The 56,456-nt window shown below is 32.1% G+C and carries 45 protein-coding genes and 1 riboswitch; of the genes, 17 read left to right on the top strand and 28 right to left on the bottom strand.

Annotation, left to right across the window (positions count from 1 at the left end; genetic code table 11):
* Window positions 1–871: 871 nt before the first annotated feature.
* The 3 genes from ES044_RS03625 to ES044_RS03635 all read right to left on the bottom strand — a co-directional run bounded on the left by ES044_RS03625 (window position 872) and on the right by ES044_RS03635 (window position 3,373).
* Entirely contained in the window at window positions 872–1,273 is a 402-nt protein-coding gene (locus ES044_RS03625) for a hypothetical protein (RefSeq protein WP_147118804.1), read from the bottom strand.
* 110 nt (window positions 1,274–1,383) lie between these two features.
* A complete protein-coding gene (locus tag ES044_RS03630) occupies window positions 1,384–2,781 on the bottom strand; it encodes a pyridoxal phosphate-dependent decarboxylase family protein (RefSeq protein ID WP_147118803.1) in 1,398 nt (465 codons plus the stop codon).
* Window positions 2,774–3,373: a cysteine dioxygenase gene (locus ES044_RS03635; RefSeq protein WP_189663232.1), complete on the bottom strand. Its 600-nt coding sequence runs from the start codon at window positions 3,371–3,373 to the stop codon at window positions 2,774–2,776. The genes ES044_RS03630 and ES044_RS03635 overlap by 8 nt, the downstream gene beginning before the upstream one ends.
* A gap of 439 nt (window positions 3,374–3,812) precedes the next feature.
* Between ES044_RS03635 and ES044_RS03640 the strand changes: the two genes are divergently transcribed.
* Entirely contained in the window at window positions 3,813–5,360 is a 1,548-nt protein-coding gene (locus ES044_RS03640) for a sodium/proline symporter (protein WP_147118802.1), read from the top strand.
* A gap of 414 nt (window positions 5,361–5,774) precedes the next feature.
* Complete coding sequence (locus ES044_RS03645; RefSeq protein ID WP_147118801.1) at window positions 5,775–6,128, top strand: hypothetical protein; 354 nt, start codon at window positions 5,775–5,777, stop codon at window positions 6,126–6,128.
* Window positions 6,129–6,442: 314 nt separating this feature from the next.
* On the opposite strand, the gene typA is transcribed toward ES044_RS03645, so the two are convergent.
* The 13 genes from typA to ES044_RS03715 form a co-directional block, all read right to left on the bottom strand.
* The gene (gene typA / locus ES044_RS03650) at window positions 6,443–8,215 is read right to left on the bottom strand and encodes a translational GTPase TypA (protein ID WP_147118800.1); all 1,773 of its coding nucleotides are present in this window, start codon (window positions 8,213–8,215) and stop codon (window positions 6,443–6,445) included.
* 198 nt (window positions 8,216–8,413) lie between these two features.
* On the bottom strand, window positions 8,414–9,469 hold the full coding sequence (gene moeB / locus ES044_RS03655) for a molybdopterin-synthase adenylyltransferase MoeB (RefSeq protein WP_147118799.1): 1,056 nt from the start codon (window positions 9,467–9,469) through the stop codon (window positions 8,414–8,416).
* Window positions 9,466–10,590 (bottom strand): 2-iminoacetate synthase ThiH, encoded by a 1,125-nt coding sequence (gene thiH, locus ES044_RS03660; protein WP_147118798.1) that lies wholly within the window; start codon window positions 10,588–10,590, stop codon window positions 9,466–9,468. The genes moeB and thiH overlap by 4 nt, the downstream gene beginning before the upstream one ends.
* Window positions 10,591–10,593: 3 nt before the next feature.
* Complete coding sequence (locus ES044_RS03665; protein WP_147118797.1) at window positions 10,594–11,364, bottom strand: thiazole synthase; 771 nt, start codon at window positions 11,362–11,364, stop codon at window positions 10,594–10,596.
* A 45-nt stretch (window positions 11,365–11,409) separates the two neighbouring features.
* Complete coding sequence (gene thiE, locus ES044_RS03670) at window positions 11,410–12,027, bottom strand: thiamine phosphate synthase (protein ID WP_147118796.1); 618 nt, start codon at window positions 12,025–12,027, stop codon at window positions 11,410–11,412.
* Window position 12,028: 1 nt separating this feature from the next.
* Window positions 12,029–12,784, bottom strand: a complete 756-nt coding sequence (locus tag ES044_RS03675; protein ID WP_147118795.1) for a bifunctional hydroxymethylpyrimidine kinase/phosphomethylpyrimidine kinase — start codon at window positions 12,782–12,784, stop codon at window positions 12,029–12,031.
* Between the two features lie 12 nt (window positions 12,785–12,796).
* Window positions 12,797–13,438 carry a thiamine phosphate synthase gene (locus ES044_RS03680; RefSeq protein WP_147118794.1) on the bottom strand — a complete coding sequence of 214 codons (642 nt, stop codon included), beginning with the start codon at window positions 13,436–13,438 and terminating at the stop codon, window positions 12,797–12,799.
* 150 nt (window positions 13,439–13,588) lie between these two features.
* Window positions 13,589–15,448, bottom strand: a complete 1,860-nt coding sequence (gene thiC / locus ES044_RS03685) for a phosphomethylpyrimidine synthase ThiC (protein WP_147118793.1) — start codon at window positions 15,446–15,448, stop codon at window positions 13,589–13,591.
* 49 nt (window positions 15,449–15,497) lie between these two features.
* Window positions 15,498–15,701, bottom strand: coding sequence for a sulfur carrier protein ThiS (gene thiS, locus ES044_RS03690; RefSeq protein ID WP_147118792.1), 204 nt, complete (start codon window positions 15,699–15,701; stop codon window positions 15,498–15,500).
* Between the two features lie 48 nt (window positions 15,702–15,749).
* Window positions 15,750–15,844: riboswitch (TPP riboswitch) on the bottom strand.
* A gap of 498 nt (window positions 15,845–16,342) precedes the next feature.
* The gene (locus ES044_RS03695) at window positions 16,343–20,083 is read right to left on the bottom strand and encodes an SNF2-related protein (protein ID WP_147118791.1); all 3,741 of its coding nucleotides are present in this window, start codon (window positions 20,081–20,083) and stop codon (window positions 16,343–16,345) included.
* Window positions 20,084–20,384: 301 nt separating this feature from the next.
* On the bottom strand, window positions 20,385–21,548 hold the full coding sequence (locus ES044_RS03705) for a proline dehydrogenase family protein (protein WP_147118790.1): 1,164 nt from the start codon (window positions 21,546–21,548) through the stop codon (window positions 20,385–20,387).
* 47 nt (window positions 21,549–21,595) lie between these two features.
* Window positions 21,596–21,889, bottom strand: coding sequence for an LETM1 domain-containing protein (locus ES044_RS03710; RefSeq protein ID WP_147118789.1), 294 nt, complete (start codon window positions 21,887–21,889; stop codon window positions 21,596–21,598).
* Window positions 21,889–23,052 (bottom strand): proline dehydrogenase family protein, encoded by a 1,164-nt coding sequence (locus ES044_RS03715; RefSeq protein ID WP_147118788.1) that lies wholly within the window; start codon window positions 23,050–23,052, stop codon window positions 21,889–21,891. Before ES044_RS03715 ends, ES044_RS03710 begins: the two co-directional genes overlap by 1 nt.
* A gap of 89 nt (window positions 23,053–23,141) precedes the next feature.
* Here ES044_RS03715 and aroB point away from each other — a divergent pair, with 89 nt between their 5' ends.
* On the top strand, window positions 23,142–24,200 hold the full coding sequence (gene aroB / locus ES044_RS03720) for a 3-dehydroquinate synthase (protein WP_147118787.1): 1,059 nt from the start codon (window positions 23,142–23,144) through the stop codon (window positions 24,198–24,200).
* A 359-nt stretch (window positions 24,201–24,559) separates the two neighbouring features.
* On the opposite strand, the gene ES044_RS03725 is transcribed toward aroB, so the two are convergent.
* On the bottom strand, window positions 24,560–25,012 hold the full coding sequence (locus ES044_RS03725) for a cold-shock protein (protein WP_147118786.1): 453 nt from the start codon (window positions 25,010–25,012) through the stop codon (window positions 24,560–24,562).
* A 481-nt stretch (window positions 25,013–25,493) separates the two neighbouring features.
* On the opposite strand from ES044_RS03725, the gene ES044_RS03730 reads away from it, so the two are divergent.
* The 6 genes from ES044_RS03730 (at window position 25,494) to ES044_RS18765 (ending at window position 32,863) form a co-directional block, all read left to right on the top strand.
* Window positions 25,494–26,165, top strand: coding sequence for a TetR/AcrR family transcriptional regulator (locus ES044_RS03730; protein ID WP_147118785.1), 672 nt, complete (start codon window positions 25,494–25,496; stop codon window positions 26,163–26,165).
* 4 nt (window positions 26,166–26,169) lie between these two features.
* Complete coding sequence (locus tag ES044_RS03735) at window positions 26,170–27,834, top strand: peptidase domain-containing ABC transporter (RefSeq protein WP_147118784.1); 1,665 nt, start codon at window positions 26,170–26,172, stop codon at window positions 27,832–27,834.
* A 4-nt stretch (window positions 27,835–27,838) separates the two neighbouring features.
* Window positions 27,839–29,200: an HlyD family secretion protein gene (locus ES044_RS03740; protein WP_147118783.1), complete on the top strand. Its 1,362-nt coding sequence runs from the start codon at window positions 27,839–27,841 to the stop codon at window positions 29,198–29,200.
* A 1-nt stretch (window position 29,201) separates the two neighbouring features.
* Entirely contained in the window at window positions 29,202–30,602 is a 1,401-nt protein-coding gene (locus tag ES044_RS03745) for a TolC family protein (RefSeq protein WP_189663231.1), read from the top strand.
* An 80-nt stretch (window positions 30,603–30,682) separates the two neighbouring features.
* The gene (locus tag ES044_RS03750) at window positions 30,683–32,398 is read left to right on the top strand and encodes a vanadium-dependent haloperoxidase (protein WP_223269155.1); all 1,716 of its coding nucleotides are present in this window, start codon (window positions 30,683–30,685) and stop codon (window positions 32,396–32,398) included.
* Window positions 32,399–32,644: 246 nt separating this feature from the next.
* Window positions 32,645–32,863, top strand: coding sequence for a T9SS type A sorting domain-containing protein (locus ES044_RS18765; RefSeq protein ID WP_223269156.1), 219 nt, complete (start codon window positions 32,645–32,647; stop codon window positions 32,861–32,863).
* 512 nt (window positions 32,864–33,375) lie between these two features.
* Here ES044_RS18765 and ES044_RS03755 read toward each other — a convergent pair.
* The gene (locus ES044_RS03755) at window positions 33,376–33,840 is read right to left on the bottom strand and encodes a MaoC family dehydratase (RefSeq protein ID WP_147118782.1); all 465 of its coding nucleotides are present in this window, start codon (window positions 33,838–33,840) and stop codon (window positions 33,376–33,378) included.
* Window positions 33,841–33,906: 66 nt separating this feature from the next.
* On the opposite strand from ES044_RS03755, the gene ES044_RS03760 reads away from it, so the two are divergent.
* The gene (locus ES044_RS03760; protein ID WP_147118781.1) at window positions 33,907–37,158 is read left to right on the top strand and encodes a S41 family peptidase; all 3,252 of its coding nucleotides are present in this window, start codon (window positions 33,907–33,909) and stop codon (window positions 37,156–37,158) included.
* 54 nt (window positions 37,159–37,212) lie between these two features.
* Here ES044_RS03760 and ES044_RS03765 read toward each other — a convergent pair whose 3' ends face one another.
* From ES044_RS03765 to ES044_RS03775, 3 genes are all read right to left on the bottom strand, one after another.
* Complete coding sequence (locus tag ES044_RS03765) at window positions 37,213–37,839, bottom strand: trimeric intracellular cation channel family protein (RefSeq protein WP_147118780.1); 627 nt, start codon at window positions 37,837–37,839, stop codon at window positions 37,213–37,215.
* Between the two features lies 1 nt (window position 37,840).
* Window positions 37,841–38,962, bottom strand: coding sequence for a DEAD/DEAH box helicase (locus tag ES044_RS03770; protein WP_147118779.1), 1,122 nt, complete (start codon window positions 38,960–38,962; stop codon window positions 37,841–37,843).
* Window positions 38,963–39,220: 258 nt separating this feature from the next.
* Window positions 39,221–39,634 (bottom strand): acyl-CoA thioesterase, encoded by a 414-nt coding sequence (locus tag ES044_RS03775; RefSeq protein WP_147118778.1) that lies wholly within the window; start codon window positions 39,632–39,634, stop codon window positions 39,221–39,223.
* A gap of 87 nt (window positions 39,635–39,721) precedes the next feature.
* On the opposite strand from ES044_RS03775, the gene ES044_RS03780 reads away from it, so the two are divergent.
* Window positions 39,722–41,059 (top strand): MATE family efflux transporter, encoded by a 1,338-nt coding sequence (locus ES044_RS03780; protein WP_147118777.1) that lies wholly within the window; start codon window positions 39,722–39,724, stop codon window positions 41,057–41,059.
* Between the two features lie 597 nt (window positions 41,060–41,656).
* Here ES044_RS03780 and ES044_RS03785 read toward each other — a convergent pair.
* Window positions 41,657–42,331: a DUF2461 domain-containing protein gene (locus ES044_RS03785; protein ID WP_147118776.1), complete on the bottom strand. Its 675-nt coding sequence runs from the start codon at window positions 42,329–42,331 to the stop codon at window positions 41,657–41,659.
* A 471-nt stretch (window positions 42,332–42,802) separates the two neighbouring features.
* Between ES044_RS03785 and ES044_RS03790 the strand changes: the two genes are divergently transcribed.
* Window positions 42,803–43,618: a DUF1853 family protein gene (locus ES044_RS03790; protein WP_147118775.1), complete on the top strand. Its 816-nt coding sequence runs from the start codon at window positions 42,803–42,805 to the stop codon at window positions 43,616–43,618.
* A gap of 225 nt (window positions 43,619–43,843) precedes the next feature.
* Here ES044_RS03790 and ES044_RS03795 read toward each other — a convergent pair whose 3' ends face one another.
* From ES044_RS03795 to ES044_RS03810, 4 genes are read right to left on the bottom strand one after another with little or no spacing between them, the layout of a single operon-like run.
* A complete protein-coding gene (locus tag ES044_RS03795) occupies window positions 43,844–44,956 on the bottom strand; it encodes an efflux RND transporter periplasmic adaptor subunit (protein ID WP_147118774.1) in 1,113 nt (370 codons plus the stop codon).
* Between the two features lie 21 nt (window positions 44,957–44,977).
* Window positions 44,978–46,222, bottom strand: coding sequence for an ABC transporter permease (locus ES044_RS03800; RefSeq protein ID WP_147118773.1), 1,245 nt, complete (start codon window positions 46,220–46,222; stop codon window positions 44,978–44,980).
* A gap of 2 nt (window positions 46,223–46,224) precedes the next feature.
* Complete coding sequence (locus ES044_RS03805) at window positions 46,225–47,457, bottom strand: ABC transporter permease (protein ID WP_147118772.1); 1,233 nt, start codon at window positions 47,455–47,457, stop codon at window positions 46,225–46,227.
* Between the two features lie 2 nt (window positions 47,458–47,459).
* On the bottom strand, window positions 47,460–48,152 hold the full coding sequence (locus ES044_RS03810) for an ABC transporter ATP-binding protein (RefSeq protein ID WP_147118771.1): 693 nt from the start codon (window positions 48,150–48,152) through the stop codon (window positions 47,460–47,462).
* A 346-nt stretch (window positions 48,153–48,498) separates the two neighbouring features.
* Between ES044_RS03810 and ES044_RS03815 the strand changes: the two genes are divergently transcribed.
* The 4 genes from ES044_RS03815 (at window position 48,499) to ES044_RS03830 (ending at window position 53,414) form a co-directional block, all read left to right on the top strand.
* Window positions 48,499–48,915 carry a thiol-disulfide oxidoreductase DCC family protein gene (locus ES044_RS03815; protein ID WP_147118770.1) on the top strand — a complete coding sequence of 139 codons (417 nt, stop codon included), beginning with the start codon at window positions 48,499–48,501 and terminating at the stop codon, window positions 48,913–48,915.
* Between the two features lie 280 nt (window positions 48,916–49,195).
* Window positions 49,196–49,852 (top strand): HAD family hydrolase, encoded by a 657-nt coding sequence (locus ES044_RS03820; RefSeq protein WP_147118769.1) that lies wholly within the window; start codon window positions 49,196–49,198, stop codon window positions 49,850–49,852.
* A 137-nt stretch (window positions 49,853–49,989) separates the two neighbouring features.
* A complete protein-coding gene (locus tag ES044_RS03825) occupies window positions 49,990–50,826 on the top strand; it encodes a peptidylprolyl isomerase (RefSeq protein ID WP_147118768.1) in 837 nt (278 codons plus the stop codon).
* A gap of 431 nt (window positions 50,827–51,257) precedes the next feature.
* Window positions 51,258–53,414, top strand: a complete 2,157-nt coding sequence (locus ES044_RS03830) for an LruC domain-containing protein (RefSeq protein WP_147118767.1) — start codon at window positions 51,258–51,260, stop codon at window positions 53,412–53,414.
* A gap of 250 nt (window positions 53,415–53,664) precedes the next feature.
* Here ES044_RS03830 and ES044_RS03835 read toward each other — a convergent pair whose 3' ends face one another.
* Complete coding sequence (locus ES044_RS03835) at window positions 53,665–54,447, bottom strand: MBL fold metallo-hydrolase (protein ID WP_147118766.1); 783 nt, start codon at window positions 54,445–54,447, stop codon at window positions 53,665–53,667.
* A gap of 75 nt (window positions 54,448–54,522) precedes the next feature.
* Between ES044_RS03835 and ES044_RS03840 the strand changes: the two genes are divergently transcribed.
* Window positions 54,523–55,977 carry a TonB-dependent receptor gene (locus ES044_RS03840; protein ID WP_147186903.1) on the top strand — a complete coding sequence of 485 codons (1,455 nt, stop codon included), beginning with the start codon at window positions 54,523–54,525 and terminating at the stop codon, window positions 55,975–55,977.
* A 258-nt stretch (window positions 55,978–56,235) separates the two neighbouring features.
* On the opposite strand, the gene ES044_RS18430 is transcribed toward ES044_RS03840, so the two are convergent.
* Window positions 56,236–56,456 (bottom strand): hypothetical protein (locus ES044_RS18430; protein WP_190311489.1); only part of this gene is annotated, 221 nt, incomplete at its 5' end.

Consider the following 56,456-nt stretch of genomic DNA (forward strand, 5'->3'; position numbering starts at 1 on the left):
ATAAATGGTTTTTATTCTGTTATGATGCTGCCCGCATCTTACGTAAGAGTATAATGCAAAGATTCTTACAGCACGATAAGTCTTGGGGTAAATTACTAACCGCCCCGGTTGTCATGCTGTAAGCATCTCACGCAAAAGTAAAACGCAAAGCTTCTTACAGAATGACAAAGTGTGCAACAAAGGATTACTCATTGGGCTTGTCATGCTTTAAGCACCTCACATAAGAGTACCATGCCAACATTCTTAAAGAATAACAAAGTATGCGGAAAAGCAATACCAACAAGTTTGTCATGCTATAAACGTCTTATACACTACTATTCATCATGACTTTTACCGTATTTCAAAACTAAAAAACTCTAAAAACGCAACAAGATGATAGCACACACGAAAGCAGTCTATAATTTTTACATGTATATCATCACGAACAAAAATAAAACCCTTTTATACACGGATGTTACAAATAATCTAAAATTAAAATTGCAATAACATCAAGAAAAAAGGGCTCTATGTTCTTTGTAGTGCGGTGTCTGTTTTAAAAAAAAAAACAACAATATAAAGTGTTTAAAGCTAGTTAACTGTATTTATAAGACTATGAAAGTTATAATTTTAACACTGAATATCAACTTTACCCACTCTATTTGACATAGAGCCGAAAAAAGTTATCACAAAAGTTTTGCTTCAAGATACAATTTACATTACACACTATATTACGAGCATTTTGCCTGAATACAGCATAAAATAAAACAGGTCTATGAGATTTCTGCGGAATGACAAATCGTTTTGATAGTGCTTGCAAAGTGTACTCAACACATTTACTGCACTCGTTAAAACGAGTACTAGACAAAAGCCAAGTACTAGCAGCACAATCCTGTTATTCTTGGGAATCTTCCGACTCTCTTGATTCTTGCGAAAATTCTGGTAACTTATTTTTAAAGCTAGGTGCGGTATCTCTGCACGAAACCTGCTTCTTTTTAGAAATCATGACCAATAAATCGTAGCTTAAAGTAAAAAGAGTTCCGGCTCTAAAAGTTTCTAAAAGCAGTTGTTCTAATTCAGCTAGCGCCTCATTTAAAGAAAATTTCTTGTATAAGTTTTCCGAAACGTACCGATATTTAAATTCAAAGACTTCTTTTTCATCGATCTTTAAAAAACGCACGTATACATTTGCCAAACCATCACTTTTCCGCAAAGGTTTGCTTACTGTTAATTTTACAAACTCATCATTTGTAATGCTTTGTTGTATCGCTTCAAAAAACTCTTTAAAATCACTCATGTTGCAAAGGTAAAATGTTTGGTAATAAAAAACATCACTAAAAAGTGACGTTTTTTATATAGTTTTATAAGGGAAGTAAATACTCATTAATAGTATTTTAAAATAGTACACTAAACACTCAACGCGGCTACTTTTGTTAACTTGGGTGTTTTTTCTACAAATTCTTCTAACGCCGTAAAGAAATTTAAAATATCTACTTTTTCGTTATTAGCATTAATGGTTACCAATCTTACAAAAGTATCCTTTTCAAAAGAGCCAAAACCAACCACCGTAATTTGATGCTCATATAAGGCGGTACAAAGCGCCATAGGATCTACGTTTTTATAATTAAAACATACAGAAATAGAATCATCGAAACTATACAAAGTATAATCAGCGTTGCTTCTAATATAGTCTAATGCAACATCAGCCAAATCGAATTGTTGTTCTACGATCTGCTTTAAACCATTGGTTCCAACAGACTTCCAGAGTGTCCAAAATTTTAAAGCATCATTTCTTCGTCCACATTGAAACGAAGTTTTTCCTAAATTAAAATCGTCTCCGTCTGTTTGATATAAATAATCGGCATCATTGCTAAATGAATCATGCAAATGTTTTTTATCTTTCACCAAAATAATAGAACAGGTTAAGGGCGTGCCCAACATTTTATGTGCATTGTAACTAAAAGAATCAGAGCGCTCTGCTCCTTTTACCAAATGTTTGTATTTCTCACTAAAAATTACACTTCCGCAATAGGCCCCATCTACGTGCAACCATATTTTATATTTTTCGGTAATGTCTGCAATTTTATCAATAGGATCAAAAGCGCCTAAAACAGTGGTTCCTGCAGTAGCATTTACATACATAGGAACCTTACCATTTTTAAGATCTTCTAAAATTTGTTCTTCTAAATGTTCTGGAATCATTCTCCCCTTGTCATCTGCATTGATATATCTGATATTATTTCTACCGATTCCTGCAAAACTTGCATTTTTATCATTTGAATAATGACATTCTTTAGAAGTATAGATAATCAATGGTTTTGTCATTCCGTTTAATCTGCAAGCAGGATCTTTTGCATCTCTACCCATAATTAAGCCCATATAATTACTCATAGATCCACCGGTAGGAAACGTACCGTTACTTTTTGAGCCATAGCCGATTAAATTACAAGATTGTCTTATAATTTCTTGCTCTATGCCCACTTGTGGACCTGCCACTTTATAAGTATACATGCTATTGTTAAGCATTACAGCTAACAAATCTCCTAAAATTGCTTTGCTTTGTCGCCCTCCAAAAAGTTGATTAAAAAATAAGTTTGTTGCTGTTTTTGGTGTAGAAATAAGTACTTCTCGAAGTACCTCTTTAAAGGCATCATCAATGAGCGCGCCATCATTTAGAGAAAGGTCAATAGCATCATATAAGTCGCTAGAATCTATTCTTTCTGCTACTGGGTTTTTTTCTTCTTCGTTGATTAAAACTTCAACTAGTTCATTAAACAAAATTAAATCACTCTTTATATCAGACATATTGTTTTTTCTCTTTTTCTTTTAATATTGATTCTGCAACAGTTGTATAACACAAATCTACGGGTACAAACGTTTTTGATTCTTCATCAAACATGTTGCACGTACGAATTGGTTTTGCATATAAGTGCAAGGACATACTTCTTTTATTTGCGATGTTTTCTAAACGATGAAACCCCATAAAATCTTTCATGTAGGTAATTTCATTAGTCTTTGAAAAAGACGTTTTTACCAGATTTAAAGTATCTGCTTCGTCTTGTTTATAGATTGTTTCTTTAAATTCGCCATCGATTATTTTTACCCAGCATTCTTCTCCGCCATGATCATGTATCGCTGTTTGATGCCCTGCGCACCAGCAAATTAAAATCAATTCAAATTTTTCTGTATCTGCAATGCAATTCCGCGTATAGCATTTATTAGACCAAGAAGCATAATGGTCAACATCTGTTACTTTAAGCTGTGTACGGTGTATAATGTCGTTGTAAGTCACCCGCTCTCCTTCTGCAAGAGCTGCTGTTAAATCGGTTAAGGTTTGAAGTAGTCTACTCGTTTTTTTGTTAGAATCCAAAATAATGATTGTCTTTTTTTTGTTCATTTTAATTACAAATCCAAGGTCACTCCCTAAATCTTACGCATCTTTGAGTTAATCAATAGTATAAACCCCTTTTTACAAATATAGTTAATTTTGACCCTTTTTGTTCAATTTTAGGCAATTTAACAAACGATTTTATTCAAAAATCATCATTTATCCTATTTTTTTGACTATTTTTCCAGTCCCAAAAAGCTAATTTTACATACTTTTCAATATTTTTAAAGCGGTAAGCCTTTAAAAAATAAAGACGTTTAGTTTTTTACGTAATCCATTTTGCTAGAGTCTTTTAACGGACCCTAAAAAGTGTATATAACATATATTCAATACCTTATCTGCATCAGCATCCTAGTAATCATAAATGCAATTTCAGCAGAAACCTAACGGTTAAAAACTCAAAGAATTAAAATTAATTAAGTGTCTCTAAACACAGCAATTCATCATTATGCAAGATCAAAACTTTATCATCAAAATAACGATACTAGCCATTTACGTTGGAATTTTATTTTTAATAGGAATTTTAGCTTCTCGGCGTATAAAAAGTATGAGTGACTATTATGTTGGCGGAAAAAAAATGGGCTTTTGGGCGGTTGCATTTTCGGCAAGAGCAACAGGAGAATCGGGCTGGTTGCTCATAGGACTAACAGGAATGGGCGCTATGGCAGGTTATTCTGGTTATTGGGTTGTTGTAGGTGAACTACTTGGGGTTTTTATTTCTTGGCAATTTATGGCAAAACGCTTTAAGAAAAGATCGGATGCTTTTGGCGCCATCACAATTCCTGATTATTTGCAAAGTCATTTTAAAACATCTACCCATACACTTCGAATTGTAGCTGCTACAGTTTTGGTTGTTTTTATTGTTATTTATGTGGCGTCTCAAATAGATGTTACTGGCGTAGCCTTTAAATCGATGTTGGGCATTGATTATAAAATTGGAGCGCTCATCGGTTTCTTTATTGTGCTTGCCTATATTTTTATTGGTGGCTTTGTTGCGGCAGTTTGGTCTGATTTATTTCAAGGTTTTCTCATGTTTTTTGGTTTGGTTTTGCTCCCTATCGTAGTTTGGTTTTCAATGGATCATGGAGCAGGAATTACTGCAGGATTAAACGCAATAGACCCAACGCTTACTCAAATAATGGGCAGAAGTTCTGATGGCTGGATGAACCTCTTTACAATTCTAGGATTTTCTATGATTGGTCTTGGCTTTTTGGGTTCGCCACAAGTATACGTTCGTTTTATGTCTATTAAAAATAAAAAAGAAATAGATAAAGGTAAATGGGTGGCAACTGCTTTTACATTACTTACAGATGCCGCTGCGGTAACCATCGGAATTTTTGCGCGTATTTACTTTACAAAAGAAGGACAAGACCCTGAAGCTATTTTAGGAAATAGTGGCGAAAATGTGTTGAGTATGATTACAGAAGAGTTCTTACCCACTATTTTAGTAGCCGTTTTTGTTGCCATTGTTTTATCGGCCATCATGTCTACCATCGATTCTTTATTAATACTAGCGTCTAGTGCTATTACAAGAGATTTTTATCAGAAAATATTTAGACCCGACATCAAAGATGAAAGTTTAACCAAGATTTCTAGAATTTCTACGGTTATTATGGCTTTTACCGCTTTAATAATTGCCATGGTGATGAATTATGTTTCTCCTGAACGGCAAATGTTTTGGGTAATACTCTTTGGTTGGTCTGGCATTGCAGCTACTTTTTGTCCGGTAATTATTCTATCTCTTTTCTGGAAAGGCTATTCAGAAAAAGGTGCTATTGCCTCTATGATTTCTGGTTTTATGGCTGTACTTGTATTTAATTTTGTTTTTAAAGAAATGGCTACTATTGGCAAATATTTTGTGGCTATTGATGTGCTTGCACCTTCTTTTGCGGTTGCAATGCTTGTTGGATATATTGTTTCTAAAAAATATCCTCCAAGAGCCGAAGCTATTAAAATGATTGAAGAAATTGATGCGAAACCAGATGGCAATACTTAAAACTAAATGATACCAAAATGAAGAAGCCTCTTATTTTACTAGTATTTCTATCACTTACCTCTTGTGCTTTAATTTCACCGAATCATGCTCTTTAAAGAATTGGGGTATTTGAAACAAAAAGTGAGTTGAAAAATTCTAAATAAAGGTAAACAAAAAGTAATGTTTATAGGAATGCGTCACATAGGTAAAAGAGAATTTTATGACGAAGTTGCAGTTAAAGTTGATTCACTGCAAAAAATAGGCTATTCTGTTTTTTATGAAAATGTATCTGATGAAAAAGAAATAGATTCTTTTAGTCACTATAACCACCACCATAAAATTAAGAAAGTTAATGGGCATTTTTCCTGTAAAATATATAGAGACCAATACAGGTATTATTCTAGGCAAACTGACCTATAAAAGAGACATAAATTGATGAATCCGCCAAGTCATAATGCCTTAAATGTAGATAGTTTAACTTCAATGCGCGCTGATGTTGGTTTAACCGAATTGATCACTGCATTTGAAAAAAAATATACGGAAATAAAATTGGAAAGTTGTGATTATACATACAATCTAAAAGACAAGAATTATAAATGCAAAAAGTCAAAAAAACTAGTAAAGAAATTTAAACATGAATTTGTTGAAACCTATAGAGATACATCTCTGTTTAATAAAATAATCAAAAGCAAGAAAACTAAAATTTTAGTTATTTATGGAGCTTCCCATTATTACGGTTTATTCGTGGAGTTTTATGCGTCAAAAAAGAATAAAATTAGTAAAATATAACTGTTACCAATACGTATAAAATTAATTGGTGATTTTAGCTAGTTTAAAAAAAACCAACAAAACTTTATACAGATAATTCCTTTCCTGGCTTTAGTGCTTAAACCGCACAAACCATAAAATACAAATAAACATCAAAAGAATCGATGAAATTGGCTTCTATTCCCTTTATATTTCAATAAAAGATATATTTCAAATTTATAATCAATCATTTAGAAATCCTTTTAATATCATACCAAAACAAGGCATAAAAAAAGCTCAAGAAGTAAATCTTGAGCTTTTTAATGCTACTTAAAAAAGTTAAGTATATAAAAAAATTATGCTTTAAAAACAATCTTACGCATACGTAAGCTTAATGGCGTAACCTCTAAATACTCGTCTCCTTTAATATATTCCATGTTTTCTTCTAAAGAGAAATCTACTTTTGGTGCAATTTTCATCGCTTCATCTGTACCAGATTTACGCATGTTTGTTAATTGCTTTCCTTTAATTAAGTTTACAGACATCTCATCAGATTTGCTGTTCTCTCCAATTACTTGACCAATATAAATTTCTTCGTTTACATCGATAAAAAACTTACCTCTATCTTGTAAACGGTTTAGTGCGTACGCTGTTGCTTTACCTGCTGCAGAAGAAATAATTGCTCCTTTTACTTCTTCAGTAAAATCTCCTTTATAAAGGCCATATTCACTAAATCTGTGGTTAATAATTGCAGTACCCGCTGTTGCTGTTAAAATTCTGTTTCTTAAACCAATTAAACCTCTAGAAGGAATCGAAAATTCTAAATGTTGTAAATCTCCTTTAGGCTCCATAATTAACATATCTCCTTTTCTAAGAGACACTAAATTAATAGCTTTAGAAGCCATATCTTCTGGTACATCTATAGACAATGTTTCCATTGGCTCGTGTTTCTTACCATCAATTTCTTTTAAAATTACTTGTGGTCTACCTACTTGTAATTCATAACCTTCTCTACGCATGGTTTCAATCAATACTGATAAGTGTAAAACTCCACGTCCATAAACGTTAAATTTATCTTCACTATCTGTAGTTTCTACTTTTAATGCTAGGTTTTTTTCTAATTCTTTAAACAGACGATCACGAATGTGACGAGAAGTAACAAATTTACCTTCTTTACCAAAGAAAGGAGAGTTATTAATCGTAAACAACATACTCATGGTAGGCTGGTCTATTTCTGTTCTTGGCAATGCTTCTGGGTTTTCTAAATCTGCAATAGTATCACCGATTTCAAATCCGTCAATACCTGTAATCGCACAAATATCTCCACAAGGAACTTTTTCTACCTGAACTTTACCCATTCCTTCGAATACGTGTAATTCTTTAATTCTTACTTTTTTAGTAGAACCATCTGACTTGCATAACATGTAGTCTTTACCAACTTCTAAATCTCCACGAAACACACGTCCGATAGCAATTCTACCTGTAAAAGCAGAAAAGTCTAAAGAAGTAATTTGCATTTGTGGTGTTCCTTCGTTGTATTTTGTTTCAGGTATAGATTCTAATACAGCGTCTAGTAAAGGAATAATATTGTCTGTTTCATTTCTCCAATCGGTACTCATCCAATTGTTTTTTGCCGAACCGTAAATCGTTGTAAAATCTAATTGTTCTTCTGTTGCCTCTAATGCAAACATTAAATCGAAAACTTTTTCATGAACGATGTCAGGAGTACAGTTTTCTTTGTCTACTTTATTCACAACAACAATAGGTGTTAAGCCTAAATCTAACGCTTTACCTAAAACAAAACGAGTTTGTGGCATTGGGCCTTCGAATGCATCTACTAATAATAAAACACCATCAGCCATTTTTAATACACGCTCTACTTCACCACCAAAATCGGCGTGACCAGGAGTATCAATTACGTTGATTTTTGTGCCTTTGTACATTACAGAAACGTTTTTAGAAAGAATGGTAATTCCTCTTTCACGCTCTAAATCGTTATTATCTAACAATAAATCTGTACGTTCTTTACGTTCGTCCAAGATTTTTGCTTGATCTATAATTTTGTCTACTAGGGTTGTTTTACCGTGATCGACGTGGGCTATAATAGCGATATTTCTAATTTGATGCATTTGTGCTTTCTTAAATTTCGTGCAAAAGTAGATGTTTCTTAGTGATTTACACGTATTCTATCTGTTTATTTTTAACTTTTAAGGCTTGTTAGATGCTTAATTACAAGTTAGATGCCAATTTAACGGAAGATTATTGTACTATTTATAAAATTGAACACTTTTTAATGTAAGTGCTCTTTGTTCGTTTTTATAAAAATTCTATTGAAAACAACCGCCTTTTAAATTTAATAGCCTCGCAGCAAAGTTGTTTTGAATTAAAATATCAATCGCTTGTGTACTGCGCGCTCCAGACTTACAATACACGACTAATACCTTATTTATATAAACTTCGCGTATTCTTAAAGATACCTCTGCAAGGGGAATGTGTTGGCCACCAATATGAAATTGATCTCTTTCTTCAGCTTCTCGGACATCTAATAAATTATAGTTTTCCTTATTGGTTAAAAATTCTTTAAAAGAAATTTCTGCTTTTGTTATGGAGCCGCAAAAAAAATCATAATCATCATCTAAAGCTACTACCTCCTTTTCGAGAACTTTTTCGAAGTTTAGCAGCATTTGATGCATGGTTAAAACATTATATACCAATAATTTATTCTCTAATATTGTTCCTATTCCGCAAATTATTTTAATCGTTTCATTGGCCTGTAAGCTCCCTATAATTCCTGGTAAAACGCCTAAAACTCCTATTTGTGAACAGTTAGGTGCTTCTTCTGGCTTTGGAGGTGACGGATACAAGCATCTGTAGGTTGCGCTTCCTAGGTAATTAAATACACTTACTTGGCCTTCAAACTTAAAAATAGCGCCATATACTAGCGGTTTTTTGGCAATTACGGCAGCATCATTCGTCAAATAACGAGTTGCAAAATTATCACTTCCGTCTACAATGATGTCATACTTATGAAATAGTGTTATCGCATTTTCTCGGGTTAACTTTTTGTTGTACACGTTAAAATCAACAAACGGATTTAATCGTGAAAGTCGTTTCGCTGCTGTTTTGGCTTTCGAGCGCCCAATATCATCAATTGTATATAGAATTTGACGTTGTAAGTTACTTTGTGTTACCATATCGTCATCTATAATTCCAATTACTCCAACACCAGCAGCAGTTAAATATTGCAATACTGGGCATCCCAATCCGCCTGCACCAATGACTAAAACCTTGGCTTGCTTTAATTTTAATTGTCCCGCTTCGCCTATTTCATCTAAAATAAGATGTCGATCGTATTGTTTCTTTTCTTCAGTAGTTAGTTTCATGATGGCTGTCTCGCTTCAAACTGTGACCAATCTTTCCAGACGACCTCCAAGCCCTGATTTTTCAACATTTCCACAACCTCTTCTGTACTCCGTTCGTCAGAAATTTCAAACTGCTCTAAAGATTCGGTCTCTAAAGTATATCCTCCAGGATTGGTTTTTGAAGCTGCGCTTATAGAAGTTGTGCCCAATTGCACAATATGATTTCTAAAAACTTCACTTTCACGTGTAGACATGGAGAGTTCAATATCTTCATCAAACAAACGAAAAGCACAGATTAACTGCACCAAGTCTGTATCTGTCATCTCAACTTTTGGCTCTAACCCGCCAGAATGTGGTCGCAATCTTGGAAACGAAATAGAATACTTTGTTTTCCAGTATGTTTTTTGAAGGTATCTTAAATGCAATGCTGTAAAAAAACTATCGGCACGCCAATCTTCTAAACCAAATAATGCACCTAAACCAATTTTATGAACACCTGCTTTCCCTAGCCGATCAGGAGTCTCTAAACGGTAATCAAAATTAGATTTTTTTCCCTTCGGATGGTGTTTTTTATATTCATCTCGATGGTAAGTTTCTTGATACACCAATACAGCATACAATCCATGTTCTATTAACAACTCATATTCTTCTTGATCTAAAGGCTGTACTTCAATCGTAATATTTGAAAATTGAGAACGAATTAATTGAATGGCCTTCTTAAGATACGCTACCCCAACTATTTTATTAGCTTCTCCAGTGACCAATAAAATATGATCATAGCCTTTCTCTTTTAGAAAAGCGACTTCTTTTAAAATTTCGAGATCTGTAAGTGTGCGTCTTGGTATTTTGTTCGTCATACTAAAACCACAATAAGTGCAAATATTCTGACATTCGTTACTCAAATACATAGGAGCATACATTTGAATTGTGTTCCCAAACCTTTTTTTAGTAAGCAAACTACTTTTTTGTGCCATTTGCTCTAAAAAAGGCGTTGCTGCAGGAGATATCAATGCCTTAAAGTCTTCTAGATCGAGTTTCTCTTTTGCCAACGCTTGTGTTACATGAGCAGCAGTTTTATTGAAAATACTTTTTAATGAGCTATCCCAATTATACGTGTCAAAAAGTGTTTTAAAATTATGCATATTTTAATTTAAGAAAGAAGTTAACGGACTACTAGCTTCCGCCTGGTTTTTTACTGGCGCTAGTTTTGCTTCGTACCCCAACCTACCAGCTTCAACGGCCATTTTAAAAGCCTTTGCCATTGCTACGGGATTTTGAGAGACCGCAATTGCCGTATTTACCAATACAGCGTCTGCGCCGATTTCCATCGCATACGCTGCATGCGAAGGTGCACCAATACCAGCGTCTATGATTACAGGAACATTTGATTGCTCGATAATAATTTCTAAAAACTCTAGCGTTTTCAATCCTTTATTACTCCCTATTGGCGCTCCCAAAGGCATTACGCATTGCACACCTACATCTTCTAAACGTTTGCATAAAACAGGATCTGCGTGAATGTATGGCATTACCACAAACCCTAATTTAACCAATTCGGCTGCTGCCTTTAAAGTTTCTATAGGGTCTGGCAATAAATATCTAGGGTCGGGATGTATTTCTAATTTTATCCAATTAGTATCCAAAGCTTCCCGAGCTAATGCTGCTGCAAACACTGCTTCTTTTGCGGTTCTAACCCCAGAAGTATTGGGTAATAAGTTGATGTGCGTATGCTTTAAATGTGTTAAAATATCATCTTCTGCATTGTGCATATCTATTCTTTTCAAAGCAGTGGTCACCAATTCACTTTCCGAAGCAAGTACGGCTTCTTGCATTTGCTTTGAAGAACTGAATTTACCGGTTCCTATAAACAATCGCGAAGTAAATTCTTTATTTGCTATTTTTAATAAATTCTTCATTTTTACTTTTTAAAATTGTGTATTCTCTTTTTTATCTACTTACTCTTATGTGTTTAAAGTATTTATAATTCCATTAAAAATCGGAATACTTTTAAAGTCTTTCGTGATTGCTCCAGAAAGGGCAATGCCATAAACACCTGTTTTTATAATTTCACCAACCACGTCTAAACCAATGCCTCCAATAGCTATTATGGGCGTTTTAGTTTGTAAATTTTCTAGTAAGCTTGTATACCCGGCAATGCCTAAAACTGGACTTAATTGTTTTTTTGTTTCGGTGAATTGATACGGACCTAAACCGATATAATCAACTTTCTTGGCGAGTAATTTTTTACAATCTTCTAAAGTATTTGCTGTTCCGCCGATGATAAATGCAGGCCCCAAATAAGCGCTAGCTTGCAACAGACAACCATCCTTTTTTCCTAAATGAACACCGTCCGCATCCACCTCTTTTGCTATTTTATAATGATCATTGATGATTAATTGTGCGTTAAAATGTCGGGTAATAACCCTTGCTTTTTTTGCAGTCTCTAAAATCACTTTAAGATCTAGGTTTTTTAAGCGCAGCTGCACCCAAACAGCACCAGAAGCGCAGGCACTTTGTATATTTTTTAAATGTTCTTGAGGCGTTTTTCCTTGCGATATATACTGTAATTTAGCAATCATTCTAGTTATATTTATGGGTTCCTAACAACGAGCTATTTGAATTTAAAAATTGTTCTGTATAGCTTTTCGCCTTCATACACGCATTTTCTAAAGAGTTTTCTAAAGCTAAATTTGCTGCTAATGCCGCAGATAATACGCAACCACTGCCGTGTTTATCAAAGATACTTTTAGCTATTGGCGGAATATTAAATTTTACTATTTTGCTGTGGTACAATTCATCCCATCCTTTTTTGGCGAAGTTGTGGCCTCCTTTTAAATAGATATTTGTTCTTTGTGCAATAAATTCTAGCGTCTCTTCAATTGTTTTCTCTGGAAACAATTCTTTTATTTCCTCGTAATTAGGCGTTATAAAATCGCAGAGAAACAATACTTTTTCAAACACAACGAAATCTTCTGTATGATGAAAAACAAAGCCTGCGCTTGCTTTTAGGACTGGATCTAAAACTATTTTTACAGTTGGGTTTCTATTTCTTAAAGTCTGTAAAACGGCTAATAAAACTTCCCAAGATTGTACAATACCTATTTTTACAACAGCAATTGAAAAACGATCAAAGAGTATTTCTATTTGGTTTAAAATGCTATTCTTCTCAATCCAGATGCATTCTTTAAAACTGATATCGTTCTGCACAGTTACCGCTGTGCATACCGATAAACCATATAGATTATGTGCTTCAAATGTTTTTATATCAGAAGTAATTCCGGCGCCACTAGATGGATCTAAACCTGCGATTGTTAATATGTATGATACTGATTTCAAATTTTCATGCATTTAATTAGTAAACGATTTTAAACTCGCAGACAGCTGTGCGTATTTCTGTAAACATTTTTTGTATTGCTGTTTTATATTATTGAAACTTTCAACCGAATTTTCAGCACTCCAAACGCCTCCTAAAACACCAATACCATTAAAACCAAGTTGTATGGCTTCTTCCACATTTGCCGCATGAATACCTCCCATTCCAATTATTCGTTTGTCTATTTGATGTGCATTAAAATAACGCCCTTGATATCCTTTTTTAGAAATAGAAGAAAAAATAGGACTTAAAAAATGATAATTGAAATTAATAGTACACTCCAAGACCTCTTTAATTTCATGAAAGGAACTACTGATGGTTTTACCCTTCTTTTGTAAATCAAAAAAAGATTGGCGATCCTTTGAGAGCCACTCGCGTCTTTTTTGTTCTGTAAAATGAAGACCCTTTAAATTGTATTCTTCCAGTAACTCATGACAATGATGCAGCATGATTCTATCGTGGTATTTCGGTGCTATTTGATCTAAGTATGCGCAGTGTTCTTCAAGATTTTTTGCTGGTTTTCTCAAGTGATAATAAGACAAACCTTGCTGAAATAGCTGTGTAAGTATTTCAATTTCATTTATAATGTCTTTTTCGGGCGCAAGTAGAATGAGCATTCTTTTTTAATTTTATGCAATTAAAATAATTTAAATTTTATGTGCTTTGAGTTAGGGATTGTATTGGCATCCTTTTGCTTTTTGGGCAAAAGATAGAAAGGAAAGCCCGACCACGCTTTTTTTTTTAAGCGTGGGAACTTCCTGAAAATTTTACAAATACACTTCAGATCCTTTTTCTTTAAACTCTTTTGACTTCTCTTCCATGCCTTTGGCAATTACCTCATTGTCTACAATATCGTTTTCTGTAGCAAAGTCTCGTACTTCTTGAGAAATTTTCATAGAACAGAATTTAGGACCACACATAGAGCAGAAATGCGCAACTTTTGCCCCGTCTGCCGGTAAAGTTTCATCGTGGTATTCTAAAGCACGCTCTGGATCTAACCCTAAATTAAACTGATCTTCCCATCGAAACTCAAAACGCGCCATACTTAAAGCGTTGTCTCTGTGCTGCGCACCTGGATGTCCTTTTGCCAAATCTGCAGCATGTGCCGCTATTTTATACGTGATTACACCTACCCGAACATCCTCTTTGTTTGGCAAGCCCAAATGTTCTTTCGGTGTCACGTAACACAACATTGCGCAACCAAACCAACCAATCATGGCGGCTCCAATACCCGAAGTAATATGGTCATACCCTGGAGCAATGTCTGTAGTTAAAGGTCCTAGTGTATAAAAAGGAGCTTCATCACAAAGTTCTATTTGCTTTTCCATATTCTCTTTAATCATGTGCATTGGCACATGACCTGGACCTTCAATAAAACACTGAACTTCGTGTTTTCTGGCTATTTTTGTTAGTTCTCCTAAAGTCTCTAACTCTGCAAATTGTGCTTCATCATTTGCATCTGCAATAGATCCTGGGCGTAAACCGTCTCCCAAAGAAAGAGCAACATCATAAGTTTTTAAAATATTACAAATATCTTCGAAATGAGTGTATAAGAAACTCTCTTTGTGGTGTGCTAAACACCATTTTGCCATAATTGAGCCTCCCCGAGAAACAATACCAGTAACGCGGTTGGCTGTCATTGGTACATACCGCAATAAAACACCTGCATGAATTGTAAAATAATCAACACCTTGTTCTGCTTGTTCTATTAGTGTGTCTCTAAAAACCGCCCAAGTTAAGTCTTCTGCAACTCCGTTTACTTTCTCTAAAGCTTGATAAATTGGCACAGTACCGACTGGTACTGGAGAATTACGCACAATCCACTCTCGCGTTTCATGAATATTTTCACCTGTAGACAAGTCCATAATATTATCGGCTCCCCAACGACATGCCCAAACTGCTTTTTCTACCTCTTCTTCAATAGAGGAAGTTACTGCAGAGTTTCCGATATTGGCATTTATTTTCACCAAAAAGTTTCTACCTAAAATCATAGGCTCTGCTTCTGGATGATTGATGTTTGACGGAATTACAGCGCGTCCTCTTGCTACTTCTGACCGCACAAATTCTGGTGTAATTCGGTCTGGAATAGAAGCACCAAAATGTTCTCCTTTGTGTTGCTTTCGGATTTCTGTCATTTCGTCTATTCGTTGGTTTTCGCGAATAGCAATGTATTCCATTTCTGGTGTAATAATTCCTTTTTTAGCGTAGTGTAACTGTGTTACATTCTCTCCTTTTTTTGCACGCAAGGGTTTTTTTAATAACGAGAAACGCATGTGGTCCAAACTTTTATCATTCAACCGCTGATTGCAATATTCAGAGGTAAACCCTTCTAGTTGCTCTACATTATTTCTATCTAAAATCCATTGTTCACGAATTCTTTCAATACCATGATGTACATCTATTTTTTTATTAGGATCTGTATACGGTCCTGAAGTATCATAAACCGTTATTGGCTGATTTGGTGTTTTCTTTTTTGTTCTTGAGTCTGTGGTGTCACTTAATAGAATTTCACGCATTGCCACGCTAATTTGTGGATGAATTTTACCTGCTACATATACTTTTTTTGAATTAGGAAATGGTTGTCTTGTAACCCCGTTTTTACTTGGTGCAGTGTCTTTTTTTTTCATAATTATATTAAATCAATTAAATAGTTTACTACTTTAAATGTCTAATTATTTACCCTCCTTGTGTGGATTTAATAATTAGCACTTCATCACTATTTTGAAGTAATATAAAAGACCAATCAGTTTTCTTAATAACATTGCCATTTATGGCAATAGCAATTCCATTCGTATTTATATTTATAAAACGAACAAATGCAGCTACCGTTAAAATTTCTGAAAGTTGATGGATTTCTTGGTTTACTTTTATAGTAATCATATTTATAAAATATTACTGTAAACCAAAGGGAAGTAGTTTTTATAGTACTACATCTAAATAACTTTTTCCTACGTTGGTATTAACCAAATCAGGTTCTAAGGATTTTTCTCAAACTAACTTAATAGCTACTCCTAAAGTTTACAACGTAAAGGTACAGTGTAATTTATAATTAAAAAAAGAAAATAGTTAAATTATTTTAAATCTTCTTTAAATATGAATATCAATAAATACGTTAAACTTACAATCTACTACATAAAGTATTTTCTACAAAAAGTAAACTTCTATTGATGCGAGTTTAAAAGTTTAGAGTGTCTCTCACCAATAAAAATGGAAATGAATTTGAAAGATTTTATAAAAAAATGGTTTTAGAAAATAGTCCCATATTTAATAGGTAGTCCATTTCATAATTTACCCAATTGAGATCAAGTTTTGACCTCAAAATAAAAGCCAAAAACCCGTATGTTAGATCATGTTCACACTATCAAATTAGCATAAATTTTTAGAAGAAATCTCAAAACAGCCACTTAAAGAATTCTCTTCCATTAAAAGTAGCCATAGAAATTAAAAGAGAAAATATTGAATTTTACCGCTATCTACGATTGTTCATTTTGAAAATAAAAATTAAAACACCTATCTATATTTTAACTAAACAAAGCCGCGATACTTTCTTTTGATAGCGATTTCACATAACTGTCTTCGGTTTGGATTAAATCGTCTGAAAGTTGTTTTTTATGTTGCTGATGTAACACTATTTTTTCTTCGATGGTATCTTTACAAATCATTTTATAAGCTGTTACATTTTTCTTTTGACCTATTCTGTAACAGCGATCTATAGCTTGCGCTTCTACCGCAGGATTCCACCAAGGATCAACGATATACACGTAATCTGCCGCCGTTAAATTTAGCCCTGTTCCACCGGCTTTTAAACTAATTAAAAAAACGCGAATCTCTTTATTATTTTGAAAATTAGCAACTTTTTCTTGTCTATTTTTTGTTTTGCCGTCTAAATATTCATAGGTAATGTTTAACTCGTCTAATCGACTTTTAATAAGTCCGAGCATTTTTACAAACTGCGAAAAAATTAAAATTTTATGATGGCTGGCTTTATTTTTAATATGCCGAACCAATTCATCAATTTTCACAGATTGATCGGTGTATTCTTCCGCATCATTTAAAAGGAGAGGAGAATCACAGATTTGACGCAATTTTGTTAAGCCTTCTAGCACATACATTTTTGATTTCCCCAAACCATCGTCTTCCATTTTTCCTAATAAATAATCTTTGTATTTATTTTTATACGCCTCGTATAATTTTCGCTGTTCAGAACCCATCGTACAATATAAAAATTGCTCGGTTTTTGGAGGTAACTCGGTCGCTACTTTTTCTTTCGTTCTTCTTAATAAAAAAGGATCTATGAGCTCTTTTAATTCTTTCGCAACATTTTTGTCTTTATTTTTATCAATTGCTGTCGCGTACTCGTTTTTAAAATGCGTCATTCCACCTAAAAGACCAGGATTTACAAAAGTCATCTGTGCATATAAATCGAAAGTATTATTTTCTATAGGCGTGCCTGTTAACACCAACCTATTTTTAGCTTTTAAAAGCCTAACGGCTTTAAATCTTTTTGAATTTGGATTCTTTATAGCTTGCGATTCATCTAAAACAATATAATTGAATTGGTATTTTTTTAAATAACTGATATCATTAATCACAATACCGTAAGTACTTAAAACAATGTCAAAGTCTTTAAAACTAGTAGTATCTTTTTGTCTGTTAACTCCGGTTAATGTGGTTATTTTTAAACTAGGGCAAAATTTTAGAACTTCTTCTGTCCAGTTAAAAATTAAGGAAGTTGGCACCACGATTAAATGCGGTATCGTTTCTTTATTTTTCGTTTTTAAATGTTTAAAGAAGGTTATAATCTGCAATGTTTTCCCCAAACCCATATCATCTGCCAAACAGCCACCTAAATTATAATCGTCTAAAAAATTCAACCATTTTAAACCTTCTTTTTGATAAGGTCTCAAGGTCGCCTTTACGCCTATTGGCGTTGTAACATCTTTTATTTCTTTAAAATTCTTTAGTTTTTCTTTTATTCTAAGATGCTCTTCAAATAAATTATGCTCGTTCTCTAGGGCTTCATATAAAGTATCAACCACAGAAAATTGGTATTTAGAAACACCAATATGATCTTTCTTTATTTCGCCAGATCTAAATAAATGCGTGTACTTTTCTATCCATTCTTCTGGGAGAATACCAATCGTATTATCTTTTAAACGAATGTATTTATCTTTGTTAAGAATGTTCTTTTTTAGGTCTTTCAGACTCACTATTTGCTCACCAAAAGCAACTTCAATATGCACATCAAACCAATCTATATCTGAACTTACAGACATACTAATACTAGGTTTATGTTGATTGTATTTTAAATTTAAATTTTTAAACCCGAAAACTTCAATACCTTTTTCTTTAAGAATTTCAAAAGCATTTAAAAACCAAGCATCTTTTACAAATTCTTCTTGTTCCAAGAAGAAAAAATCTGTTTGCTGCGTTTTAAAAGCAGGATGGATTTCTCTTAATTCAGTTTCAAATTCACTTTCAATAATAGCATCTCGAGAAACCATAGTTTCCTGATTATTTTCTTGAATGATCAACTCTTTTTTACTGAAAATAGGAATAGGGTTATTTTGATATTCTACCACAGGCTTTAGCACCACGTAATCATCTATTTCAGAAAGAAAAACTTGCTTTTTAACAGAAGTGACTTTTATTTTTATGTTGCTCTTTTTTTTGCTAGCAAACGTAATTTTATGAGTTTCTTCTAAAGGAGCAATTATTTTTTTATAAAAATTCTCAAAATCACTTTTTACAGTTCTAATAGTAGGTTTTTCTCTAAAGAAGGAAAGGACGTTACTAAAATAAATACTTTTATTTAAATAGTAAGTTTCTTCTTTTTGAACAAACAAGAAGTTATCTCCAATCTTTGCATTTCTTAATTTTTGTTTTTTGCCATTAACGATAATGTATGTTTCTGTGCTATAAAAATCTTCTTCTTCTATAATTTTAAATTCTAAATCGGCACTGTTCATATCTAGTATAATCGGCACTAAATCTTGTTTTAAAATTTTATAAGAATTGCCAGTACTGCGATAAATAATTTTATTTTGTAATCCTGGAATTAAGTTTAGAAGTTTGTGATGAATATAATTTTGTGACAGAAAAGTATTTGAATTTATACTATTTAGATAGCTTTCTGATAAACAAAAAGAAGCTTCTATAAGTGCTTTTTCTTCTGTTGAAAATTTTTCTTTTTTAAATGAAAAAGTATCCACTTCAATCTCTTCGATTTTTGAAGATAAAAGCGTTGCTTCATTATTTAAATTCCCAGTAATTGGGTGCACCATTACGCTTGGTCTTCGTTCATTTTTTAAAGATTCAAACTCAAATGCAAAAGCAATGCCTTTTGGTTTTAAATTTCTCTTCTCTTTAAGTTTATAGGGTAATTGATTTCTTAATAAAACTTCTGATTCTTGTAAATGATTAGAAAAATAATCCATTTTACTAAATTCAAACTTTTTTAAAATCCCCTCTTTTAGTGGGATAATTTCTAGCCCATTTTGTGAGTTTTCAAATTTAAAATAAGTTTCATGTTTTTTATCCTCTAAAGAAAAACCGTATTCTACAAGTAATTGATTTTTTTTATTTTCTATATCTTCTTCACTTAACAATAAATGAGGTAAATGATGGTGCACAAAAAGTAAAGCAGAAACTTGATGCTTACACAAACGATGTTTAGAACATCTACAATTACTAACTAATGTAAGTTCATTTTCTAATAGTTCTATTTCGGTTTTAAATTCAATGCCACTAGCCCAATAATCTCCTCTTATTTCAAGAATTAATTTTGAAGCTTCAGAAAACACATTGCTAACAAAAGTAGCATTTCCTTGACTAAAAATATGAGGATCTGTGTATTTTAGAAAAACGGCTTTATCAAATTCTTGAACCTCTTTAAAGCTGAAAGTAAAAATTCCATCATGCTTTTTAGCAATTGACTTCGTTTTTACTTTTTTGGATGATAGGTCTTTTGCAGAAGTATCTAAAGCAGCCATCATGCCCTCTATTTCATTAGCAACTGCAACCTCATGTTTACATACATTTCCCCAATCATAAGGGCAAGTACAAGAGCTAGAAATCATACCAGACTGTAAGCCATAAAAATGGACTTCGTATAATTTGGTTCCTTTTACTTTTGCTACTAAAGATTCATGATCTGCAGAAAAGTCTATTTTTCTTACAACTATAGCGTTCGCTCTAGATCGAGTAACGCCATCTGTATTTCTTGATATATAATCTTTTAATCTCGGGTTTTTAATAAGCATATCTAAAACATTTACCTAGTCATTTGTGCATTGTCTCTAAATGCAGATGGTAAAATATCTGGAATTAGTTTGGTTATGAGGCAATAACAAAGCACCTCTTGGCAATAAAAAAACGGCTTAAGCAGAAATGAATTTACAAATATCTACTAACTGAATGTTAATTTTTTCTTTCTCTTCTGTTGATACTTTAGTGTGGGTAGATTTTCAAATCAAAAACATTGCTTCTTTACTTTGAGATAATTATTAATGTAATCTCAATTTATTTTTGCGCACTACTATTTTAATTTTTTTACAAAGGTCTTTATAATTTTCTACGCTTCCGCTCTGTTTCTAAAAGGTCTAATTCTCTGGTTGTTTGACCTGCAATCGACGTATTTTCTTCTGCTCTTCTTATAAGGTAAGGCATAACATCTTTTACCGGACCGAAAGGCAAGTATTTTGCTACATTGTAACCTTGATCTGCCAAATTATAGCTAACGTTATCACTCATACCAAATAATTGACTAAACCAAAGATTCCTGTCATTTTTTTTAATAGCATGTTTTTCGGCTAACTCCATAACCAAATAAGAACTATCTTCGTTATGTGTTCCGACAAATAAAGCCATTTTTGGTTCACCCATCATATATTTTATTGCCGTATCATAATTTTCGTCAGAAGCTTTTTTGTCTATACAAATAGGAGAAAGATACCCTTTTTCTTCAGCTCTTTCTCTTTCTTTTTCCATATATGCGCCTCTTACTACCTTTATACCAATGTAAAAACCTTTCTCTTTAGACTTTTTATGGAGGTTTTTTAAATAATCCATTCGGTCGTGTCTATACATTTGAAGCGTGTTAAAAACAATCGCTTTTTCTTTATTATAAGTTTCCATTAACTCTTCAATTAAATCATCTATCGCCTTTTGCATCCAACTTTCTTCGGCATCGATTAATAGAGGAACATCTGTTGATGAAGCGGCTTTGCACACTTTATGAAAACGAGCCAAAACTCTACTCCATTCTTCTTGCTCCGCTTCAGTAAGCTTCTTTTGTTCAGATATTTTTTGATATAATGCGAATCTTCCAAAACCAGTTGGCTTAAAAACAGCAAACGGCATGGATTTCTTTTCTTCGCAGAAATTAAGAATTTTTAAGGTGTTTTCTAAAACCTCATCAAAACTAGCTTCTTTGTCTTGACCTTCTACAGAGTAATCTAGCACACTGTGAACATGACCATTGTTATACATATTATCTATAATAGGCAAACAATCATCTTCATTTACACCGCCGCAAAAGTGATTAAAAACTGTAGCCCGAATAATACCTTCTACTGGCAAATTTAATTTTAAAGCAAGTTTAGTGAATGCACCCCCTATTTTCACTAAAAACTGAATCTTAATGATGCGAAATAAAAAATAGGCTCGATTTAATTGAAAATCAGATTTGAGTGCAAAAGCAATTTCAGTGTTGTTAAAAAGTTTCATTCTATTATTATTTAATTCTAGGTTTTTATTAGGCATTCCTAAAACATTTACCTAGTCATTTGTTCGTCGTCTCTAAATGCAGATGGTAAAATATCTGGAATTAGTTTGATTAAAAGAGGCAATAACAAAGCACCTCCAGGTAATAAAAAAACAGCCAAAGCAGGTATCGATTTACAAATATCTAATAACTGAATCTTAATTTTTTCTTTTTCCTCTGCTGATAATTTAGTGTGCGTAGATTTTCTGATAAGAGACATTGCTTCTTTACTTTGAGATAATTCTTGGTATAATCTCATTTTATTTTTGCGCAATAATACTTTAATTTCTTCTACAGTTGTCATTATAGCTTTCTACGCTTACGCTCTGTTTTTAAAAGATTTAACTCCCTACTTGTTTGACCAGCAACCGATGTGTTTTCTTCTGCTCTTCTAATTAAATAAGGCATCACATCTCTCACTGGGCCAAAAGGCAAATACTTAGCAACGTTATACCCTTCGTTTGCCAAGTTATAACTAATATGATCGCTCATACCAAATAATTGACCAAACCAAAGATTTCTATTATTTTTATCAACGTTGTATTTTTTAGCCAACTCCATCGCTAAATATGAGCTGTCTTCGTTGTGAGTACCAACAAACAAAGCCATTTTAGGATTTTCCATCATATATTTTGTAGCCAAATCAAAATTTAAATCTGTCGCATCTTTGTTTTCACAAATAGGAGAAGGATACCCTTTTTCTTCTGCTCTTGCTCTTTCTTTTTCCATATAAGCACCCCTCACTACTTTCAGACCAATATGAAAATCTCTAGCTTTTGCTTTTTCGTGCAAGGCTTTTAAATAATCCATTCTGTCATGTCTGTACATTTGAAGTGTATTGAAAACAATAGCTTTTTCTTTGTTGTACGTTTCCATCAGCTCTTCAATTAAAATGTCTGCAGAATGTTGCATCCAACTTTCTTCTCCGTCAATTAATAACGGAACATCTTTTGCCACAGCTACTTGACAAACTTTATGGTAACGTGCAACAACTCTCTTCCATTCTGCTTGCTCCTCTTCAGATAAAGATTTTCCTGCAGAAACTTTTTCATACAAAGCAAATCTGCCAAAGCCTGTTGGCTTAAAAACAGCAAAAGGAATTGATTTTTTTTCTTCACAAAAATCAAGAATCTTTAAAATCTTTTCTAGTGCGCCATCAAAACTAATTTCTTTATCTTGACCTTCTACAGAATAGTCTAAAACACTATGAACATTACCGTTATTATACATATTATCTATAATAGGCATACAATCATCTTCATTTATACCACCACAAAAATGGTCAAAAACCGTAGAGCGAATTAACCCCTCAATAGGTAAATGCGCTTTTAAAGCAAAGTTAGTTACGGCACTTCCTATTCTAACCAAAGGCTGATTTTGTATCATTCTAAATAAAAAATAAGCTCTCTCTAATTGGGAATGAGATTTTAGTGCGAAGGCAGTTTCTGTATTATCAAAAAGTTTCATTCTATTATAATTTAACGTTAACAAATATAAGTATAGAATCGTAATATTTGAGTATTTTATTTTTAATTTGCGAACTTAATAAATCACAAATGAAAACCATACAAGCAATTTCTTATCCTGTTCATTTTCAAGAAGAAAGCTACCAAAAACTTTCTGAATTATTAGATGAAAATAACTATTCTACCATTTTTATTTTGGTTGATGAAAATACTTTTGAGCATTGTTACCCTAAATTTATTCCGAATTTAGTAACAGATAAAAGAATTGAAGTTATTGAAATTGATTCGGGAGAAATAAATAAAAATCTAGAAACTTGTATGGGAGTCTGGAACGCCATTACAGAACTAGGTGGCGATCGTAAAAGTGTTTTAATAACTTTAGGCGGCGGCGTTATTACAGATTTGGGTGGTTTTGTTGCTTCTTGTTTTAAACGCGGAATTGATTTTATCAACATACCAACAACCTTATTATCTATGGTTGATGCCTCTGTGGGCGGTAAAACTGGGGTTGATTTAGGGGTTTTAAAAAACCAAATTGGCTTGTTTGCAAATCCGGAAATGGTGCTTATTGATAACCACTATTTAGAAACTGTCGCAGAAAGAGAAATAAAGTCTGGAACGGCAGAAATTATTAAGTACGGACTTACATACGATGTGAAATTATTTCATGAAATTAAAAATAATAAAGAATTAAAAATAAGCGATTTAATTTTTAGATCTGTAGAAATAAAGAATGAAGTAGTACTGCAAGATCCTAAAGAACAAAACTTGCGAAAAATTTTAAATTTTGGGCATACGCTCGGGCACGCCATTGAATCTTTTTATTTAGAATCTGCCGATAAAAAGAATCTTACACATGGTGAAGCAATTGCTATTGGTATGGTTTGCGAATGCTACATGTCCTCAAAAATATTGAATTTTCCTGTTGAAAAATTAAACGAAGTAAAAGATCTTATCGTTACTCTTTATGACAAAACAACTCTTTTAAAAGAAGATTTTACTGCAATCATGGATTTATTAAAACACGACAAAAAAAATGTAAACGGACAAATAAACTTTGTTCTTTTAAATGATTTTGAGGCTTTTAAACTTGATTGTAAAGTTCCTGAAGAACTAATTATTGAAAGTATGGAATTTTATAACATGTAGTAGTTCTTTAGAAGAAGCCAGATAAAAAAGGATACAAGAGACAAGATTGGTGGTTAGTGGTTAATGGCTAATGGTTGTTAATCAGATACAAGATACCGTTTTATAACTTGCAGTGTTTCTTTAGAAGAAGTAGATTAAAAAAAAGAAACAAGAGACAAAATTGGTGTTTAGTGGTTAATGTTAATGGCTAATGGTTAATGGTTAATGGTTAATGGTTAATGGTTAATGGTTAATGGTTAATGGTTAATGGTTAATGGTTAATGGTTAATGGTTAATGGTTAATGGTTGTTAAATAAATTTAAAAAATCCTACCATTTTAAATGATAGGATTTGTTTTATAAATGAAAAAATAATGTTCTTTAGATTTTCTTTACTTTCACTGCATTCATTCCACGCATTCCTCTCTCTAATTCAAAAGAAACTTTGTCATTTTCTGCAATTTGATCTATTAAACCACTTACGTGCGTAAAATATTTTTCGCTATTCTCTGCATCAATAATAAATCCGAAACCTTTAGAAGTATCAAAGAAGTTTACTTTTCCTTTTCTTACCGGATCTTCTTCTGGTAAATCTTCTTTTTTCGTTACCGATATTTGAATATCTTCTAACTCATACTCTACTTTTAATTCTGGATCTGGTGGAGTATCTGTTAAGTTTCCGTTATGATCTACATACGCAAACTGAATACCAGATGTTCCATGCTCATCCTTGTCCGCTTTTCTTGCGTCCATTTTCTTTTGCTTATCTAAACGTTTTTTTAAACGTTTCTTTTCTTTTTCACTCTTACTAAATGTTTGTTGCGATTTTGCCATTAACTATATAAATGTTTTTTATGTTTTTAAACTTCTTTATTATAGAAACAATTGCCTACTTGTAACTCTAAAATAATTAGAGTGGCTTATTAAAGTTAGAAGCCTAGCTGACTTGCTAAAAGAATAATTGAAAGTTCTATAACGGCACAAAGATATTACAAAAAAATAAGTTTTACAAAAATCTATGAAACAATAAAAAAAATTAGTAAGAACTAAATTTTAATAAAGCAATTTTTAACGACTTTAAAAAGAATAAATAGGTTCTTAAAGTATAAATTAAAGACAAAATTAAAATTAATAGTTTCACAATAAACCATGTAATGACTTAAAAAAAAAATAATTTTGGGTCTTTTTTTAATAAAATAAGTTTTCTTTGTATCGTAATTTTAACCTCTTTAAAGATGTTAAATAAAATACAAAAAAAAGTATTATTTGTAAAAGTGATAGTAATGCTATTATATTTGTTGCCAAATATCTAAACATGAAAAGTTTATTATCAATCCTTAAAATATCTGTTCCAGATAAAATCTATATAAAAGATCCAGAAACATCTGAACTTGGAAAAAGAATTATAGAAAACGGTATCCTACTAATTCACGAAATTGGTTTTGAGAGTTTTACTTTCAAAAAATTAGGAAAACAAATAGGTTCTAACGAAAGCTCTATTTATAGATATTTCGAGAGCAAGCATAAACTTTTACTATACTTATCTTCTTGGTATTGGGCCTGGTTAGAGTATCAATTAGTTATGGAAACTTTTAGCATCTCTAACAAACTTAAAAAATTAGACAAAGCTGTTAGAATTGTAACCAAAACAGTAGAAGAAGATAGTAACTTTTCTCATATAGACGAAACACTTTTGTACCGTATTATTGTTAAAGAAAGTTCTAAATCTTTTTTAACAAAAGAGGTTGATAAAGATAATAAAGATGGCTATTTTGAAATTTATAAACGCCTTATTTCTAGACTAGAAGAAATGATTACCGCGGTTAACCCAGCATACCCTTTTCCTTTAAGTTTAGCGAGTACACTTTTAGAGGGCGGCTTGCATCAACACTTTTTAAATGAACATTTCCCCTCTATTACCAATAGTAAAAACGGAAAAACACCCACAAACTTTTTTATCCACTTAGTAGAAAATACTTTAAAATAAATTAATGGAAACCAACCAATTATCACCCTGGCAACGTTTTTTAGGTCTTATAAAGCTAGAAAGAAAAGATATATTTCAAATTTTTTATTATGCTATTTTTGGTGGGGTTGTTTCTTTATCGCTGCCTTTAGGCATTCAAGCAATTATCAATTTAATACAAGGAGCACAAATATCTACTTCTTGGATTGTTTTAGTGGTTGTAGTAACGCTTGGTGTTGTTTTTTCTGGTGCATTGCAATTAATGCAATTAAGAATTATTGAAACAATACAACAAAGAATTTTTATGCGAGCTTCTTTTGAATTAAGCTATCGTTTTCCAAAAATTAAAATGTCTGAATTGCGTAATTATTATCCACCAGAATTGGCAAATCGATTTTTTGATACCCTTACCATTCAAAAAGGACTTTCAAAAATTTTAATTGATGTACCAACCGCTGTTTTACAAATACTATTCGCCCTAACGCTACTTTCATTTTACCATCCGTTTTTTATTGTATTTGGTATTTTATTATTGCTTTTAATCTATATTGTTTTTAAGTTTACTGCTCAAAAAGGATTAGAAACAAGTTTGATGGAATCTAAACAAAAATATAAAGTTGCCCATTGGATTCAAGAGGTGGCCCGAACATTAGTGAGCTTTAAAGTTTCTGGAAAAACTAATTTAGCAATGTCTAAAAATGATGAATTGGTAAGTAAATATTTAGAAGCACGAGAAAATCACTTTAAAATATTAATATTACAATACTCTCAAATGGTAGGGTTTAAAGTAATTGTAACTGCCAGTTTACTTTTAATTGGTGGGGCTTTAGTCTTAAACCAAGAAATGAATATTGGCCAATTTGTTGCTGCAGAAATTATTATTCTTTCTGTAATAGCGTCTGTAGAGAAATTAATTATTGGTTTAGAGTCTTTTTATGATGTACTTACTTCAATAGAAAAAATAGGACAAGTAGTAGACAAAGAAATAGAATCTCAAGGTGGTGAAAAGCCTATGTTTAAAAATGGTCTTAACATAGAATTAGACAATGTTTCTTATGCTGTTAAAGATAGAAAAAACTTCATTCTTAAAAATATATCCTTTAAAATAACGCCCCATTGTAGAGTTTTAATTGTGGGAGAAAGCGGTGCGGGCAAATCAAGTTTACTCCGTTTAATTTCTGGCATAGTAGAGCCAACCGCAGGCAGTATTTATATAAATAATTTATCATTAAATAGTTTATATTTAAATCATTACCGCTCTCAATTAGGTTTATCACTTTCAGAAGAAACACCTTTTGAAGGTACTATAAGACAAAATTTAATTTTTGGCGATCATAAAATTAAAGACGAAATAATTTTTGATGTTTTAGACATCGTTGGTTTATCTCAATTTTTAAAAGAACAACCCAGCGGTTTAGATACCGTTTTGTATCCCGAAGGAAAACAAATGTCTTACACCATTGCTAAAAAGTTAATTTTAGCAAGAGCAATTATTAAACAACCAAAAATAATGATTTTAGAAGATCCTCTAGATCAATTTAATTTAGAAGAAACAGTAAGGATTATTGCATATTTAACAGATCCTAAAAGGCCTTGGGCACTAATTGTAGTGAGTAGTAGAAAAAGTTGGAGGACTCAATGCAGCCAAACTATAACATTAGAAAAAGGAGAAATTAAAGCCATAAATTAAAGCTATGTTAAATATATCGAACAATCCGATACGTAAAGAGATAGATTTTTCAAAATATAAATCTGCTAAAAATATTTTTAATAAAGATTATTACAAAGCGCTAAACAAATTCTTAATCGTATTTGCTATTTTAGGGATTATACTTTTATTTTTACCTTGGACTCAAAATATAACGGGTAATGGCATCGTAACTACTTTATCACCAGATCAAAGACCTCAAGATATACAATCTCAAATTCCGGGTAGAGTTGAAGAATGGTTTGTTTTAGAGGGAGATTTAGTAAAAAAAGGAGATACCATTCTTAGAATATCTGAAGTTAAAAGTGAATATTTTGATGACCGTTTAATAGAAAGAACAAACCTACAAATAGATGCAAAAACATCTTCTGTAAATGCATATCAGTTTAAAGTAGACGCCTTAAACAGGCAAATAGTAGCTTTAAAACAAGAACGTGTCTTAAAAACAGCACAAACTGAAAATAAGCTTTTGCAATCTAAATTAAAAGTGCAAAGCGATAGTATAAAGTTTGAAGCAGCAAAAACAAATATTAAAATTGCTGAAAGACAATATGAAAGAACAGAAACTTTGCAACAAGAAGGCATTTTTGCCGTAAAAGATGTTGAAGAAAAACGTCTTAAATTACAAGAAACACAAGCCAAATTAATTGAACAAGAAAATAACTTACTGGCTGCTAAGAACGAAGTTTTAAATGCAAAACTAGAACTAACTAGAATTGGAACCATGTTTGCAGATAAAATTTCAAAAGCACAGAGCGATATGTTTACTGCAAAATCTAGTGGTTTTGACGCAGAAGTAGAAGTTTCTAAATTAGAGAATAACAATAGTAATTATAAAGTTAGAAATGCGCTCTTATATGTTACCTCTCCACAAACTGGATATATAACTAAAGCTATTAAAGGCGGAATTGGAGGTACTTTTAAAGAAGGAGAGTCATTAGTTGGTATCATGCCTCAAAAATATGATTTAGCCGTAGAAACTTTTGTAAGACCTATTGACTTACCCTTATTGCACATAGACGAAAAAGTACGGGTACAATTTGATGGTTGGCCTGCCATTATCTTTTCTGGTTGGCCAAATGTTTCTTATGGAACTTATGGAGCTAGAGTAGTAGCTATAGAACGGTTTATTAGCAATAACGGTATGTATAGAATTTTATTAGCACCAGATGAAACAGACCATACTTGGCCAGATGCCATAAGAGTTGGCTCTGGAGCAAGAACAATTGCATTGCTAGAAGATGTGCCAATTTGGTATGAATTATGGAGACAGTTAAATAGCTTTCCTCCTAATTACTACCAGCCAAATGATGGAGAAAAAGGAAAGTCTGAAGCAAAAAAAAAGTAGCATGAAAACATATGTAATTGCATTCTTTTTGTTGATTTTTTATCAGCAAAACGCGCAAGACAAAATTGAATCTAAAATGACCTTGTCAGAATTTTTAGGATACGTAAAAAATTATCATCCTATTGTAAAACAAGCCAATCTTATTATAAATAATAGTGAATCTGAATTATTAAAAGCAAGAGGTGCTTTTGACCCTAAAATTGAAGTAGATTACGATAAAAAACAGTTTAAAGACAAAGAATATTTTAACAAGTTAAACGCTTCCTTTAAAATACCTACGTGGTATGGCATTGAGTTTAAAGCGAATTATGAAGAAAACGACGGTCTCTTTTTAAACCAAGAATCTAATGTGCCTTTAGATGGTTTATACAGCGCGGGTATTTCTGTTTCTGTGGCAAGAGGTTTTTTAATGAATGAAAGAATGGCTTCTTTAAAACAAGCAAAATTCTTTTTAGATCAGGCAAAAGAAGATCAGCAAATATTAGTGAATGAAATTCTATACAATGCTTCTTTATCGTATTTTAATTGGTTACAAACCTACAACGAAAAAAAAGTTTTCGAAGATTTTTTAGAAAATGCAAGTATTCGATTTCAAGGAACAAAAAGAGCTTTTCAGCAAGGAGATAAACCTGCAATAGATACTTTAGAGGCAGGGATTACCCTACAAACAAGAAAACTAAATTTAGAAAAAGCCAGAATTAAATTAATAAAAAATTCGTTAGAACTTTCTAATTTTTTATGGTTAAATGATGATACTCCTGTAGAATTACAAGACAATATTATTCCGGATATAGAAGCCATCAATCATGTAGATACTACTTTTAACATTGCACTTTTTAATGATGCAGATTTTGATATTGAAAACCATCCTAAAATTAAATCTTTAAATTTTAAAAGCGAAAGTTTAGACATTGATAGAAGACTTAAAATGAATAGTTTATTACCACAGTTAGATTTACAGTATAATTTTATAACAGAAAATAGTGATCAAATAAACTCATTTAACACCAATAATTATAAAGGTGGTGTAAAGTTTAGTATGCCCTTATTTTTAAGGAAAGAACGAGGAGATTTAAAGCTTGCAAGAATTAAACTGCAAGACATTAACTTTGAAAATGAAACCACTAAAGTTGTTATTTCAAATAAAATAAATGCAATTCAGCAAGAATTGGAGTCTTACGGCATACAAACCGCTTTTACAGAAAATATTGTTAGAGATTACGGAGTGCTTTTAAGAGCTGAAGAACGAAAGTTCTTTTTAGGTGAAAGTTCTTTATTTTTAGTAAATTCTAGGGAATCTAAATTAATTGACTCGAAATTAAAAGCAATTGAATTAGAAAATAAATTCTTTAAATCAAAAGCCAATTTATTTAAAGCTGCCGTAATTACCATTGCTGAATAATTTTTTAAGGCACAAACTGGTAGCATTTTATGTTGATTATGAATTAAATTTGGTAGTTTTGTTCGATTACTATTTTTAAAATGATTAAAAAATGCCTTCTTTTTGTAATTTTTAGCATTTGCATTTCTCATGCTGTAAATAGCCAACATTCTGTTGCAAGGCAATGGAATGAGCAACTTTTAGAAGCGATAAGAAATGATTTTGCAAGGCCTACTGTGCATGCAAGAAACCTATTTCATGCTTCTGTTTTAATGTATGACGCTTGGGCTATTTTTGATGAAACAGCACAATCTTTTTTTTTAGACAATACGTTTGGTAATTTTACAACCCCCTTCTCTCCTATTCCAAAACCCATTCATAAAGAAAAAGCCACTAAAGAAATAATTAGTTATGCCCTTTTTAGGCTTTTAAAACATAGATTTAAAGATTCGCCAAACTCAACAGAAACTTTAAACGCTCTAGAAACCTTTTTTTTATCGCTAGGGTATGATAAAAATTTTATTTCTCAAGAATATAAATTAGGATCCTTTGCTGCCCTCGGAAATTATATGGGTGCTAAAATGATTGAGTTCGGTTTACAAGACAACTCTAACGAGTCCAATGGTTATTCAAATAAATTTTACCAATCGGTAAATACTCCTTTACTTTTAGATACTTACAACGATAATGCAGATATTAACCCAAATAGATGGCAACCATTAGCTTTTAATCTTTTTATAGACCAATCTGGCAATCCTTTTCAATTTAACACCCCTTCTTTTTTAAGTCCAGAATGGGGAGCAGTAACCCCATTTGCATTGAAAGAAGATGCTGCAACAATTCTAAATAATGGTTTTGATTCCTATATTTACAATGACCCAGGACCGCCCGTTTATATTCAAGATTCTAACGATAATGGCATTCAAGATCCGTACAAATGGAACTTTGCTTTGGTCATTTCATGGTCCGCACAATTAGACCCAGCAAGTACTATTTTAATCGATATTTCTCCAGCAAAAATTGGGAATACGAGCATCTCTGATTTTCCTGATACTTTTGAAGAATATAAAAGTTTTTATGATTTTGATGCTGGAGGTAGCGCGGTAAAAGGACATTTAGTAAACCCTAAAACATTAAAACCCTACAGCCCTAATATTGTAAAGCAAGCAGATTATACAAGGGTTTTAGCAGAATTTTGGGCAGATGGTCCGGATTCTGAAACACCACCAGGTCATTGGTTTACAATTTTGAATTATGTGAGCGATCATCCGCAATCTAAAAAAACTTTCGGAGCATCAACAATAGAGTTATCTAGTTTAGAATGGGATATAAAAAGCTACTTCGTTTTAGCTGGCGCAATGCATGATGCTGCTGTAAATACTTGGGGAATTAAAGGTTATTACGACTATATAAGACCCGTTTCTGCGATTAGATACATGGCTTCTAAAGGTCAGAGCTCTAATGCTAATGCACCAAGCTTTCATCCACATGGTTTGCCCTTAATGACTAATTTAATCGAACTTATAGAAAATAATGATGAGTTAGCTGGCAATAGCAATCAAAACATAGGAAAAATTAAGATAAAATCATGGCGTGGTCCCGATTATATTAACAATCCTGATACAGATGTAGCGGGTGTGGGTTGGATTTTAGGCACTAGATGGTGGCCTTATCAAAGACCTTCTTTTGTTACACCTCCTTTTGCGGGTTACCTTTCTGGGCATTCAACATTTTCTCGAGCTGCTGCAGAAGTGTTAACTTTAATTACAAATGATGCTTTTTTTCCTGGAGGAATTGGCACTTTTGATGTCATTTAAAATGATTTTTTAATATTTGAAGAAGGTCCTACCCAAGATTTTACGCTACAATGGGCAACGTATAGAGATGCAGCAGACCAAACAAGTTTATCAAGAATTTGGGGAGGTATACACCCGCCAATAGATGATATTAAAGGAAGAATTATTGGCGAAAAAATAGGCAAAGAAGCTTATCTATTTGCAGAAAATTTCTTTGGTGGCAACATCAAAAACACATACAACCCAACAACAAATAGTGCTATTAGTATTTTTCCAAATCCGTTTAAATCTGAATTACAGGTTCTTACCTCATTTACAGATGCCTATAAAATTGATATTTATGATGTTTTAGGCAAGAAGGTTTTTTCTATTCAAAATGAGAATTCTATACAACTTGGGTATTTAAAAGCAGGCATTTATTACCTAAATATTTCTTTAGAAAACGGGGAATTAATCCGAAGGAAAAAACTAATAAAATCAGATTAAAATACTTTTTGATACGTTTTGATTTTATGGACACTTTAAATGTTTATAAAGATAATCTTTACAAAGTGTCCGTGACTCTTATAATTTTTTATTTAAAAGAACATCAAACTACTAACAATTTTTTTTAGTTATTTAAGAACACAGGTATCCACTTAAAACATTTTAGTTACAATTAACTATATAAAATACACATTATTACACATAATTTGTTGGGTTTAGATTTGAGTTAGATCTTTTAATTATGAATAAAATTGTCCTATAAATTGTTCTTTTTGTAGTCATACCAAATTAGCCTTATAATGCCGTAATAAATCGTTTCTTTTTCGCTTACCTTTCATCAAAAATAATTACCGTAACGATGCTATGCTAATTACTTTTCATTTCAATTAATCAAAAAATAATTCAATTTATTTGCACGTCACTCAAATACAGTTTGTTGACAAAGTCTTGTTTCCTTGCCTGCTGGCAAGCAGGTTGTGTCTTTTATCAGACAAAAATGATTATAAAATTTTCTATTCATATAAAGCGGCCAAAAACTCTGCTACGCAAGCTGGTTTCTCTTGCCCTTTAATCTCTATGGTACAGAAAAAAGTAACTTTAATTCCGTTATTAGCAAGTTCTTCAATTGCTGTTATTTTAGCAAGCATTCTTAACTCACTGTTTACAGGGACAGGATTCGGAAAACGAACTTTATTTAAACCATAATTCAAACCCATTTTTACACTTTTAATCGTAAAAGCTTCCTCTAATAGTTTAGAAATCATAGCAACAGACATAAACCCGTGCGCAACAGTACTTTTAAACGGAGATTCTTTAGCAGCTCTTTTCTCATCTAAATGAATCCATTGTTTATCTAAAGTAGCATTTGCAAAATCGTTAATCATCTGCTGACGAATCGGATACCAATTTCCTGCGGGTAAATCTTTCGCTAACATCGCTTTAAAATCGTCAAAATCATTAAAAGCTATTGGTTTCATCTTATTTATTTTAAAAAATTATTTTTGTATTTAGTAATTGATTAAATTAGTCAAAAAATATCAAACATGAAACCACTAGTACTCTTTTTTACACTTTTTTCCCTTTCCATTTTTAGTCAAGATAATCCGCAGTGGATGCGACATTCGGCTATTTCACCAGACGGAACTCAAATTGCGTTTACCTATAAAGGAGACCTTTATAAAGTGAACACTACTGGAGGAAATGCACAACAACTTACCTACCATAATGCGCATGATTATAAGGCTGTTTGGAGCAAAGATGGTTCTAAAATTGCATTTGCATCTAACCGATATGGTAATTTTGATATTTATGTAATGAACTCCGTTGGTGGCGAGGCAACAAGGTTAACTTTTCACTCTAACAATGAGCATCCATATTCTTTTTCTGCAAATGATACCGCTATTGTTTTTGGTGCTTTAAGACAAGATGCCACCAACCACAGACAATATCCTAGTGATTCGCAAACAGAATTGTATAGTGTTCCTGTAACATCAGGAAGAGTTTCGCAACTATTAACGATTCCTGCAGAATATATACAATATTCTAAAGACGGAAAAAGCATGTTATACCACGATAAAAAAGGTGGAGAAAATGAATGGAGAAAACATCACACATCTGCTATAACAAGAGATATTTGGATGCTAAACACAACCACTAATGTACATACAATGATTACCAATAATACTGCAGAAGACAGACAACCTGTTTTTAGTGAAGATGAAAAAAGCATGTATTTTTTGAGTGAAAGAAGTGGCTCTTTTAACGTTCATAAACGTTCTTTAAAAAACACAAACCAAGACCAACAACTCACAAATTTTAAAGTACATCCGGTGCGTTTTTTAAGCTTTGGTAACGGCGTTCTTTCTTTTGGTTATGATGGCGAATTATATTCGATGCAAGAAGGAGAAACTCCTAAAAAAATAAATGTAAACATCATTACCCAAGATAAAGAAAATACAGAGAAATTTGTCTCTATTAATGGTGGTATCGACGAAATGGCAATTTCACCCAACGGTTTAGAAATTGCGTTTATTGCAAGAGGAGAAGTATTTGTGACCTCTGTAGATAAAACGTTCACAAAAAGATTAACCAATACGCCAGAAAACGAACGTTTTGTTTCTTGGGGACCCGAAGGAAAGTCTGTAATTTACAGCAGTGAACGTAATGGAAAATGGAATGTTTATAAAAATGAAAAATTAAGAAAAGAAGAACCTTTCTTTTATGCAGCTACTTTAATAAAAGAAGAGGCAATCATAGAAAATAGGGTTGATAATTATCTTGCTCAATATTCGCCAGATGGTAAAAAAATAGCATTTATAGAAGGCAGAAGAACCTTAAAAATAAAAGATATCGCCTCTAAAAAGGAGGTTACTTTATTAACTCCAGAAGATTTATTTCACATGAGTGATGGCGATAAATATTTTACATGGAGCCCAGATAGTGATTGGTTATTGGTAGATTGGGGTAAAACATTAAGTAATAACGAAGTTTTATTAATGGCAGCCGATGGTTCTAAACGAATTAATTTAAACGAAAGCGGTTACGCTGATTACTACCCAAAATGGGTAAATGATGGCAAACAAATGTTATGGTTTAGCAATAGAAACGGTCTTAAATCGTATGCTACAAGTGGTAGATCTCAAAGTGATGTGTATAGTATGTTTTTTACGCAAGATGCTTGGGACGAATTTAATTTAAGTGATGAAGATTACAAATTAATGGAAGCCATTAAAGCAGAAGAAAAAAAGGAAAAAGAGAAAGCAGAAAAAGCAAAAAAATCTGACAAGAAAAAGGATAAAAAGAAAGATAACAAAGAATCGAACAAAGACACTATAAAACCATTAAAGTTCGATTGGGGTTCTATGAAAGATAGAACTAAAAGGTTAACGATTCATTCTTCTAGTTTAGGAGATGCTGTACTTTCTAAAAAAGGCGATGTACTTTATTATTTAGCAAGCTTTGAAGGCAAATCTAATTTATGGAGTACAAATTTACGTACCAAAGAAACTAAAATGCTAATGAAACTAGACACGCGTTCTGGCAGCTTGGAATGGGATAAAAAAACCGAAAACCTATACCTTTTAAGCAGTGGAAAAATAACAAAATTAAACCCTGAAACAGAAAAGAGTAAAGTAGTAGAAATAAATTCTGAAATTAAATTAGACGAATACGCAGAAAGAGAAGCAATGTTTCAGCATGTTTGGATTCGTACAAATGCTGTTTTTTACCATCCGGATTTTCATGGAATTAATTGGGACAATATGAAAACAGAATATAAAAAGTACTTACCGCATATTGGTAATGCGTATGAATTTTCTGAAATGTTATCTGAAATGTTAGGAGAATTAAACGTTTCTCATGCGGGTGCAGGTTATAGTGGTAGCGAAGTTTCAAATAAAGACGAAACCGGATCTCTTGGTATTTTTATGGATTTTAATTTTAAAGAGGATGGAATTTTAATTCAAGAAATTATTAAAGATGGCCCGCTAGATAAAGCTAAATTTAACATAGAAGTTGGCAGTATTATTCAAAAAATAGATGGTATTACGGTTGATAAAAATGAAGATGTCTCTAAATACTTCAATAGAAAAGTTGGCGAGTTTATGTTGTTAAATATTTTAAATCCTACAACTAAAAAGACCCAAACAATTACTGTAAAACCAATTTCTATAGGTGCAGAAAATAATCTTTTATATAACCGATGGATTAAAATAAATGAAAAAGAAGTAGAAAAATTAAGTAATGGGCAATTAGGATATGTTCATATTCCTGGAATGAGCGATGGTCCATATAGAAGTATTTACCAAGATATGATGGGTAAATATTCAGATAAAAAAGGCGTTATTGTAGATACTCGTTTTAACGGTGGTGGAGATTTAGTTGCCGATTTAGCGATGTTTTTTACAGGAGTTCCTTTTATAACTTACGCTACCGGGGCAAAAGTAGTTGGCGGCGAACCAACTTCTCGTTTTACAAAACCTACACTTTCTATTTTTAATGAAGATATGTATTCTGATGGTCATTGTTATGCCTCTGGTTACACCGATTTAAAAATTGGAAAAACAGTAGGAATGCCAGTTCCCGGAACCTGTAGTTTTGCTGGTTGGGAGGGTTTACCAAATGGTTCTTATTGGGGTGTTGTGCCCGTAAGTGCGAAAAACAAAGCTGGCGAATGGATGGAAAACAACCAAACAGAACCCATGATTAAAGTAAAAAACATGCCTGGGCAAATAAACAACGGTATTGATCAACAACTTTTAAGATCGATAAAAGAATTACTACAAGATGTAAAATAAATTTAAAATTTAATTGAAATAAAAAAAGCGGAGCATAATGCTCCGCTTTTTTTATTATTCGAATTTTTTGAATAGATCTACTTTTATTTTAGGAAGTTCTAGAGAAAATCTTACCGCAATAGCTCTAATAAACACAACAACAGATGCCGAGATTATAAAGTTTATATTTTCATCTACCCTAAAATGCTTTAAAATTAAGTAGGTTACTCCGCCTGCTAAACATGCAGAAGCATATATTTCTTTCTCAAAAATTAAAGGAACCCTGTTTGTTAAAACATCTCGTAAAACCCCACCAAAAACCGCAGAAATCATTCCCATAATTACAGCTACTAAAGGGTGTAAATCATAAGAGAGCCCTTTTTGTAAACCTAACAAAGTAAAAACACTAATACCGATGGTATCAAACAAAAACATTGTTTTGCTTAAATAAGCAATTTTACTTTTAACAAGAAACGTAAAAATAACAGCAGAAAAGATAGTATATAAATAATTTAAATCGCCAATCCAGTTTATGGGATGTGCATCGATTAAAATATCACGCAACATTCCGCCACCAACAGCCGTTACAAAAGCGATAATGATAACGCCAAATATATCGAATTTTTTATCAAGCGCAACCAACGCGCCACTAATGGCAAAAGCAAAAGTTCCTAGAATATCTATGACATAAATAATCTCCATTTTACACGTCTACTTCTGTAAAATGGATATTTAATTCTTTCTGAATTTCATGCACTCTTTCTATTTCATAAGGTAAAACCAACGCAAGAGAAATACCTGTTTTGCCGGCTCTTGCAGTTCTTCCACTTCTATGTGTATAATATTCTGTTTGCTCTGGTAATTGATGGTGAATCACAAACTCTAAACCTCTAACATCAATTCCGCGAGCAGCAACATCGGTAGAAATTAAATATTGTAAACTTTCATTTTTAAAAGCACGCATTACTTTATCGCGCTCTTTTTGTTGCATATCCCCCTCTAAAGCAGCCGCAGAAAACCCTTCTTCAATTAATTGAACCGCTAAATTTTGAGCACCAGCTTTTGTTCTGCAAAAAATAATTCCTCTTTGTCTTCCTCTTTTTTCTAAAAAGGTAGTAATTAAACCTGTTTTCTCTTTAATGGTTGTTCTAACAAATTGGTGTCTTATATTTTCATTTACCAAAGACTTCGGGTTTATTTCAACTCTTGGCGCATTTGGCTCCATGTATGTTTTTACAATTTTCTTAATTTCTTCTGGCATTGTTGCAGAAAACAACCAAATATTTCTGTCATTTTTCGTCGTGAATTTTAAAATTCTATTCAAATCTTGTTTAAAACCCATGCTTAACATTTCGTCAGCTTCATCTAAAATAACAGTAGTTACATGACTTATATCGACATCTCCACGTTCTATTAAATCAATTAATCTTCCAGGAGTGGCCACAACGACATGTGTTGTTCTTTTTAAATTTTTAATTTGTCTATCAATTTTTTCACCTCCAAAAACAGCTTCTAAAAAAATCTTTTCATCTACATACTTTGTAAACTTAAAAAGCTGCTTTTTAATTTGTTGCACCAATTCTCTTGTTGGCGATAAAATTAAGGCTTGAATATGGTTTGATTCTGTATCTATTTGATGCAATACAGGCAAACCAAAAGCCGCAGTTTTTCCGGTTCCTGTTTGTGCTAAACCAATAAAATCAGTTTTAGCATTTAATAAAATAGGAATGGCTTTCTCTTGAATTTCAGAGGGTGTAGAAATACCGATTTCTTTAATCGATTTTATATAATCTTCGCGAATTCCTAATGCAGAAAATGTAGACATTGTTTTAAATTTTGTGCAAAGATACTTTTATTGATTTTAATAACGCCTAAAGGAATTTGATATTTGTGTAGTCAATAATTCACCAATTATCAGTGCGGTATTTGCAAATTATTGCAATAAAAACTTTAAAACTAAACTAAAACCACTATTCATATTTTGAAATTCTCTGCTATTCTAAATAAAACACTTAAAAGTTACAATAGTAAATCAAAAAACATAAAATTTCTTTACCATAAACAATTTAGCAGTAATTTTTTATTATTTCTTGGGCATCAAAACCTTTAAAACATCTTCTCTTATTCTTGCTGGTTTAAACGTTTTGGCATCTAACATTGCCCAAACTGTTTTTGCTTTTACCAATAAAACATCATTACTATAAAACTCCATAAAACGTATAGAAGTGATTCCTCTTGTTTCTCCCACCCAAGTTTTCACAACAATCTCATCGCCTAAAGTAGCTTGTTTTAAATAATCTATTTCATGGCGCATCACTACCCAAACATATTGGGGCAACGGAGTGTCTTTTGTTAAAAAAGACCAATGATTTGTTGCAATTTCATCCATCCATTTTACATAAACTAGATTATTTACATGTTGTAATGTGTCTATATCTTCTAATGAAACCGTAATGGTTAATATAAAAACGTTGTTCACTTTTATCGATTTTGGCAAATTTATATATTTTAATATATCTATAACAATTATTGATGCCAGAATTCCATAAAAGATTTAATTTATAACCATCTTTGTAGCCTATTTATGACGAAATTAACAAACACATTAGGCACAGAAAAAATTAGTAAATTATTGATAAAACAAGCCGTTCCTGCAACTATTGGAATTCTTGTAATGTCTTTAAACATGATTGTTGACACTATATTTGTAGGACAATGGATTGGTGTTTTAGCAATTGCTGCCATTACGGTAGTTTTACCAATCGCTTTTTTAATATCTTCTATTGGTATGGGAATTGGTATTGGAGGAAGCTCTATTATCTCTAGAGCTTTAGGAGCAAATAATTCTGAAAAAGCATTTTTAACTTTTGGCAATCAGATTTGTTTAACCCTTATTTTAGCTATCATTTTTGTAACATTAGGGAATATTTTTAGCGTGCCTATTTTAAATTTATTTGGCGCAAAAGGCGATATTTTGCCAATTGCATCAGAATATTTTGGTGTTATTATTTATGGTGTTCCGTTTTTAGCCTTTGCCATGATGGGCAACCCTGTAATTAGGGCAGAAGGAAAACCAAAATTTGCCATGTATGCCATGATGGTACCTGCAGTTTTAAATATTTTACTTGATATTCTTTTTATTAAATTTTTTGACTGGGGCATGTATGGAGCAGGTTTAGCTACTTCTCTTTCTTATGCCAGCTGTGGTTTGTATATTTTATATTTCTTTTTATCCTCTAAAAGTGAATTAAAAATAATACCAAAAAACTTTAAATTAAATCTAAATATTGTCAAAGAAATCTTTGCTTTAGGCGGTATCACCATTGTACGGCAGGGCGCTGTAAGTGTACTTATGATTGTATTAAATTATTCTTTGTTTAAATACGGAGGTGAAATTTCTATTGCAATTTTCGGAATTATTAACCGAGTTATGATGTTTTCATTATCTCCTGTTTTAGGGGTTACGCAAGGTTTTTTACCAGTTGCTGGTTTTAATATTGGTGCAGAAAAAAATGATCGTGTAAAAGAAACCATTAAAACATCTATTTATTTTGGTTCTATTTTAGGAACCATTATTTTTATCGGAATTATAATTTTTAGAGAAGAAGTCATCTGGATTTTTACCGACGAAACTACGTTACTGGCTACTACACCCAACGCCATGTTAATTGTGTTTTTGGCAACACCAATTATTACGATGCAATTAATTGGTTCTGCCTACTTTCAAGCGGCAGGAAAAGCAATGCCTGCTTTAATTTTAACACTTTTAAAACAAGGGATTTTCTTAATTCCGTTAGCCTATATTTTACCGAAATATTATGGCGTTAGTGGGGTTTGGTGGTCTTTTCCTATTGCAGATATAATGTCAACATTAATAACTGTTTTAGTTTTAAAACGAGAGGTACGTAAGAATCTTAAATAATATTTTTAGCTGTTGGAGTGCTATTTAAAAGTAAAAAAAATAATAAGATATTTAAGTTTAACCAATGTTGTAGGTTTTTCAATAATTTCTATTTCTTTAATTCTATTCATTTGGATACAACCATTTGTTTGGAGTGAATTAGTAATTGCTATTAACCTCCTGCTAAGTATTCCGTTGATAATTTCTAGAGCAATAACTCTTTATCATATTGAAAATATAAATAGACCAAAAATTCAAAATACACTAATCACTGTTTTTCTTATTCTTTGGATACCTAGTATTTTACTTCTTTTTTTTACGAAATTGGAGGTCTTTTAATCACTTTAACGCTATTTGGGGTTGGACTTTGGGGAATACTAAAAGTAAAGAGTGTACTGAATAAGATGGTATTTATAAATATAACCGGAATATTCTTTTTACTTATAAACTCTTTAATTCTTTTCGGAGTTATGAGTGCTGAAATATGAAAGATTAAACGCAAGTAAAACTAAAACTCACTAAATCAAACAAAAATCAGATAATTTGGTTAGAAATTTCCTCTCTAAAACTTATACACTCTCTGCAAATTTACACAGATTAATTAAAAATAAACCAGTGTTAAACCACCGACTCTCCATTTAAATTAGTTGTTAAAATGTCGCTAAACAAATTAAAAAACGGACGCATTGCTTTATAACTTTCTCCAACTTCCTCAATAAAATTTTCAGATAAAACCTGTTCATCTGTAAAACTCTTGCTTGCTATAAATCCTTTTTTGCGCAATAAATCCACATCTGGATGTTCTTTATCAAAACCTCTTGGTGCTGTTTTTAATTCGCTAAAACTTTCAAATTGCCCTCCAAAATGCTTTTTGTATTCTTTAGATTCTAAAATTGCTCTAATTTCTGATGCGTCTTGAGCTATTTCTTTTCTAATTCTAAATAAATCATCTTTAGTCGGTTCCCAAAAGCCACCCGCTAAAAAAGATGCTCCTGGCCTAATTCTTAAAAAATAGCCACCCCTTAATTCTTTTCCCAATCTTGAATAAGAATTTGCAAAATGTGCTTTATAGGGTGTTTTATCATTAGAAAAACGAACATCTCTATAAATACGCATCATTTTAGATTTTTCTATTTCATCATGTATCTGCAAATTTTTATAAATTTCTGCAAATACTTCTTTGGCATTCTTTTGCGCTATTAAATACGTTTCTTTTTCATCTGCAAACCAATCTCTGTCGTTATTTTTTTGAAGATTATTGAGAAATTGAAAAGTTGATTCTTCGAATTGCATTGTAGTTGAGTTTTAAAGGATAAATTTACGAAGAATTATAGAGATTAGAACACCTGAAATTCAAGATTTAGATTAAAAAAACTAACATACGAATTTTACTAATTTCAAAGAGTTTGACAAAGTTTTGTAGAGAGATAGACATCTCTTTTTGATATGTATTTCGCCTACTTTCACTACTATTTAATGATGTTTATAGCTGCTTATGGGTATTTGTGTGCAAAATGGTTCACGGAGATTGACATAAGTTTTTGTTGCCATTTTTTTCGGAACTATTCCGCAGAGATTCATTGAGAGGATTTAGAGATTTATAAAAATTTTATTTTTAAACAGATTTTAACGAGTGATTAGGAGTAAAATAATATGCAAAGATTTTATTGAGGTAAATTAGAACTACGTAAAATTTTATGATAAATAAAACCTTAAAATTGCTTAATTATTGGTGAAAATTAGTGAAATTTATGGTTTTCTAATATGCATCAAAAAACAAAAGATATTCAAAAAAGGTATGACGGGTTTTTACAAACTCCTTGTTTGTGGAAAAACGACGCTATTTTTGAACTAAATCAATTTGATATTAAAGAAAAATCATCAAAAATAAATATTGCGATTGATGAAAGATTACGACTGGGTAGATATATAGAACGTTTTGTGTCTTATCAATTAGAACAAGAAAACACTATTGATATTCTATGTGAGAATGTTCAAATTCAGCAAGAAAAAAGAACTTTAGGAGAGCTCGACTGTATTCTTTTAAAAAACGGGAATCCGATTCATCTAGAAATTATCTATAAGTTTTATGTGTACGATAGTTCTGTTGGAAACACTGAAATTGCACATTTTATTGGTCCTAATAGAAAAGATTCGTTAGTAGAAAAATTAACAAAACTAAAGAACAAACAGTTACCGCTCCTCTATGCTAATGAATGTGTGAACTATTTAAAATCTATCGATTTAAAAAGTACCGAGATAACACAAAAAGTTTATTTTAAAGCGCAATTATTTGTTCCGTTTGCTAACTCAACGCTACAATTAACATCGTTAAATAACGAATGTATTAGTGGCTTTTACGTGAACCAAAAAGAATTAAAACAATTTTACGATTCTAAATTTTATATTCCCATCAAAAAAGATTGGCTGGTTCAACCTCATCAAAATGTGGATTGGTTAAATTTTCAGCAATTTAAAAATGACAAAAAAGAATATTTAGAACGAAATTTTTCTCCGCTTTGTTGGCTAAAAAAGCCCAATGGAGAAATTGAAAAGTTTTTTCTAGTCTGGTGGAATTAGGTTTGGCTTTTGGCTTTTAAAATTAAAAAAAAATCAAACAGTTTTACTGATTGTTTGCAATTTGTCATTTATTTTTGAGAGATTTATGAAGTAAGTTTCTTTAAAAAGGACAAATTTTATTGCAGTAGTTTTAATGGAGATAATCCTAATAATTAGTTTTAAATAAAAAAAAGGAGGGTCTTAATAGAATTAAGCTCCTCCTTTCACAATTTACTAACCTTATGATCAATTCAATTTATTGGCATCGCTACCAGAAGCTTTATTCCAAATTTTAATTTTATCATCTATAGTCACTCCCTCTAAAACCTCTACATTTACGCCATCAGAAGTACCTAATTTTAAAGTTTTCTTTTCAAAAGTTCCGTCTTCTTTTTGAACCTCTACATAGGGCTCTTCTGTTTTTTTATCAAACCTTAACAACGCTTCTTTTACAGACAAAACACTGTCTTTTTTCTCTAAAATAATATCTGCATTTGCGCTATAACCCGCTCTAATAAAGTATTTATCATCTAAAGAAACATCTGCTTTAATTTTAAATTGTACCGCTCCTGCCTCTTCTGTTCCTTGTGGTGCAATAAAATTTAATTTTGCTGGAAATTTAGCTCCTTCAATAGCACCAATAGAAACTTCAATGTCAGTTCCTTTTACTAGTTTTCCTACTTCAGACTCATCTACTTTTCCTTCAAAAATCATTTTAGTCATATCTGCTATAGAAGCAATGGTAGTACCCGCATTAAAATTATTGGCTTGAATAACTTGATCGCCTTCTTTTACAGGAATCTCTAAAATAATTCCCGTCATTTGCGCCATGATGTTTGTATTGGCGGCACCTCCTGAAGCGGCAGAACCTCTTTTAATAATTACATAATCGTTTTGAGCATTCTTTAAGTCTTGCAAAGCTGAATTATACGTTAATTCTACTGATTCATATTCTGCTCTAGAAATCACGCCTTTATCAAATAAATTTTTATTTCTATCGTAAGAAATTTTAGCGTTTTTTAAACGAATGTTAATATTGTCTACCCTACCCTTTGCGCTAATTAAAGATTGCTCATTAGGCACAACCCTAACGGTTGCAATTAAATCACCTTTTGTAACCATTGCTCCTTCTGTCAATAAAATTTTATCAATAATTCCGGTAATTTGTGGTTTAATTTCAATTTCTTCTAACGGGATAACCTTACCTGTAGCTACCGTCTTTTTAACAATTGTAGTTTTAAAAGGTGTTTCGGTTTCGTATTCTAAAATACCTTTTTCGTTCTTTTTACCGAACCAAATTAATGCGGCAACGAACATTATACTTATAATAATTAAAATAATTTTTGATCTTTTACTCATGACTTTGTTAATTGATTGATTTTATTCTTCTCTTAATGCTTCTATTGGTCTTACTACTGTTGCCATATGCGCAGGTATTAAACCTATTAAGGTTCCTAGCACAATTAAAGTGACAAATGCGATCATAATAATAGGAATATTTACAGTTGGGTTTACAAGTGCAGCATCTGGTCCTTGACCAAAATTAGCATCAATAATATACAACACGAATGCTCCTAAAATAATTCCTAACATACCTGCTATTGTGGTTAAAAAAACAGACTCTAATATAATTTGTTGACGGATGCTTTTTGGTGTTGCTCCGAGCGCTCTTCGTATTCCTATTTCTTGAGTACGCTCTTTTACTGTAATTACTAAAATATTACCAATTGCAAAAACTCCTGCAATTAAAGTAGCAATACCCACAAACCAAGTTAAGAATTGTATGCCTGTTAAAAAGCCGGTAAATTTGGCTATTTGGGTTCCTAAATTAAAAGAACCAAAAGCTCTTTTATCTTCTGGATGAACGTTGTGCAAACCTTTTAAGGTCAGTAAAACATCGCTTTCCATTTGCTCAATATTTGTGCCTTCATTTGCTGTAATAACCATCCAATCTACTTTATCGGCAGTATTGTAAACTCTGCTATAGGTTGAAAAAGGGATAAAAGCGGTATCGCCATCGATATTTATTCTACTAGAAGGAGAGTACACGCCAATAACTTTATAATTGATACTATTTATTTTTATATACTCTCCAATCGGCATTACATCTTTGTCAAACAATTGTTTGTACATATCTTCGGATATAACAGTCACCTTTGATGCATTTACAATATCGTTATTATTCAAAAAACGTCCGTATAATAATTGTTTTTTTTGAATTTTATCTATGATCGGATAATCTCCACTTACTTGAAAGTTTCCTGATTTAAAATCATGAACAATTAAGTTGCTTGTTCGGTTTCGTGGTGCTAAAAATTTAATCTCTTCTTCATATTCAGATTTTAAAACCTTTATATCGTTCATATTTAAACGAAACCTTCGTCCTTCTTGAAAACCTTTAAAAGGAGTATCTGTAGATCCTGTAAAAATAAACACACTATTTGTAGCAAAATTACCAAACAGTTTGTTAAAACCATTTTCCATTCCTCTTGCAGCTCCTAAAAGAACTACCAAAAGAAAAATGCCCCATAAAACCCCAATAATTGTAATTGATGTTCTCACTTTATTTTTACGGATGCTTCCGTAAATTTCTTGCCAAGTATCTGAATCGAATAAAAAACTCATAGTTAATCTGCTCTTAATGCTTCAATTGGTTTAATATTTGCGGCTCTTTTTGCAGGCACATATGCTGCAATTAGCCCTGATAAAATTAAGACTACAGTGGCTCCAAACACAATACCAGAACTTACACTTGGGTCTTTAATAAAGTAATCTTTCTCTAAACTATCTCCTATTAACGTTAAGATGTAGGTTCCTAAAAAGAGTCCAAAATATCCTGAAATTGCCGTAATTAAAACCGACTCTTGCACAACCATACCCACAATAGAAGATGGTTTTGCGCCCAAAGCCTTTCTGATTCCGAATTCTTTTGTTCTTTCTTTAATTACAAAAATCATAATATTACTAATCCCTATAATGCCTGCTACTAGCGTACCAGAACCTACTAAAATTACTAAAGCGTACAAAATTGCCAAAAACTGACCAACTCCTTTATTTGCATCTGCCATATTTCTTACAGATAGTGCACTTTGATCATCTGGATGAATATTCATTCTTTTACGCAAATCGCGTTCCATTTTATTTCCGAATGCAATGGCGCCATCTAAACTTAAATCAGGATTATAACCCACCACAATTTGACTGATATAATCATTATTACCATAAATCATTTGAGCGGTTGTAATCGGGATATAGGCTATCCTTTCATCATTATCGCCTCCTTCATCAGAAAAAATACCGATGATTAAATAAGAACTTCCATTCATATTTAATCGTTTTCCTAAAGCTGGTTTTTCACCAAATAAATCTTGTTTTATCAACCGACCAATTACAATTACTTTAGAGTTTTTTCTTAAATCTCTTTCATTTAAAAAACGTCCTTCTTCTATAATTGTTTTTTCTAAAAACTGGTTGTCTGGGTTTACGGCATTTACACTGTAAGTGCCCGCTTCGTTTTTATATTTTAGCGTAAAGTTTTTATAAATTATCGCCGATTGGTATTGAATCTTGCTTTCGTATTCGTTTCCTACAAAATTATAATCTTCATTTTTTAATTGAATCTTTCTTCCTGTTTGCATGCCTTTAAAAGGTATCGTGGTTTTCCTAACTCGGACTTCCATAGAATTTTGAGCATCATCTGAAAAAGCAGTTTTAAAAGAATTGCTTAACCCTGTAACAATACCAAACAATAAAGTAAATAATAAAATGGCAAAAGCAACCGTAAATCCAGACATTACCGAACGCAACCTGTTTTTATTGATACTTTGAAAAATTTCTCTCCAACGATCTAAATCGAACATAATTAAACGGCTTTAGATGCTTTTGTATATTTGTCACTAATAATAAGACCATCTTTTAAACGCACAATTCTTTTGGTTTGCTCTGCAACTTCTTCTTCATGTGTAATAACAAAAACAGTCATTCCTTCATTATTAATATCTTTTAGTAGTTGCATCACTGAATCTGAAGTAGTAGAATCTAGCGCACCAGTTGGCTCATCTGCCAAAACAACTTTTGGTTTTGTAACCAATGCTCTTGCGATGGCAACACGCTGTTTTTGTCCTCCAGAAAGCTCATTTGGTAAATGATTTGCCCAAGCTTTTAAACCTACTTTGTCTAAATATTCCATAGCAACAATTAAACGCTCTTTTCTACTCATTCCTTTATAATACAATGGTAATGCCACGTTTTCTAATGCCGTTTTGTAAGATATTAAATTAAAAGACTGAAAAACAAAACCAAGAAATTTATTACGCAACAAAGCTGCTTTTTTCTCATTCATGTCTTTAATTAACTGATCATTTAAATAATACTCTCCTTCGTCATGCACATCAAGTAAACCAACAATATTTAATAAGGTAGATTTACCTGAACCAGATGACCCCATAATAGAGACAAATTCGCCTTCTTTTATGTGTAAATTAATACCTTTTAAAACATGTAGAGCGTCTTTTCCCATAGGATAAGATTTATGCAAATTTTCTATTCTAATCATTAGTTGGTTTATTTTGATATAAAAGTATTCAATGCATTTATTTGCGGTTACTAATATTTTGTTAAAAACTAATAACAAACATTAAATACACACATAAGACGTGTGTTCTTTAATAATGTTACAGGAAAATAACTATTTTTTCTAAACCACCCACTTATATCAAAAAATCTAGTTATTATAACTCGATTTTAAGATGTACATTAGAAGTAAACAATAGCCCTTTTTAAATTTTTGTTGAAGTTTATAAAATATACAAAACAAAAAAACAACTTGTAAACCACTCGTAAAACATATACTTATAAAGAAAGTTAAGGTATCTTTGTATTTGATAATCTGCACAAAACTTATGGTTCATATTCCTAGTAATAAGAAAGTAATTTTATTTGACGGTGTTTGTAATTTATGCAACACCGCGGTTTTAGAAGTCATTAAAAATGATAAAAAAGATTCTTTTTTATTCGCAGCTTTGCAATCTGTATCTGGAAAAGAAATTACGGATCATTTAAAAATTGATACTTCTAAAATTGATTCTATAATTTTATATGAGCCTGGCGTTGCCTATGACTTAAAATCTACCGCCGCCTTAAAAATAATGAACGATTTTGGCGGACTTTGGTACATAACCCAAATAGGTTTGCTTTTTCCGGAATCTTTTAGAGATTATATTTATGACTTTATAGCCAAAAACCGCTACAAATGGTTTGGCAAAAAAGAAAGCTGTATGCTACCAACTGCGGAATTAAAAGACAAGTTTTTAGAGTAAATCATGAATAAGTACTCGTTAATAGCCATAAAATGTTCTTTATTTTCTTTGGTTTTAATCATAGCTATTGCCGTTTTGTCTTTAGAAATGAGTGATAAAAATGCTTATATAATTTTTACAATCATTGGTTTATTAGCTTTTGCTATCATTCTTTTATCCTTTATTGGATTCTTACAGTTCTTAAAAAGTTTTAAAGAACCTAAAAAATTTCAAATGCTCTTTGGCATCACAATTAATTTATTTTTTTTATTCCTTTATTCCTATCTAATTCCTAGCTAACATGAATGTACCAAAAGAAATAAGATGTGTCATTTTTGATATGGACGGTGTTATTATAGACTCTGAAGAAATCCATAAAAAAGCTTATTATGAAACCTTTAGCGCTATTGGTGTTGCTGTTTCTGATGTTCTTTATAAATCGCTCACAGGATCCTCTACCATCAATGCTTTTCAAAAATTAGTAGCCCATTTTAAGTTAGACTTAAATCCTGAAGAACTCGTTTTAGAAAAAAGAAAACGGTACGTAAATTTCTTTGAAAATGACCCAACATTGCATTTAGTTGCTGGTGTTAAAGAGTTGATAGAACATTGTTATTACAAAAATCTGACGTTAATTTTAGCTTCCTCTTCGGCAATGGTAAATATTGATCGAGTTTTTAACCGATTCGATTTAAATACCTATTTTTCGGCAAAAATTTCTGGTGCAGATTTAACAGCTTCAAAACCACATCCTGAAATATTTGAAAAAGCTGCCGTTTTAGGAAACACACCAAAAGAAAACTGCATTATTATTGAAGATTCTGATAACGGAATTCAAGCAGCAAATGATGCGGGTATTTTTGTTTTTGGTTATAGAAACCCAATGGCCGCAGATCAAACTTTAAAAAACGCCGATTATATTATTGACGATTTTAGTACAATAAAAAAAATTATTTAGATTAAAAAAAAGGGTTTTTCCTGTATGCCCTTGCTTAAAATACCTCTAATTTAGCAGTAATTAACGTACTTAAAATAGCTAGAAATTAACCCCCTATTTGCGCTGCCTTTAGCAACGAAATACAAAACAAGAAAAAGATGAAATCCCTACTTAATTTTTTTTTATTAGCACTACTTATCGGTTCAATCTTCGGATGCAAAAAACAAAGTGAACTATTAAATGATTCACAAGAAAATCGTACCAAAATAGCCATAACTACCAATTATGGATCTATGATTGTCGAGCTCTATAACGAGACACCCTTGCATCGAGATAATATGATTAATCTGGTAAATAATAATGCCTACGATAGTCTTCTTTTTCATCGAATTATACATGAATTTATGATTCAAGGTGGCGACCCAGATAGCAGAAATGCACAACCAAAAGTATCGCTCGGCGATGGAGATGCACCCTATTTAATAGATGCAGAATTCAATGCTAAACTATTTCATAAAAAAGGAGCACTTGCTGCTGCCAGAGGTGATAATCCTGAAAGAGCATCTAGCGGAATGCAATTCTATATTGTGCAAGGCGAAAAGCTAAACGATAGCCTCTTAAAATTATCAGAAGTTAATATTAATCGAAATGTAGCTCGAGAATTTTTTAGGAATCATAACAGAAAAAAATCTTTACGTGATTCAATAGATAAAGCGAGTAAACAAGATAAAATGAACCGCTATAATAAATTAATGGACAGTATTTTGTATTTGGCAAATACAGAAGAGAAGTTTAAACTATATAAGATTCCTAAAGAACAGCGCGAAATCTATAAGTCTATTGGTGGTGCACCCTATTTAGACCAAAACTATACAGTATTTGGTGAAGTTGTAAAAGGGATAGAAGTATTAGATACAATTGCAAGCGTTAAAACAAACGCTGAAGACAGGCCTATAAGCGATGTCATTATTTTAAAGATAAAGTTATTAAATTAAAAGTTTGCAGCCTTTTAACGTATCCTTTCGTTTTCTAATGTAGAAAAGCATAAAATACTTCAAAACGACTAGCTTATTGATCAAGTATTTAAAGTAGACTTAAAAAACAAACAAATAATTAGCGGTTAAGACTGCATTCAACTAAATAATTCTCGGCTAAACGATGCAATAAATCTTTTAAACGATATATAAAAGTCTTAAAGTATATTTTACAACTGTTCTAACTTGTTTAGAAAACGAAGCTGCAAAAAGGAACTCACAGCAACCATCTATTTTTCAATACTATAGATATATTTCTTTTGATGTGGCTAAAAAGTGTATCTTTACTTTAGTTAACCCCCGTTCGTCTGTACAAAACTACCTTTAGGCTTTTAGAAATCCTTTCTTTGCTGAACAAGTCTACATTTGGCGAACAAGTAAAAAACCACCTCATGAAAAATAGCAAAATTATTATTTTATTACTTTTGGTAACAACTATGTTTCATAGCTGTATAAAACCCGAATTTATTGATTTACCAGAATCAGCTATTGAGTCTATAAACGATTTGATCATTCCGGCAGACTTTGACTGGAAAACGAATCAAACGTTAGCTGTTTCCGTGGTTTTGCCAAATGACGGAGACATTAAACCACTAACGATAACGAATAGCGATGGTACAATAAAATATTTTCGTGGGTATCCAGATGACGGATCAAGAATTGTAAATACTAAAATTACTGTTCCTTCTTATATTAAGGAACTAAAAATAAGTTACGACAGTGCTAACGAATCAAACGTAGATTTAATAAGTAATAGCTCATTATCTTATGACTTTAACACCTCTAATAAATCAGCTAGAAAAAATACTGTTTCAGCAATTGATCTTGGCTTAATTGCAAACTTTACTCTTTACACAGTAGAGGGAGCAGTAGCGAATACTGGTCAATCAGATATCACAGGTGATATTGGCACAAATAATGGTGCTATTACTGGTTATGGAGGCGATACAGGAGGCATTACAGTTCATAATGGGGATGTTCACAATTCTAATAGTATTACCCAAGATGCAATTGCAGATTTAAGCGCTCTTGTTACTTTATTAACGAATAGAGGAGCAACAAAACCAGCACACGCGCCAGCTTTCGGCAATGAGACATTATTTCCAGGTGTTTATGAATTCGGAGGAGCTGCATCAATAACAACAGCGACCACGCTTATTTTAGATGGAGAAGATAATCCAAATGCTGTATTTATTTTTAAAGTTGCCGGAGCGTTTACCACGGGTGCAAATGCAACAGTGGTTTTGATCAATGGTGCTTCACAAGAAAATGTTTTCTGGCTATCTGGGGGAGCAATTGCTTTGGCTGCTGGAACTACGATGATTGGAAATTTAATTAGCAATCCTGGTGCAGTTTCTATGGCAGCTGGTGGAAAATTAAACGGAAGAATGCTTTCTACAACTGGAGCTGTAAGTACTGATCAAGTAACGTTCTTTATTCCCGAACAAAACTCTGTTGAACTTATTTCAAAGTGTGATGACGTAAATCCAGATGTGATTTTCACCATTACGAATATAGGTAGCGATATGACAACTGACCAAGTGTACACCTTATTTAAAAATAATGAACAAGTAGATAATGGTACTTATCAATTGGATGCTGATGAAACTCTAGAAGTAATTTCAGCAGCCATAACTGACGAAGTATTTAAACTCGTAGTTACAACTCCGAATGGAGGCACTTTAGAAGAAACAATTCAAGGCTGTGGTGATTTTCCTTCTGAACAATATGGCGGATCATTAGCTTTTGAAGATTTATATCCAGCAATGGGAGATGCAGATTTTAACGACCTTGTGCTTGACTATGATTTTAAGATTGTTAAAGACAACCAAGAAATTGTGCAAAGCATTACCGCTACTATTCTAATAAAAGCATTTGGAGCCTCTACACGCAGTGGTTTTGGGTTTACACTACCAACAGTTGACCCAAGCGCTATAACTTCTGTGACCGGATATGATGTAACAAATAGTACCGTCTTTAACATCGGAAACAATGGTCTTGAAATTGGTCAAAATAAAGCAACCATTATTGTTTTTGATGATGCGTTTAGGGTAATGCCAACAACAGGTGGAGGAACTGGTGCTAATACAGAAAATGCTCGCGGTTATACCCAACCTAGAACTATTGTTGTAGAGATTGATTTTAACGAGAGTGGTGTTCCCATGACATTTAGTGATTTAAATATTGGTGCTACTTTTAATCCTTTTATGATCGTAGGCACTACTGTAGACGGAGTTCCTGGAACTAGGGGTAGAGAAATACACCTTCCACAAAATAAACCTTCAGATTTGTTTGATAGTGCATATTTTCAGCAGCTTAACGACGATTCATCTGTGGCTAACAATAAATATTTTTTAAGTGCTGATAATTTGCCATGGGCTATTCATACTGCTGGTAAGTTTGATTGGGTAATTGAATTTGAAGACATTACCAAAGCTTACTTAAAATTTGGATCATGGGCGGAGTCAAATGGAAACATTGATGCAGCTTGGTATAACGATAAATCAAATGGTTTCAGAGCTAATGGACTTATTTTTGTACCTAACTAAAAATAAACAGTTCCTCATTAAAAATTACCTGTAAACATTAGAACGTGCTTTTCTTTTTTCAAAAAAAAAAAGCACGTTTTATTTTATTTATTTATTTATTTATTATTTTTCTTAATAATATACAATAGAACTTAGTGATCTAATTAGAATTCATATATAATATACCCAATCCCCATGAAATGAATTTGCCCAACTTAACATTGCGCACAAAAACCTATAAGTACTGACCTATCAAATAAAGTATAAAAATCTATACTTCTATTTTTAAACCGTCATAGGCCAAAAAAACATTCTTTGGTAACTGTTTAGAGACTGCTGCATGAAAGCCTAATTTATGGCTGATATGTGTAAAATAAGCCCTTTTAGGTTTTATTTCAGCAACAAAATCTAACGCATTTTGTAAACTAAAATGTGTAGGATGTTCGTCGATTCGCAACGCATTAATCACTAAAACATCTAAATTTTTTAGCTTTTCTTTTTCTGAATCTGTGATACTTTTTACATCGGTTAAGTAGGCAAAATCTTGAATTCTATAAGCAGTAACTGGCAAATTTCCATGCATAACTTCTAAAGGAATTACCTGCAAATCATCAACCAAAAAAGGATCTTTATCTACGATATTGGGTTGCACACTTGGTGCTCCTGGATACCTGTTTTCTTTGCTAAAAATATACTGAAAACGTTGCTCTAAACTCTCTAATGTTCTCTTATTTATATAAATAGGCATCTCTCCTATCTTATAACAAAACGGACGTAAATCGTCTAGCCCCGCGGTATGATCTGAATGCTCGTGCGTAAAAAAAACACCATTTACCAACTGCACATTTTCTCGTAACATTTGTTGTCTAAAATCTGGGCCACAATCTACAACATACGTAAAATCATCCCAAGAGATTAAAATAGAAGAACGCAAGCGTTTATCTTTTAAATCGGTTGATAAACAAACAGGGTCTTTGCTGGCTATCATAGGCACTCCTTGCGAAGTACCCGTGCCTAAAAAGGTAATTTTTAACAGTTTTTTTGTCGTAATCATTAGAACAAAAATAAGATAAAAATTGACTCATAGCAATCTTATTCAGTACATTTGTTTCGACAAAAAATACCTAATATGGCCATATCTTTAAGGGGAGATCAAGAAATTAGTAGTGTACCAACAACTAAAAGTAAAGCATTAAGAATAAATTTAAACAAAGATATTTACGGAACTTTTGCAGAAATTGGAGCAGGACAAGAAACTGCTCGTAATTTTTTTAGATCAGGCGGCGCTTCTGGTACAATTGCAAAAGCAATGAGTGCTTACGATAAAGATTTTTCTGATGCCATTTATGGTATGGAAGAAGATGGGCGGTATGTAACACAGCCCCGTTTGCAAACGATGCTGCGTCACGAAATTGATTTAATTGAAGATCGATTAAGTAGACAAAAACATCCTGATAAATTATTTTTTAGTTACGCAAATACGGTAACTACCATAGATTTTGCCAGAAAATTTAAAGGTCATGGTTGGGTTGGTATTCGTTTTCAACTAGACCCTTTAGAAGATTATAATGAGATTGTTTTACACCTTCGTTTTAAAGAAACTGATGCGCGTTTACAACAAGAAACATTAGGTATTTTAGGTGTAAATTTAATTTATGGTGCTTTTTACTTGAATGATAACCCGAAAGAATTGGTAAAATCTTTTTACGATAATTTAGGAAATCATCAGTTAGAAATAGACATGATTAACTTTTCTGGCCCGCGTTTTATGTATGTTGATAATCGATTAATGAGTTTACAACTGCTTAAAAACGGAATGACAAATGCAGTAATGTTCGGACCTGATGGCAATAATTTATTACCCCCTCAAGTACTTTATAAAAAAAATATTTTAGCCCTACGTGGTAGTTTTAGACCGGTTACCAAGGTAAATATGGACATGTTTGAACAATCTAAAAAATTGTTTCTTAAAGAAAATAAAGTAAAGGAAGAAAAGACTCAAGTTATTTTCGAAATTACCTTAAGCAACTTATCTGCAGAAGGTAAAATTAACGAAAGAGACTTTCTAGACCGCGCAGAACTTTTATGCTCTTTAGGGCAAAATGTAATGATTACTAGCTTTCAACAATATTTTAAATTAGTAGAATATTTTAGTGAGTTTACCAAAGAGAGAATGGCACTAGCCATGGGCGTTTACAACTTAATTCAGATTTTTGATGAAAAATATTATAGAGATTTAAGTGGTGGTATTTTAGAGGCATTTGGTAAATTATTTCATAAAGATTTAAAGGTATATATGTATCCTTATCATGACCAAGAATCTAGAGAATACATTAACAGTGAAAACTTAAAAGTACACCCACGAATGAAAGAGTTGTATAAATTCTTTAAACAAAACGGTAGACTTGTAGACATTAAAGATTTTGACAAAGATAGTTTAGATATTTTTTCTAGAACTGTGTTAAAAATGATTATGAATGGCGAAGAAGGCTGGGAAGAAATGTTACCCGAAGGCATTGCAGAAACCATTAAACAAAAGCGTTTGTTCGGGTACTCTAGATCAAGAGCAAAAAAACAATTTTAGTATAAAGGCAGCGATATATTTTGTTTGTTTGATGCACATGTAAATTACGAATTAATTTTTAAGAAAAATTATTTTCTCAAAAATCGTTTTAAAAGCAAGTATAATTATAAGCCTAGGTTTATAAAGTATGCTTGCTTTTTATTTTGACCTGAATAATAAAATGCGCGGAAAGTGTTTTTAAATTTATGAATTATTTAAATAACGCCAATTTAATTTTATGATGCCCAATAAATTGATTTATTTTTTGATTAATTACAATTAAGAATAGTGAAAAGAACTTCTTTTATCGTTTTTTTCTAATAAAACAATAAGATAAATCTCATCTCTAAAAAACTTCCTTTGAAAGCAATGCACAACAACAACAACAACAACAACAACAACAACAACAACAACAACAACAACAACAACAACAACAACAACAACAACAACAACAACAACAACAACAACAACAACAACAACAACAACAACAACAACAACAA

It is taken from the genome of Polaribacter sp. IC066, from assembly GCF_007997085.1.
In the GTDB taxonomy this organism is placed as follows: Bacteria; Bacteroidota; Bacteroidia; order Flavobacteriales; family Flavobacteriaceae; genus Polaribacter.

Excerpts from the sequence above, each read along its gene's own strand:
- moeB (WP_147118799.1), bottom strand. The coding sequence starts at position 9,469 with ATGAAACTAACTACTGAAGAAAAGAAACAATACGATCGACATCTTATT.
- ES044_RS03715 (WP_147118788.1), bottom strand. The coding sequence starts at position 23,052 with ATGAAACTTTTTGATAATACAGAAACTGCCTTCGCACTAAAATCTCAT.
- aroB (WP_147118787.1), top strand. The coding sequence starts at position 23,142 with ATGAAAACCATACAAGCAATTTCTTATCCTGTTCATTTTCAAGAAGAA.
- ES044_RS03835 (WP_147118766.1), bottom strand. The coding sequence starts at position 54,447 with ATGATTACGACAAAAAAACTGTTAAAAATTACCTTTTTAGGCACGGGT.
- ES044_RS03800 (WP_147118773.1), bottom strand. The coding sequence starts at position 46,222 with ATGAGTTTTTTATTCGATTCAGATACTTGGCAAGAAATTTACGGAAGC.
- thiC (WP_147118793.1), bottom strand. The coding sequence starts at position 15,448 with ATGAAAAAAAAAGACACTGCACCAAGTAAAAACGGGGTTACAAGACAA.
- ES044_RS03680 (WP_147118794.1), bottom strand. The coding sequence starts at position 13,438 with ATGCTCATTCTACTTGCGCCCGAAAAAGACATTATAAATGAAATTGAA.
- ES044_RS03755 (WP_147118782.1), bottom strand. The coding sequence starts at position 33,840 with ATGAAACCAATAGCTTTTAATGATTTTGACGATTTTAAAGCGATGTTA.
- ES044_RS03745 (WP_189663231.1), top strand. The coding sequence starts at position 29,202 with ATGAAAACATATGTAATTGCATTCTTTTTGTTGATTTTTTATCAGCAA.
- ES044_RS03705 (WP_147118790.1), bottom strand. The coding sequence starts at position 21,548 with ATGAAACTTTTTAACAACACTGAAATTGCTTTTGCACTCAAATCTGAT.
- ES044_RS03790 (WP_147118775.1), top strand. The coding sequence starts at position 42,803 with ATGCATCAAAAAACAAAAGATATTCAAAAAAGGTATGACGGGTTTTTA.
- ES044_RS03625 (WP_147118804.1), bottom strand. The coding sequence starts at position 1,273 with ATGAGTGATTTTAAAGAGTTTTTTGAAGCGATACAACAAAGCATTACA.
- ES044_RS03770 (WP_147118779.1), bottom strand. The coding sequence starts at position 38,962 with ATGTCTACATTTTCTGCATTAGGAATTCGCGAAGATTATATAAAATCG.
- ES044_RS03840 (WP_147186903.1), top strand. The coding sequence starts at position 54,523 with ATGGCCATATCTTTAAGGGGAGATCAAGAAATTAGTAGTGTACCAACA.
- ES044_RS03820 (WP_147118769.1), top strand. The coding sequence starts at position 49,196 with ATGAATGTACCAAAAGAAATAAGATGTGTCATTTTTGATATGGACGGT.
- ES044_RS03710 (WP_147118789.1), bottom strand. The coding sequence starts at position 21,889 with ATGACAACTGTAGAAGAAATTAAAGTATTATTGCGCAAAAATAAAATG.
- ES044_RS03780 (WP_147118777.1), top strand. The coding sequence starts at position 39,722 with ATGACGAAATTAACAAACACATTAGGCACAGAAAAAATTAGTAAATTA.
- ES044_RS03640 (WP_147118802.1), top strand. The coding sequence starts at position 3,813 with ATGCAAGATCAAAACTTTATCATCAAAATAACGATACTAGCCATTTAC.
- ES044_RS03785 (WP_147118776.1), bottom strand. The coding sequence starts at position 42,331 with ATGCAATTCGAAGAATCAACTTTTCAATTTCTCAATAATCTTCAAAAA.
- ES044_RS03765 (WP_147118780.1), bottom strand. The coding sequence starts at position 37,839 with ATGGAGATTATTTATGTCATAGATATTCTAGGAACTTTTGCTTTTGCC.
- thiS (WP_147118792.1), bottom strand. The coding sequence starts at position 15,701 with ATGATTACTATAAAAGTAAACCAAGAAATCCATCAACTTTCAGAAATT.
- ES044_RS03810 (WP_147118771.1), bottom strand. The coding sequence starts at position 48,152 with ATGATTAGAATAGAAAATTTGCATAAATCTTATCCTATGGGAAAAGAC.
- typA (WP_147118800.1), bottom strand. The coding sequence starts at position 8,215 with ATGCATCAAATTAGAAATATCGCTATTATAGCCCACGTCGATCACGGT.
- ES044_RS03645 (WP_147118801.1), top strand. The coding sequence starts at position 5,775 with ATGAATCCGCCAAGTCATAATGCCTTAAATGTAGATAGTTTAACTTCA.
- thiE (WP_147118796.1), bottom strand. The coding sequence starts at position 12,027 with ATGATTGCTAAATTACAGTATATATCGCAAGGAAAAACGCCTCAAGAA.
- thiH (WP_147118798.1), bottom strand. The coding sequence starts at position 10,590 with ATGCATAATTTTAAAACACTTTTTGACACGTATAATTGGGATAGCTCA.
- ES044_RS03730 (WP_147118785.1), top strand. The coding sequence starts at position 25,494 with ATGAAAAGTTTATTATCAATCCTTAAAATATCTGTTCCAGATAAAATC.
- ES044_RS03740 (WP_147118783.1), top strand. The coding sequence starts at position 27,839 with ATGTTAAATATATCGAACAATCCGATACGTAAAGAGATAGATTTTTCA.
- ES044_RS03665 (WP_147118797.1), bottom strand. The coding sequence starts at position 11,364 with ATGAAGAATTTATTAAAAATAGCAAATAAAGAATTTACTTCGCGATTG.
- ES044_RS03805 (WP_147118772.1), bottom strand. The coding sequence starts at position 47,457 with ATGTTCGATTTAGATCGTTGGAGAGAAATTTTTCAAAGTATCAATAAA.
- ES044_RS03725 (WP_147118786.1), bottom strand. The coding sequence starts at position 25,012 with ATGGCAAAATCGCAACAAACATTTAGTAAGAGTGAAAAAGAAAAGAAA.
- ES044_RS03830 (WP_147118767.1), top strand. The coding sequence starts at position 51,258 with ATGAAAAATAGCAAAATTATTATTTTATTACTTTTGGTAACAACTATG.
- ES044_RS03825 (WP_147118768.1), top strand. The coding sequence starts at position 49,990 with ATGAAATCCCTACTTAATTTTTTTTTATTAGCACTACTTATCGGTTCA.
- ES044_RS03815 (WP_147118770.1), top strand. The coding sequence starts at position 48,499 with ATGGTTCATATTCCTAGTAATAAGAAAGTAATTTTATTTGACGGTGTT.
- ES044_RS03695 (WP_147118791.1), bottom strand. The coding sequence starts at position 20,083 with ATGCTTATTAAAAACCCGAGATTAAAAGATTATATATCAAGAAATACA.
- ES044_RS03630 (WP_147118803.1), bottom strand. The coding sequence starts at position 2,781 with ATGTCTGATATAAAGAGTGATTTAATTTTGTTTAATGAACTAGTTGAA.
- ES044_RS03750 (WP_223269155.1), top strand. The coding sequence starts at position 30,683 with ATGATTAAAAAATGCCTTCTTTTTGTAATTTTTAGCATTTGCATTTCT.
- ES044_RS03735 (WP_147118784.1), top strand. The coding sequence starts at position 26,170 with ATGGAAACCAACCAATTATCACCCTGGCAACGTTTTTTAGGTCTTATA.
- ES044_RS03760 (WP_147118781.1), top strand. The coding sequence starts at position 33,907 with ATGAAACCACTAGTACTCTTTTTTACACTTTTTTCCCTTTCCATTTTT.
- ES044_RS03795 (WP_147118774.1), bottom strand. The coding sequence starts at position 44,956 with ATGAGTAAAAGATCAAAAATTATTTTAATTATTATAAGTATAATGTTC.
- ES044_RS03635 (WP_189663232.1), bottom strand. The coding sequence starts at position 3,373 with ATGAACAAAAAAAAGACAATCATTATTTTGGATTCTAACAAAAAAACG.